The following is a 55,680-nucleotide window of genomic DNA, read 5'->3' as shown; positions in this document are numbered from 1 at the left end:
CCTGGTGTTGGTCGCGCTGGCGGTGATTTTTCTGCCGATGCTGTTTTCCCGCCAGGACGAACAACGCCAGGTGACGGTCGAAGCGCCTGCGGCTCCGCAGGCGCCGGCGATGCCCCAGGTGCAGGTCGAGCCCGTGGTGGTGCCTGAGCCGCAATCTTTACCTCAGGAGCCCGTGCCGAGCGATGACGAAATCGCCCAGCAGGAATCGGCGGTGCCAGTTGTTCCGGTCGCTCCAGCGCCAGCAGCGCCAGCAGCCAAGCCGGCTGTGCTCGCGCCGGTCCCGGCATTGGCGGCCAAGCCTGCAACAGCGCCGGCCCAGCCGATCACCGCGGCACCGGGCAAGCCGGACACCACGCAAAGCCGTATCGATGCCAATGGCTTGTCCGTCAGTTGGTCGGTGCAACTGGCCAGCCTGTCGAACCGTGAAAGCGCAGAGAAACTTCAGAAAACCCTGCGCAGCCAAGGCTACAACGCCTACATCCGTACCGCCGACGGCAAAAACCGGGTGTTTGTCGGGCCGTTGATCGAACGCGCTGAAGCCGATCGGCTGCGTGACTTGCTGAACCGCCAGCAGAACCTCAAGGGGTTTGTGGTGCGCTTTCAGCCGGAACGTGGCTAAAACTATCGCCTCGATATGAAATGCACTGACAATCGCAGCTTACCGATAAGCATGGGCTCTGCTAAAATGCGCCGCCTTATCCGTCTGTAGGCTGCACTGTGCCATTTACCTGGGTTGACTGGGCGATCGTAGCAATCGTCGCCATCTCCGCATTGATCAGTCTGAGCCGCGGCTTCGTCAAAGAAGCTCTGTCGCTGCTGACCTGGATCATCGCAGGAGTCGTAGCCTGGATGTTCGGTGGCTCACTGTCCGAGTACCTCGGCGGGTACATTCAAACGCCATCGGCACGTATAATCACGGGCTGTGCCATCATGTTTGTCGCCACTTTAATCGTAGGCGCAATGATCAATTATCTTATCGGCGAACTGGTTCGCGTCACCGGGCTCTCCGGGACCGACCGATTCCTCGGCATGGCCTTCGGCGCCGCGCGTGGCGGGTTGCTGGTGGTCATCGCCGTCGGGCTGTTGAGCCTGGGGCCGGTACAGCAGGACGGGTGGTGGAAAGAGTCACAGCTCGTGCCAAAATTTCTATTGGTTGCAGACTGGTCCAAAAACCTGATCCTCGGGTGGAGCAGTCAGTGGCTTGCCAGCGGAATCAGCGTACCCGCTGATATTCCGTTCAAGGAGCAACTCTTGCCGACGGCCAAAACGCCTCAGTGAGTAGTGCTCAGTTCAGATCCATTAAGTAGGGGTTGCGTCGCATGTGTGGCATCGTCGGTATCGTCGGTAAGTCGAACGTCAATCAGGCGCTGTATGACGCGCTAACCGTCCTCCAGCACCGCGGCCAGGACGCTGCCGGTATCGTGACCAGCCATGATGGCCGGTTATTCCTGCGCAAGGACAACGGCCTGGTGCGTGACGTGTTCCAGCAACGTCACATGCAGCGCCTGGTCGGTCACATGGGCATTGGCCATGTGCGTTATCCAACCGCGGGCAGCTCGACTTCGGCTGAAGCTCAACCGTTTTACGTCAACTCGCCTTACGGCATCACCCTGGCGCACAACGGTAACCTGACCAACGTTGAACAACTGGCCAAGGAGATTTACGAATCTGACCTGCGCCACGTCAACACCAGTTCCGATTCGGAAGTGCTGCTCAACGTGTTCGCGCACGAACTGGCCCAGCGCGGCAAGTTGCAGCCGACCGAAGAAGACGTATTCGCCGCCGTCACCGACGTGCATAACCGTTGCGTCGGTGGTTATGCCGTTGTAGCGATGATCACCGGCTACGGCATCGTCGGCTTCCGCGACCCGCACGGCATCCGCCCGATCGTGTTCGGCCAGCGTCACACCGACGAAGGCGTCGAGTACATGATCGCCTCGGAAAGCGTTTCCCTGGACGTGCTGGGCTTCACCCTGATTCGCGACCTGGCACCGGGCGAAGCGGTCTACATCACTGAAGAGGGCAAGCTGTACACCCGTCAGTGCGCGACCAACCCGTCCCTGACGCCGTGCATCTTCGAGCACGTCTACCTGGCACGTCCGGACTCGATCATCGACGGCGTATCGGTCTACAAGGCCCGCCTGCGCATGGGTGAGAAACTGGCCGAGAAGATCCAGCGCGAGCGTCCGGATCACGACATCGACGTGGTCATCCCGATTCCGGACACCAGCCGCACCGCCGCGCTGGAGCTGGCGAACCACCTGGGCGTGAAGTTCCGCGAAGGCTTTGTGAAGAACCGCTACATCGGCCGGACCTTCATCATGCCGGGCCAGGCCGCACGGAAAAAATCCGTACGCCAGAAGCTCAACGCCATCGAGCTGGAATTCCGCGGCAAGAACGTGATGCTGGTGGATGACTCCATCGTTCGCGGCACCACGTGCAAGCAGATCATCCAGATGGCCCGCGAAGCTGGCGCCAAGAACGTCTACTTCTGCTCCGCGGCACCAGCGGTTCGCTACCCGAACGTCTACGGCATCGACATGCCGAGCGCTCACGAGCTGATCGCCCACAACCGTACGACCCAGGACGTGGCTGACCTGATTGGCGCTGATTGGCTGATCTATCAGGACCTGCCTGACTTGATCGAAGCGGTCGGTGGCGGCAAGATCAAGATCGACAAGTTCGATTGCGCGGTGTTCGACGGCCAGTACGTCACCGGCGACGTCGACGAGGCTTACCTGAACAAGATCGAGCAGGCACGCAACGATGCCTCCAAGGTCAAGACGCAGGCAGTCAGTGCGATCATCGATCTGTACAACAACTGAGTTTCTACCGGCCCTGAGGGGCCGGTTTTGTATCTGGCAAAAAATACTTTCATCTATCAAGAGCAGGGCAAGGAGTGACAGCATGAGTCAGGAATGGGATGCCGGTCGGCTGGACAGCGACCTCGAAGGTGTAGCGTTCGATACCCTGGCCGTACGCGCCGGTCAGCACCGCACGCCGGAAGGCGAACACGGTGATCCGATGTTCTTCACTTCCAGCTACGTGTTCCGTACCGCTGCCGACGCCGCTGCGCGTTTCGCTGGCGAAGTGCCGGGCAACGTTTATTCGCGTTATACCAACCCGACCGTACGCGCCTTCGAAGAGCGCATTGCCGCGCTGGAAAGCGCCGAGCAGGCCGTGGCCACCGCCACCGGTATGGCCGCGATCATGGCCGTGGTGATGAGCCTGTGCAGCGCTGGTGATCATGTACTGGTGTCGCGCAGCGTATTCGGCTCGACCATCAGCCTGTTCGAGAAGTACTTCAAGCGTTTCGGTATCGAAGTCGATTACGTGGCCCTGGCGGACTTGTCCGGTTGGGATGCGGCGATCAAGGCCAATACCAAATTGCTGTTCGTCGAGTCGCCGTCCAATCCGCTGGCCGAATTGGTCGACATCGCCGAGCTGTCGAAAATCGCCCACGCCAAAGGCGCGATGCTGGTAGTCGACAACTGCTTCTGCACTCCGGCGTTGCAGCAGCCGCTGAAAATGGGCGCGGACATCGTCGTGCACTCGGCCACCAAGTTCATCGATGGCCAAGGCCGTTGCATGGGGGGCGTGGTCGCTGGCCGCAGCGAGCAGATGAAAGAGGTGGTCGGCTTCCTGCGTACCGCCGGGCCGACCCTGAGCCCGTTCAACGCCTGGATCTTCCTCAAGGGCCTGGAAACCCTGAACCTGCGGATGAAGGCCCATTGCGCCAACGCCCAGCAACTGGCCGAGTGGCTGGAGCAGCAGGACGGCATCGAGAAAGTCCATTACGCCGGCCTCAAGAGCCATCCGCAGCACGAACTGGCCCTGCGCCAGCAGAAGGGCTTCGGTGCGGTCGTCAGTTTTGAAGTGAAGGGCGGCAAAGAGGGCGCCTGGCGCTTTATCGATGCCACGCGCCTGATTTCGATCACCGCCAACCTGGGTGACAGCAAAACCACCATCACCCATCCGAGCACCACTTCCCATGGTCGCCTGGCGCCTCAGGAGCGTGAAGCGGCGGGCATTCGTGACAGCCTGATCCGCGTTGCGGTCGGTCTGGAAGACGTGGCGGACCTGCAAGCCGATCTGGCGCGCGGCCTGGCTGCGTTGTGATCCAGTTGTCTACGCCGACCACTGGCTCAAATGGCCGCGTAGCGCTGGTGACCGGTGCTGCGCGGGGCATTGGCCTGGGGATCTCGGCCTGGCTGATCAGCGAAGGCTGGCAAGTCGTGCTGACCGATCTGGACCGGGAGCGCGGTTCGAAAGTGGCGAAAGTGCTGGGCGACAACGCCTGGTTCATTGCCATGGATGTCTCGAATGAAGGGCAGGTCGCGCTGGGCGTGGCCGAGGTGCTCGGCCAGTTCGGGCGACTGGATGCGCTGGTATGCAACGCGGCGGTTGCCGATCCGCACAACATCACCCTGGAAAGCCTCGATCTGTCTCACTGGAATCGGGTGTTGGCGGTGAACCTCAGTGGGCCGATGTTGCTGGCCAAGCACTGTGCGCCGTACCTGCGCGCTCACAACGGCGCCATCGTCAATCTGGCTTCGACCCGCGCCGGGCAGTCGGAACCCGACACAGAGGCCTATGCGGCGAGCAAGGGCGGTCTGTTGGCCCTGACGCATGCGTTGGCCATCAGCCTTGGTCCGGAGATCCGGGTCAATGCGGTCAGCCCTGGCTGGATCGACGCGCGCGATCCTTCGGTACGGCGTGCCGAACCGTTGAGCGAAGCCGATCATGCCCAGCATCCGGCGGGCAGGGTGGGCACGGTTGAGGATGTGGCGGCGATGGTGGCCTGGTTGTTGTCGAGAAACGCCGGGTTTGTCACCGGCCAGGAATTCGTGGTCGATGGCGGCATGACCAAGAAGATGATTTACAGCGAGTGATACTGGCGTTGATGTATCGCCCTCATCGCGAGCAGGCTCCGGGCGGCGTGGACTGATGGTTGCCGACACTGGCCGGAATGAAATGATTTTGTCTTTTTCAGAAAAACTTCAATCCTGCTATTGACTTAGGTTCGCTACCTGCGTAAATTTCGCGGCCTCGGAGATGCAAACGGGTGATTAGCTCAGCTGGGAGAGCGTCTGCCTTACAAGCAGAATGTCGGCGGTTCGATCCCGTCATCACCCACCACTTCCGAGATACTTGCGAAAGCAAGAGGTAGGCTGAAATGCCTCCACCGACGCGCAGCGGTAGTTCAGTCGGTTAGAATACCGGCCTGTCACGCCGGGGGTCGCGGGTTCGAGTCCCGTCCGCTGCGCCATATTTTCCGAGTCAGGCATGTTCTGATTCGAGATTGAAAAGCTACTGAGTTTTCAATCAGACCGAGTTACTTGGGCGCAAGTCCAAAGCGATACGCAGCGGTAGTTCAGTCGGTTAGAATACCGGCCTGTCACGCCGGGGGTCGCGGGTTCGAGTCCCGTCCGCTGCGCCATATCTGCCCCGAGGCCCACTGAACGCCTTGGAGCTACGAAGAAACCATTGGTTACTTCGAGTCGATAGCAAAGACCCTGGTCGAAAGACCGGGGTTTTTTGTTTCTGCGATTTGGCTTTTTCTCCTTCCTCACGACCCTCACGGTTTCGCATCCGCCGACCACGCGCGGATGGCCAGTGAATTCCGTTGTCTCTTGAAAACTCCCCTCAATAATCCACAGCCTCGATAAACCGGCGCCGCGCGGCCGATATCTCGGCCTGTCATCAAATTATTCAAGCATTTACCGGGTGCGATTTGCACAAAGGACTTGGTTTGAGTTATCAACACTAATTAGAATGAGTCGCATTTATAATATTTCTTCGCGCAGGGTTCCTTTAGATGAGTGATGCAGCGTTGCCGCCGGAGCAAACCTTCCACGACCTGTACCGCGATCACCGGAGCTGGCTCGAAGGATGGTTGAGACGACGCATGGGCAACGGCAGCGACGCTGCGGATCTGAGCCAGGACACCTTCGTTCGTTTGCTCGCCAGCACTCAGCGCATCGCCGACCTGCAAGAGCCTCGCGCCTACCTGGCGACAGTCGGCAAGCGGCTGCTGGCCAACTTCTACAAGCGCCGCAGCCTGGAGCAAGCCTATCTCGATGCATTGGCGTTGCTGCCCGAGGACTGCGTGCCGTCCCCCGAGCAACGCTGGATCCTGCTGGAAACCCTGCAGGCCCTGGACGAATTGCTCGATGGATTGCCGGGCCCGGTACGCCGAGCGTTTCTCTTGAGTCAGCTGGAAGGCCTGGGCTATCAAGAGATTGCCGAGCGCCTGCAAGTATCGGAACGCACGATCAAGCGCTACATGGCTCAAGCCTACGAACATTGCCTGCTGGTGGACATGTGAACGGTTCGGCACCTTCGGCCCAGGCCCGGCAAGTCGTGCGGGCCGCCGCGCAGTGGCTGGCCCTCATGGAATCCGGCTGCGCCAATGAGCAGGATCGGGCGCAGTTGCAGAGCTGGCGCGATAGCCATTCCAGTCACGAGCAGGCCTGGCAGAAAGCGCAACTCTTGCGCCAACGCTTTGCCGACCTGCCACCGGCCCTTGCCATGGCCAGTCTGGGCCGGCCACAAGCCAGTCGACGTACGGTGCTCAAGCGCGCTGTCGGGGCGGTGGCTTTGCTGCCGACTGCCTGGCTGATCAGTCGACAGTTGCCTCTGGATGCCTGGAGTGCCGACCTGCGGACCGCCACCGGGGAAAGCAAAAAGGTCCGGTTGGCCGACGGCAGCTCTGTGCAACTGAACACTGCCAGTGCCGTCGATATCGACCTCAAGCACAGGCGCCTGACCCTCGTGGAAGGTGAAATGGCACTGAATGTGCCCGGGATCTCGCCGCTGACGATTCTCACGCACTTCGGGCAAGTGGTCGTCAGTCAGGGCGAGGTGTGTGTTCGTCAGGGGCAGACGGGCTGCAAGGTGCAAGTGCTCAAAGGCACGGTGCAGTTGCAGCCTCTGCACGGACCGGTCTTTTCGTTGCGCGGTGGCCAGCAAGTCAGCCTTCAAGCGGCGGGTGTCGGTGCCGTGGAGCCATTTGACGTGCTGGCCCCGGGCTGGCGTGAGGGTGTGCTGATGGCGCAGAACCAGCCCTTGGGGGATTTTCTGCGCGAACTCGGCACCTATCGTCTGGGCGTGTTGCGTTGGGAGCCCGAGCTGGAATCGCTGCGCATCACCGGCAGTTTTCGCCTTGAAGACACCGATCGCATTCTGGCTCTGCTCGCGGCCAGCCTGCCGCTGGAAGTGCATTCGCGTACGCGTTACTGGGTAACGCTGGTGCAGCGCAAAAATAGTGTTTAAAGCGTGTCCCCTTTTTTCGCCTCGCTTGTCATTCAAGGTAAGCGAAACGAAATCAGAGAGATTCACAATGCCCGCAGTGATGTCTTGCAGTATGCGTCCGGCTCCATCCAGGTTGCGCCCGTTGTTGCACTTGAGTCTGTTGTTGAGCCTGAGTGCCTGTCCGTTGTTCATCTCTGCCGGTTGGGCCGAAGACGCGCCGCGCCGCAGCTATCAGGTGCCAGCCGGTAGTCTCGACGCTGCGCTGACCCGTTTCGCCGGGCTGGCCGGGGTCAATCTGTCAGTGGACCCGGCACTGGTGAGCGGGCGAACCAGCCCCGGTCTTTCCGGTGACTTCGCGGTGGAGGAGGGCTTCGCCCAACTGCTGCAGGGTTCCGGTCTGCAACTGCTTCCAGTGGGCGAACAGGCGTACATGCTGACCCCGGTGCCAACAGGAAGCAGCCTGCAATTGGGCGCTACTTCTATTTACGCGACGGCAGACACGGCGCACGGTGATCCATATGCCGGCGGGCAGGTCGCACGCCGTGGGTCGCAAGGCTTGCTGGGCTCGAAAGATTTCATGGAGACGCCGTTCAGCGAGACCACCTACACCAGTGAGTTGGTGAAAAACCTTCAGGCGCGTACCTTGGGCGACCTCGTGGCCAGCGATCCCTCGGTTCGCGCCACCAACCCGGCGGGTGGGCGGTATGAGCAGTTCACCATTCGTGGAATGAGCCTGTTCAACAGTGATGTCTCCTACAACGGTCTCTACGGCATCCTGCCGACTTACACCATTGACATGGAGATGGCTGACCGCGTCGACATCCTCAAAGGCCCGAGCCAGCTGATCAATGGCATCTCGCCGCGGGGCAGCGTGGGTGGCGGGATCAACGTGGTGCCCAAGCGCGCCACCGACGTGCCGATTACGTCGTTTACCGGCAACTATGCTTCCGGCAGCCAGGTCGGCGGGGCCGTGGACATCGGTCGGCGCTTTGGTGAGGGGGATATGTTCGGTGTTCGTTTCAACGGCGTGAAGCAGTCCGGCGACACCGAATGGGATCACCAGAGCGTTGACCGCGAGATGGCTGTGCTGGGCCTGGATTTTCGCGGTGAACGCCTGCGGCTCTCGACGGACATCGGACATAACGAGCGGGACACCGATGCCCCGCAGGAACGCGTGCAGGTGGGCGCCAACGCGCAGGTTCCGCACGCCAGCGATGTTCGCCACAACTATGCGCAGCCGTGGAGCAAGGCGCGGACCAAGGACACCTTCGGGACGGTGACCGGCGAGTACGATGTCAGCGATTCCGTCATGGTGTACGCCGGTGCGGGCGCGCGTAAAAGTAATCATGACTTCCTTCGGCACGCCGTAGCGGTCACCAACGACGCGGGCAACTTCAGTGTTCTGCCACGTGACTTCACCCGTGACGAAAATGTCCGGGCGGCCAACGCCGGGGTGCGCAACTGGTTCCATACCGGTTCGGTGAGCCATGAGGTCAACCTGGCTGCCAGCTATTTCTACATGGACTTCGAAAACGGCGGCGCCCGTTATGCCGCCGCCCCGAGCAACATCTACAACCCGGTGCAAACACCGACGCCCATCACTCCCACGCGCCTTGATTCTGAGGTGTATACCGAGAACCGTTCCAGCAGCGTGGCGTTGTCCGACACATTGGGGTTCTTCGATGATCGGGTACTGCTGACCCTCGGTGCCCGCTGGCAGCGAGTGCAGGTTGACGACTGGACGGATAATGTCAAAGGCGACACGGGCTACGATGAAGAAAAGGTTTCGCCCTCGGGCGGCATCCTGTTCAAGGCTACCGATAAGCTCTCGTTGTATGCCAACTACATGGAAGGCCTGAGCCAGGGCAAGATCGCACCGTCGACCTCGGTGAACGAAGACGAGATCTTCCCGCCGTTCATCAGTCGGCAGGTCGAGGTCGGTGCCAAATATGATGCGGGTGCGTTCGCCATCACCACCGCGGTGTTCCGGATCAAGCAACCTGCCTATGAAACCAACGCCACGACGCGGGTTTTCGGCCCGAACGGCAAACGCGAAAACAAGGGTGTGGAAGTCAGTGTGTTCGGTGAGCCGCTCAAAGGCTTCCGCCTGCTCGGCGGCGTCATGTACATCGACAGCGAGCTGACCGATACCACCAAGGGCACCTTTGACGGCAACCGCGCTCCCGCCACGCCGGAATACAACGTCAACCTCGGCGCCGAGTGGGACGTGCCGAGCGTGCAAGGCTTGACCCTGACCAGCCGCAGCATCTATTCCAGCTCACAGTACCTGGACCAGTCCAATAACAAGGAAATCGATGCCTGGACGCGTTTCGACGTGGGCGCTCGCTACGCCTTCAAGGTCGAGGAAAAGAACATCACCCTGCGGGCCAATGTCGAGAACGTGGCTGACAAGCGCTACTGGAGTTCCGCCGGGGCCTCGGATGACAGCGAGCCAGGATTGACGCTCGCGACGCCACGAACCTACCTCCTTTCGGCAACCGTCGACTTCTGAATCGATTCAACCGTGCGTTGCGCCACAGGGAAGGGCGCCGCCGAGTTGTGTCATGCATCGATTGCAGAGGACCAGAGCATGCCCAGTCTCACTAACCCACTCAAGAACGAACAGGTCAAAACGCCCTCCAGGCGCACGCTGCTGCGCCTGTCCCTGGGCGTGCTTGCACTGAGGTTTACCCCATCGGCGTGGGCTCTGGCCGACGCCGCGCCGCTGCGGGTGATCACCCTGTTTCAGGGCGCCACCGACAGCGCCGTGGCGTTGGGCATCACACCCTGCGGCATCGTCGATTCCTGGAGTGAAAAGCCCACCTATCGCTATCTGCGCTCGGCGCTGGAGCCGGTGCCCCATGTCGGCCTGGAAACCCAGCCGAGCCTTGAGGACATCGCGCTGCTCAAGCCGGACGTGATCATCGCCTCGCGCTTTCGCCATGAGCGCATCGCACCCTTGCTCAAGCAGATCGCCCCGGTGGTGATGCTGGAGGAGGTGTTCGAATTCAAGAAGACCCTGGCACTGATGGGCCTGGCCTTGCATCGCCAGCAGCGGGCCGACGAAGTGTTGGCCCGCTGGCAGCTGCGCACGGCACAACTGCGCCAGCAACTGCAGCACAAGTTTGCCGGGCGCTGGCCGCCGACGGTGTCGATTCTGGATGTCCGCGAAGACCATATCCGCAGTTATTTGCCGGCCAGTTTTCCAGGTTCGGTAGTCACTGAGCTGGGGTTGGGGTGGAGTCAGGCCAGTCGGGCGGCGAGCGGGGTATCGATCAAACTCACCAGCAAGGAAAGTCTGGCGGTGGTCAATGCCGACATTTTCTTTGTCTTCTTGCGCGCGGAGAAACCGGCAGTGCAGCGAAACTATGACAGCCTGGTGCAGCATCCGCTGTGGCAGCAAATGCGTGCGCCGCAGCAGGGGCAGGTGTGGCGGGTCGACGGCGTGGCCTGGAGCCTGTCGGGCGGAATGCTCGGGGCGAACCTGATGCTCGATGATGTGGCGCGGCTGGTCACGGCGGATGCGGCCTGATGAGCAATGGCTTGAAACTGTGCTGTGCCGGGGTCGTGTTGCTCCTCAGCAGTGTGCTGAGCCTGGCAGTCGGAGCGACCTGGATTCCGCTTTCGCAAATTGCCGCTGCCTTCGTGCATCCCGACCCGCTCAGCGTCAGCCATGTACTGGTGACCACCACACGCCTGTCGCGCACCTTGATGGCGATGGCCGTGGGCGCGAGCCTGGCAGTGGCGGGGGCCTTGATGCAGGCGCTGACGCGCAATCCGCTGGCGTCCCCCGGCTTGTTCGGGATCAATGCCGGCGCGACTTTTTTTATCATCCTGTGTTCCTCGCTGTTTTCCCTGTCATCCCCGGATGCCTGGCTGTGGTGCGCGTTCATCGGCGCGGCCGTGGCCGGCAGCCTGGTGTGGCTGATCGGCAACATGGGGCAGGGCAGTCTCAGTCCGTTGCGCATCGTGCTGGCGGGGGCGGCGATGGCCGCGTTGTTCTCCGCATTCAGCCAGGCGTTGCTGGTGGCCAATCAGGATGGCCTGGACACGGTGCTGTTCTGGCTGGCGGGCTCGTTGACCGAGCGTAGCCTGTCGGTCGCCGCGCCAATGCTGATCTGTGGCGTACTCGGGCTGTTCGGCGCGATGTTGTTGGCGGGGCAGGTTAACGTACTTAACGCAGGCGAGGAGATCGCCACCGGCCTGGGTCAGCGAACCGGATTGATCCGGCTGCTGATTAGCGTGCTGGTGATCTGTCTGGCGGGCAGTGCCGTGGCATTGGCCGGCAGCATCGGGTTTATCGGCTTGCTGGTGCCGCACATGGTGCGCAAGGGCTTGTCCATCGATCATCGCTGGTTGCTGCCGGGGTGCGCGCTGCTTGGGGCGATAGTCCTGCTATTGGCCGATACCTTGTCGCGGGTGTTGATCCTGCCGCAGGAGGTGCCGGTGGGCGTGATGACGGCGTTGTTCGGCGCACCGTTTTTCATTCTGCTGGCCCGGCGTGGAGGTCGTTATGGATAAGGTCCTGACCTGGCGTCGCAGCGGGTTTTCCCGGCGGATCAATGTCGCCACGATGTGGCGATTGATGGCGGCGTTGATGGTCACGACGCTGATCATGCTCGGCTCGCTGTCGCTGGGCAAAGTCATGCTGTCGCCGTTGGAGGTTCTGCGGATTCTGCTGTCGAGCCAGGACCCCAGCCTGACGTTCATCGTCGAGCAACTGCGCTTTCCGCGCGTGCTGCTGGCGGCGTTGGTAGGGGCGGCGTTGTCGGTGTCGGGGCTGATTCTGCAAAGCATCATCCGCAACCCGCTGGCGTCGCCCGACCTGCTGGGTATCACCAGTGGTGCCAGTGCGGCGGCGGTGTTGTATCTGTCGTTTTTCTCCGTCGCACTGGGCCAACAGTATCTGCCGCTGGCGGCGATGTCCGGCGCGGGGCTGGCGGCATTGGCGATCTATCTGCTGGCCTGGAAGCAGGGAGCTTCACCGCTGCGCCTGGTGTTGATCGGGGTCGGTATCAGCGCGATGTTGACCGCCGCGACCACCTTCATTCTGGTCTTCAGTCCGCTGACTACGACCCTGTCGGCTTATGTCTGGCTGACCGGCAGCGTGTACGGCGCCAGTTGGCCGGAACCGCTGGCGCTGAGTCGCTGGTTGTTGGGTATTTGCCCGCTGCTGGTGCTGCTGGCCCGGCAGGTGATGGTGCAACAACTGGATGACCAACTGGCCCAAGGCATTGGCGTTCGCGTGCAGTGGTTGCGCGCCGGTTTGTTGCTGGTGAGCGTGGCATTGGCCGGTGCGGCGATTGCCTGGGGCGGGGCGATAGCCTTTGTCGGGCTGATTGCACCGCACATTGCCAAGCGTCTGGTGGCCCCTGGGTTCGGCGGTCAGGCGGTGATGGCTGCGCTGGTCGGGGCGAACCTCGTGGTGCTGGCCGACCTCGCCGGGCGTGTGCTGTTTTTGCCGCTGGATCTGCCGGCCGGGATTTTTGTCGCCGTGCTGGGTACACCCTTTTTTCTCTATTTGTTGATCAAACAGCGTCATTGAGGAATTCAACGTATGACGTCGATTGCAAGTCGCGGCCTGACCCTGAGTTATCAGCGCCAGGTGATTATTGACGCGCTGGACATGCAACTGCCCCAAGGCAGGATTTCGGTACTGATTGGCAGCAACGGCTGCGGCAAAAGTACCTTGCTCAAATCCTTCGCCCGGCTGCTGAAACCGCAGCAGGGCTCGGTGATTCTCAACGGTGTGGATATCCAGCAAAAGTCCACGGCCGCCGTGGCCCGGGAGTTGGCCATTTTGCCCCAGACCCCCAGCGCGCCGGAGGGCATCACCGTTCGGCAGTTGGTGGCGCTGGGGCGTTATCCGTATCAGAGCTGGATGCAACAGTGGTCGGCGCAAGACGAAGCCATGGTCAACCGCGCGCTGGCGCAAACCAGTCTGCAGGCCCTGGCGGACCGACCGGTGGACGCGTTGTCCGGCGGCCAGCGCCAGCGCGCGTGGATCGCCATGACCCTGGCCCAGGACACCGGTATCGTGCTGCTTGATGAGCCCACCACCTTTCTCGACCTGGCGCACCAGATCGAAGTGCTGGACCTGCTGCGCGACCTTAACCGGCTCGAAAACAAAACCATCATCATGGTGCTGCACGACCTCAACCTGGCCTGTCGTTACGCCGACCACATGGTTGCGGTGCACAACCGGACAGCCTTTGCCCAGGGGCGGCCCGACGAGGTGTTGACCGAGACCCTGGTCAAGACCGTGTTCGACCTCAATTGCCGGATCATTCCCGATCCGTTCTTCGGGACACCGTTGTGCATTCCGTTTGGCCGGGAGTTGCCGCAATGAATCTGGCCTGTCATTTCACTGCGTCGGAGTGGGCGCTGTTGTCCGGTGGCTTGCGGCTCAAGGACCGCGACGAGCGCGACCCGTTGCGTTCGCTGATGGCCCGGGACTTGCTGCAGGAAGACGTGTGCGAGCAACTGCTGGATGCGCTGGGCCCGGTGATCGGCTCGCCAACCCGGGCGATCACGGCCTCGCTGCTGGGCAAGCGCTTGTCGTTTCTGGCGACTGGCGCCTGTTTGTATGCGATGTCGGTGTATGACAAAGGCCTTTTACTGACACCTGACAACACGGTGATCGAATACGGTCACGATGAGGGGCTGTGGACGTCTTCAATGCCGGTGCATCACGGTCAGCCGCTGACCTATGGCCTCAATGAGCGCGAGGCCTGGCGGGAAGCCTTGGTGCAGGGACTGTTCGCCGGACTGCTGAAACCGCTGTGGCAAACCTTCAATCGTGTCACCGGTGTTTCCCGGCGCATCCTCTGGGAAAACACCGCCGTGCGAGTTTATTCGCTGTATGAAAAACGCATGGTGAAAACCGAGGACCCGTCAATTCGCGAGCGCTGTGAAGCGGATTTCAATTGGCTGCTGACACAAGCCGAGCCTGCGTTGTTCGGTCTGGATTACAACCCGCTGAGCCATTTCCGCCGACCGCCGACGCTGGTGGACGACGGGCAGCGCAGCATTCGCTTTCGCCGAACCTGTTGCTTTTATTACCTGGCCACCGACCCCGCAGACTACTGTTCGACCTGTCCGTTGCTACGTCCGGGGAAATGCCGATGAGTGACCGGATCGACCCTCGCCAGCAAAGGAATAGCCGCTGTTCAACGATCGACGCGATCATGATGCTGTCGGAAACTGCATTGCGCGACTATCTTGAAATGGGCTTGGTGATGGCGCTGGATGCCTAGATGAAGCCCTTCGGGTTGTTGTTGCGCAAGGGCGAGCACATCAGCCGGGAGTTGGGGTTGTTCATCGATCTGCTGCGTCGAAAAGTCGCGGTTTTTTGATTCCTTGGTCAGTTTTTGGTTTTCCGCGAAGGCATAAGCCTATAAACTTAACCTTTCGGTCAGCTTTGCACTGTCAACAACAGCCCTTTGCATCGTCGAAAAGGGCTTCTGCAAGACTCGAGATTTCCAGAACATAACCAGAAGGGCGGACCCCATAACCGCCCAGAGGATGATCCATGTCCAACCGTGATATATCCCGGCGCTCGTTCCTTCAGGGCGGGCTGGTAGCGGGTGTGAGCGTGACGCTCACACCATTGAGCAGCCAGGCGCTGGCCGCCTTGATGGAGAGCAGCGTGACCGTGCCGTCCGAGCAGTGGCTCGGCAACAATGGCAAGGCGCGCGCCCGTAACGATGCCTTGTCCAAGGTCTGCGGCAGCAAGGTCTTTGCCCGCGACATTCGCGCCAAGGACATGCCGGGCTGGCCGCAGCAGCAAGGCCACGCCATGTTGCTCAAAACCATCAAGGCCGACCACATCTTCGCGGGCATCGACCTGTCGTGGCTCGGTGCCGAGTTGCAACCGGACCGCATCGTCACCGCCGAAGACCTGGTCAAGGACGGAATCGTGTTCCCTGAGGAGCACGCCCCGGATCCGCTGTTGCCGGCCGGCAAGGTGCCGATGTTTATCGGGCACCCGGTGGCGATCCTGATCTGGAACGATTTCGAGCGCTTCCGTCAGGCCAAGAACCAACTCAAGTTCAATGACAAGGCAATCCGCTACGGCGAGAAAGCGCCGTTCTACGAAGGCGATCCTTACGGCAGCTTCCGCTACGTGCGCGTCGGCGGTGCGACCTCGGCGGACGAAGACGAGTTCGCCAGCCTCAAGGATTCGATCCTGTTCCCGATGCTGAAAAACCGTCGTCCGGTGTGGAACTCCCAGCCGAACCTGCACGGCAACCTGACCGAGCGCGGGTTGTTCTACGCCGACCGCATGAAGCAGCAGATCGATACGCCGCCGGACAACTGGCTGGTATTCGACGAGCGCTACAAGACCCCGTCGATCGAACCGGCCGCCCTGGAGCCGGACAACGGCAACGGCTGGTACGACCCGGCGACCAAGACCCTGCATTTCGTGGTGGCGACACAGTGCCCGCTGGAAACCGCGACCGAAACCGCGAAGATGATCGCGCCGTCGCGTTTCGGCCTGGCCAACCTGAACATGCACCCGGGTTACACCGTCGGTTATGGCTCCAAAGACCACAACATTTTCGTCTACTACGCAGCGCTGGCGGCGTTGTACGGCGCCGGTGTGCCGGTACGCCTGGCCAACGACCGCTACGAGCAGTTCCAGAGCGGCATCAAGCGTCACCCGTTCGACATCCGCTACCAATTGGCGGTGGACAAGAACGACCACAGCTTCAAGATTTTTCGCTCCGAGATGAGCGTCGACGGTGGCGGGCGGATCAACTACAGCCCGTCGGTGGCGGCGGTGGGCGCCACGGCGGCACAGTCGATCTACTACATGCCGCAGAACGATCTGCAGGTCACGGCCTATCACTCCCGCGCCGTTGAAGCCGGGTCGATGCGTGGCTACGGCACCCTGCAGAGCATGGCGGCGACCGAGATGATGGTCGACGAAATCGCCGGTCGCCTCGGTGTCGATGCCATCGAGTTGCGCCGCAAGAACGCACTGCGCTCGGGTATGAAGAACACCCAGGGCGCGATCCCGGCCGGTGCCTTGCGCCTGCACGAGATTCTCGACAAGGCGGCGGTCCACGACACCTGGAAAAACCGCGACGCGATCAAGAAGCAACGCGAAGCCGCCGATCCGGACAACTGGTACGGGGTGGGTTTCGCCATCTGCCAGAAGGACTTCGGTACCGGTTCCGAAGCGCCGATGGCCAGCATTGAATTCACTGCCGAAGGTCGCATCAGCCTGCGCCACATCGGTATCGAAATCGGTACTGGCATGTCCACCTCCCAGGCCATGGTCGTGGCCGATTTCCTCGGTATTGCGGCGCACGAAGTGAAGACCGGCGAAACCGAATGGAAAGAGTTGCAGCTGGTCAGTGGCGGCAACCCGTACATCATGAGCCAGGCCGAGCAGGACAATTTCCTGCGCAACCCACGTTGGGTCGGCAAGGTGGCTTCGGCTTCGTCGGCGACCAACTCGGCGTACTACTTCAGTCACGCCACCCGTGAAGCGGCGCGCGTGCTGTTCAACCACGGCTTGTGGCCAGCGGCGATGGAGATCTGGCGCCAAGGCCCTTACGGCGGCCAGGCCAACCCTTACGTGGTGCGCCGCGAAGACGCCCATTGGGTCGACGGCAAGCTCACGGCCAACGGCATGGAGCCACTGCCATTCGCCATGCTCGCCAAGCGCGTTCACGAACGTGGCCTGGTGAGCGGCGCCACCGTGCACGGTTTCAACCGCTGGAGCTGGGCCGAGGCCGAGTTCAGCATCGACGGCGTGCGTGAACGCTTGCCGCTCGACGGCCTGGCTGTGAAGTACGGCGACGGTGCACCGAAGGCGAAGAAGGCGCAGATGAACAGCGCCGGTTTCCATCTGCTGGATCGGCAGGGTATCGCCTACCCGGCAACCCAGTTGAACAACGCGGCGGTGACTTACTACAGCCCGGTCGCGACGTTGGTGGAAGTGAAGGTCAACAAGGGTTCGAACGAAGTGTCGGTACTCAACCATCACTCGTGGGTCGAGTGCGGTCGGGTGTTGGTCGAAGAACTGGTCAGGGGCCAGCTCGAAGGCGGGATCGCCATGGGCATCGGCCACGCGCTGATGGAAGAGATGCCGTTGTACGAAGGCGGGCCGGGGGAGGGGGACTGGAACTTCAACCGTTACCGCCTGCCAATGGCGCGTCACGTCGCGGTGTGGAAACAGACGGCGGAAATCCTGCCGCCGCTGTCGCCGAGCGACCCGTCCAAGGGCATCGCCGAGGTGGTGATGATCCCGGTTGTCGGCGCCATCGGTAACGCCGTGGCCCATGCCATCGGTAAACGTGTCCGCGACCTGCCTATCACTTCTGCACGCATCAAGGAGGCCCTCAATGGCTAACCGTCCGCTTCAACTGACCCTCAACGGTCAATCCGTCGGCCCGGTGGACATCCCTGATGACCTGCCGATGATCGACTACCTGCACGAATACAAGAACCTCACCGGTTCGCGCCTGGGCTGCGGCCAGGGCATCTGCCACGCCTGTGTGGTGATCGTCGACAACCCGGACGGCACCAGCGAAGAAGTGCGCACCTGCATCACCGGCGCACACTATTTCGAAGGCAAGAAAGTGCGGACCATCGAAGGCCATGCGACCCGCGACGAGCAGGGCAAGGTCACCGAGCTGAACCCGATCCAGCAGCGCTTCGTCGATGAATTCGCCTTCCAGTGCAGCTACTGCGCGCCGGGCTTCGTCAATGCCGCGACCGTGCTGGTGGAAAAGCTGCAGCGTCAGCCGATCGTCAAAAGCCAGCTGGAAAAAGTCATCGAGGACAGCCTCGGTCATCACATCTGCCGTTGCACCGGGTACGTGCGCTACTACAGCGCCACCCGCAACGTGCTGACCGATCTCGGCCTGGTCAAGGAGGGTTAAGCATGAAGCTTCTACTTAGCCGCCTGGCGTTGGCGGTTGGTCTGGCTGCGCCTGTGGTGGCAGCTCACGCCGATGATGCGCAGATCAAGCAAGGCGAGTACCTCGCCCGTGCCGCCGACTGCATGGCGTGCCACACCGCGCCGGGTGGCGCGCCCTATGCGGGCGGCCTGCCGATCGTGTCGCCGTTCGGCACGATCTACGGCACCAACATCACCCCGAGCAAAGAGCACGGCATCGGCCTGTACAACGATGACGAGTTCTTCGCCGCGTTGACCGAAGGCAAGCGCCGCGACGGGGCGAACCTGTATCCGGCGATGCCCTACACCTCGTATCACCTGATCCCGCGTGCGGATTCCGATGCGATTCATGCCTACCTGAAAACCGTCGAGCCGATCGAGCGTGCCGCGCCAGTCACCAGCCTGAGCTTCCCGTTCAACGTGCGCCCGGGCCTGATGGGCTGGAACATGATGTACGGCAAGGACGTGAAGCTGGAGCCTGCCGAAGGCAAGAGCGAAGCCTGGAAGCGCGGCCAGTACATGGTCGACGTGCTGGGTCACTGTGGCGAGTGCCATACCCCACGCGGCCTGCCCGGTGCGATGCAGATGGACAAACGCATGACCGGCGGCATTCTCAATGGTTATCTGGCGCCGAGCCTGCTGGCCACTGACCTGGCGGCCCGTGGCTGGAATCATCAGGACCTGAGCTCGTTCCTCAAGCACGGCATGAGCGCCCAGGGCACGATGTTCAACGAGATGTTCCCGGTGTTCCACAACAGCACCCAGGGTCTCAGCGATCCGGACCTGGCGGCGATGGCGACCTTCCTGCTCGGCGATCAGCCACCGGCGGCGAAGGTGCTCACCGAAGTGCCGTTGGACAAGCTGAGCCCGAGTGCCCAGCGTGGCCGTCAGGAATATTTGAATGTCTGCGCCGGTTGCCATGCGCCGGGCGGTGAGGGCAAGCCGCACATCGCCGTGGCCATGCGCGGCAACACCACGCTGCGCCTGGAAGATCCGCGTAACCTGGTGCGGGTGATCGACGACGGTATTGGTGAGCAGAAGTTCTCCGGTTTCGAACACATGCAGCCGATGCCGGGGTTCGCCGCGAAATTGAGCGACGAACAGCTCACGGACCTGCTGAACTACCTGCGTCAAGGCTGGGGCGGTCAGCCGAATGATCTGGCTGTAAACGACGTGCAGAAGTTGCGGGCCGATGCGCCGCCGCTCGAGCACAAGGCCCACTGATATGCAGCATCTGGATCTGCAAGTGGTGCGCCGGGCGCTGGAGTGGTCGGCGGCCGGTCAGCGCATCTGGCTGTGTACGGTGCTGGCCACTTACGGCTCGGCACCGCGCGCACCGGGTTCGCTGCTGGCGGTGAACACGCAGGGGCACTGGATTGGCTCGCTGTCCGGTGGCTGTGTCGAGGAAGACTTTCTCGAGCGAGTCGCCGAGGGCGCGTTTCTGGAGCCGGTCAGCGTTGTTCGTTATGGCGAAGGCGACGACCCACGCTCGCGCGTCAGCCTGCCCTGTGGCGGGGTGCTGGATGTGCTGGTCGAGAAGCTTGAGGCCGATTGCGAGGTGCAAGCGCATCTGCGGGAGCTGGAGTCGGCGCTGTTGGGCCGGCGTCGGTTGATCCGCGAAGTCGATCTGCAAAGCGGTGCGCGCAGTCTGTTCGATGATCGTGAACAGGGTGTGCGTATCGAGCGTGAAATCGACCGGGTGCGCGTGCGCGTCGGCGCGGCCCAGCGCTTGCTGCTGGCGGGGTATTCCAGTGTCGCCCAGGCCTGTGCGGAGTTTGCCGTGGGGCTTGGGTTCGAGGTGATTCTATGTGACCCGCGGGACGAAGTGCTCGAAGGCGTCGTGCTGGAAAACGTGGAGATTCGTCGCCAACTGCCTTCGGTGTTCATTGCCGACGGCGGGTGCCACAGCGACACGGCGGTGGTGGCGTTGACCCACGATCCACGTATCGATGACCTGGCGATGATGGAGGCCGTTCGCACCGAGGCGTTTTACATCGGTGTGATGGGCTCCATGCAGACTTCGCAAAAGCGCTTCGAGCGGTTGCGGCGTATTGGTGGGCTGGGGGATGCCGAGTTGGGGCGGATTCATGCGCCAATCGGCTTGAACCTGGGCAGCAAGACGCCAGCCGAGATTGCCCTGGCGGTACTGGCGGACATCCTGCGGATTCGCAGCGGTATCCCACGGGACCGGCTTTAAGATCAGAAGATCGCAGCCTGCGGCAGCTCCTACGCAGAACGCATTCCCATGTAGGAGCTGCCGCAGGCTGCGATCTTTCGATGTTGATCTAAACAAAAGGCCCGCATCGCAGCGGGCCTTTTGTTTTAGCAGTCAGTACCCGAATCTATCCCGCAATCCGTAATACCACGCACCCAATGCCGCAAACGGTGTGCGCAGCAACTGGCCGCCCGGGAACGGGTAATGGGGCAGGTCGGCAAACGCATCAAAACGTTCTGCCTGGCCGCGTAATGCTTCGGCCAGCACTTTGCCCGCCAAATGCGTGTAGGTCACGCCATGACCGCTGCAACCCTGGGAATAGTAAATGTTGTCGCCCAGCCGTCCGACCTGAGGCAGGCGCGACAACGTCAGCAGGAAATTGCCCGTCCACGCGTAATCGATCTTCACGTCCTTGAGTTGCGGGAAGGCCTTGAGCATCTTCGGCCGGATGATCGCTTCGATGTTCGCCGGATCCCGCGCGCCGTACACCACGCCACCACCAAAAATCAGACGCTTGTCGCCACTGAGGCGGTAGTAGTCGAGCAAGTAATTGCAATCTTCGACACAGTAATCTTGAGGCAGCAGGGTCTTCGCCAGTTCTTCACCCAGGGGCTCGGTGGTAATCACCTGCGTGCCGCAAGGCATCGACTTGGCGGCCAGTTCCGGCACCAGGTTGCCCAGATAAGCGTTACCGGCGACGATGATGAATTTTGCCCGGACCTTACCCTGCGGCGTGTGCACCACCGGATTCGCGCCGCGCTCGATGCGCACGGCCGGCGACTGCTCATAGATCGTCCCGCCCAGGGACTCGACCGCCGCCGCTTCACCCAGCGCCAGGTTAAGCGGATGGATGTGGCCGCCACTCATGTCGAGCATCCCGCCGACGTACTGATCACAGGCGACCACCTCGCGGATGCGACGTTGATCCATCAACTCGAGCTGGGTGTGCCCGAAACGCTCCCACAGGCGCTTCTGGGATTCGAGATGACCCATTTGCTTGGAGGTCATCGCGGCGAACACGCCACCGTCCTTCAAGTCGCACTGAATGTCGTACCTGGCGACCCGTTCACGAATGATTCGCCCACCCTCGAACGCCATCTGGCCCAGCAACTGGGCCTGCTTGGGACCGACCGTGCGTTCGATGACATCGATATCGCGGCTATAGCTGTTAACGATCTGGCCGCCATTACGCCCGGACGCCCCGAAACCTACCCTGGCGGCTTCGAGCACCGTGACCTTGAAACCGTTCTCCAGCAGAAACAAGGCAGAGGACAGCCCTGTGTAACCGGCGCCAATCACACAGACATCGGTCTCCACGTCATCCTGCAACGCCGGGCGCGGCGGAACCGCATTGGCCGATGCGGCGTAGTAGGACTCGGGGTAGGGAGTGTTAGCCATCCGGCAGCCTCTGTTTAATATATTTTACGAGTGCGTTGATCCTACCCGAGTTGAAAATCCCCCGCCAGCCACCCGGAAAATCTTCTTTGTAGCGGCAAAATTAAATATTTTGCATATTCATAGGGTTAGCGCGAAAAAAGGTGTTGACACCCCTCCGGAATTCCGTAGAATGCCGCCTCACAGCAGGCACGTAGCTCAGTTGGTTAGAGCACCACCTTGACATGGTGGGGGTCGTTGGTTCGAGTCCAATCGCGCCTACCAAACAAAATCCGCTCTGCTGGGCGGTCTGGAAGGGCTCACCGAAAGGTGGGCCCTTTTTTGTTGTCCAAAGAATCGTTACCGATCTTTGGGGAAGCGGACTGTGGAGTTATGTCTAGTTCATGGATTTTCAATCCACAAGTCATTGCGTGTTTTTGCTGAACATTGCATTCGGCTGGCAATCACTTCGCGGTATTTGAAAGATGAGATGCCCGGATCAGAAAAGTAGTGCCGGGCCATCAAGGCGCGACGATTGCTGAGCGGATGCCGGATGATTGCCGGGTAAACCGTTCAGATCGTCGCCAGCCTCAGTAGGTGTCAGAGGGCAAAGGTAGCTGCAAGGCCATGGTGGCCTTCCTGGGCTCCCGCGATCAGGTGCAGTGGGATGTTCTGTTGTACTTCAATGGACGGTACTTCGAAGCTCCCTACGATCTGGAGGTGGCGCTCGCTCAGTTCGGTCGACTTTCCTGCTTGTTCCTTGGCCATTCTCGCGTGATTCATTGCGATTTCGTTGAGCGTTGACACGTTACATCTCCCGGTGACTGACCAAGCGTATCGCTGGCGTCCTTAAGCATTGATTGAATGGCTGCGGCGTCAGAATCCTGTCATTGCGGCGCTGCTACGGGCGATCTTAGCAAGCCTCAAGCCATGGATAGGGGCGAATTCCTCGTTGTGTTCTGGCAGGCGACGAATGGCAGGTGACTGTGAATGATGGTCCGGATTTTTTGTCATTCAGGCGTAAACTGGCAATGCGACCTTATCAAAAGGAGCCGCCTATGAACGCCGATCAAATGAGCAAGCAGGCACCTGTGGACACGGCTGTCTGGGATCGATATTTCTGCGCTGCATTGATTGCCGAAAGCAATCTGACTGCCCCGATTGTGGGCGAGGCTACTCATGAGGACAGGCAGAACCTGTTGATCGAGAGGGCCAGGGTCCTCGCGGATAAAATGATGCAAAACCGAAGATAATCAGAGCCCAGCCGTCGCGCTGGGCTCTTTGCATGCGGGCTTATGCACCGATGCTGACGCTGTGCGCGTTGCGGTTCAGGCGATCAACTCTACCTTGCCGCTCGCCAGGCGATAGATGCCGCCCACGATCTTCAGCGCGCCTTTGCTCTGCGCATCAGTCAGCAATGGCGAGGCCTGTTTCAGGCTGTTGACCGAATTCTTGACGTTTTGCGCGGTGGCGTTTTCCATCAGGTTCCCGGGCTGCTTGAGTACTGCCTCGACTGCTGACTTGAGTGCGTCAGTCAGTTTCGGGATATGGCCGGGGAAAATCGTCTGGTCCTTGACCGCCTTGATACCGGCCTCGATGGCGCCGCAGCTCTCATGCCCGAGTACGAGAATCAGCGGGGCGCCCAGTACGGCAACGCCGTATTCAAGACTGGCCAGGCCTTCCGGCGTAACGAAGTTGCCCGCGACGCGGATGGAGAAAAGATCGCCGCGCGCGGTGTCGAACGCATATTCCGGGGCGATCCTCGAGTCGGAGCAGCTCAGCACGGCCACGAATGGATTCTGGCCGGACACCAGGGCCTCTCGCTCTGCCTTGAAGTCGTGGGTTGTGGAAGTGCCGCCTACATATCGTGCATTGCCCTCCATCAGTCTTTTCAATGCCATGTCGGGACTGATTACGTTTTGTGGTTTGGGTGGGGCTGTCGCTTTTTCGGCTGCCAGGATGATCTTGCCGGGCAGTGTGCCGGTCAGCAGCAGGGCGCCTGCGCTCAATCCGGCAAATTGAAGAAAACGACGACGGCCTGTTGTGTTTGAAGCAGAGCTTGAATCACATGATTCACACATGATTTTGTTTACTCAGTTCAACGCGGTGGGAGTGAGTTGCTGTTGGGGCGGGTACCGTCGCGGACGCTCAATACCAGCGCAGTGGAGTCTAGTTGGTCTGTCGTATTGTGTTCCGGGCATTGTCCCTGGATGCCGTGCACGCAGCCATTTCATGGGCTACTACTGACAGGCTCATACAACTTCGACCTGGCAGGGGTTTCTCTATGCTGACTCACTGGTTTCTGGCGGCGGTTCATCTTCTGGCATTTGCCTTGGGATTCTGGGCGGTGCTGGTTCGAGGCACGGCTTTTCGGCGCTTGGCCGATGGGGCTGCGGAGGTGCGCAGTGTTCTGATGGCAGACAATATCTGGGGTATTTCAGCTGTCGTTTTATTGATCAGTGGCGGGATGCGAGCGTTTGGCGGGTACGAGAAGGGCACGGACTATTACCTGCATCAGCCGTTGTTTCATCTGAAGATGTCGCTGTTCGTCCTGATCTTGCTACTGGAAATCGCGCCTATGGTGACACTGATCAAGTGGCGGATAGCGCTTGCCCGTAAAGTGTCGATCGATACCGGCCGTGCGAAGCTGTTTGCACGGATCAGTCATATAGAGGCGCTGCTGGTGCTGCTGATGGTGGTAGCGGCGACGGGCATGGCGCGAGGCGTGATGCTTGGTTGACCGCGCAGTGAACGCATCCTTCCCTGGGGCAAACCAGAAAAGTCTGACAGCAATAGAGTAAAACTTGCCGCTAGTATCGACCCCTGGGGTTTGAGTGGGGCGAATGAGCAGGGCGATGGGGTGCTGAATCTTTAGCCAGCCGTGATTCCGGACTGAACGGGCTGGCTACTGACTGCAACAGGATTCAGGATTGCGGCTTTTCCGGGGCGGTCAGGCCGGCCTGAATGCGCTGGTAAATTTCTTCACGATGCACTGCAACGTCCTTCGGAGCGTTGATGCCGATCCTGACTTGCTGGCCGCTTACGCCGAGGATGGTGATCGTAATGTCATCACCTATGTTTATGCTTTCACCGACTTTGCGGGTGAGTATCAGCATGGTCTTCTCCTTGATTGCTTTGTGGGGCACCTGATTCGGACAGTGCAGAGGTCGGTGTTATGTATAGATTAGTGCGAAGTCTCGCGGTTTGGGTGCCTCTTTCTGACGCGCAGATGCGGCATTAATTCCCAAGGCGTAACTATACAGAGGCCGCAACCATCATTCTCGTTGTTTTAAGCCCATTTTGCGGCACTCGCGAAGTATTCATGGGTGTTAAAATCACCGCTTTATGCATTTGGAGGGAAGCGTCGTGCGCAAAATGGTTTTGGTCATCGCGATATTGGCATTGGCGGGATGTGGCGAGGGCAGCACTGTGGATGCGCCGAAGCCCAAGCCGGTCATGGCGGCCGTACCCGCGCCGGTATCCGGCCCCCAATGGGATCTTGAGGTGCGAGGTGAAACCCCTCAGGCGGTCAGCGATTTGAGTGGCTGGCTGATCGAGCACAGTTTCATGTCCAGCGTCGTCAAGGAGAATGGCAATACCCGAGTCCTGATGGGGCCGTTCAATTCGAAAGCCGAGGCCGAAACCAAGCAGGATGAAGTCCGCGCGGCGCTCACTCGCGCGAAGAAGCAGAACATCGAATTGCTGGTGCTTGAGCGTCCGGTCGCTCAATAACGTTCTGTAGCGCAGGCGTTGAAGAAACAAAAAAGGCCTTGGGTGTTTAACCTCGAGGCCTTTGTCGTTTCAGGTGTCCCGTTCCGGATTCAACCGCAGGCCTTCATGTCTACCGGGCCGACGAACTCGTTGCCGCGCCCCATGACGCACCCCACGCTCTGGTTGCGTTGGCGTTCCCAGGCCTGTACCGGATAGGTCTTGTCCCAGGCTTCGTACAGTTGCCGATCCTGTTTCGACAGGCGCAAGCCGTACTGCTTGCTCATGTAGAAGTAGGTCCGGGCGATCATGCCGCGAATGGAAGGGCGGGGCATGACTTTCTTGGCCTTGAAGTCGACCTGGGTCAGGCATGAACCATATTGCCCCGACTGCTCGGGCAGCCAGCCAAAGCTGAAGTTGCTGCGATCGCCATTGACCTCGCCAATGCTGGGCACCAGGTTGTGCAAGTCAGCCTCGGCCTTCTGGTAAACCGGGTCGTAGCGGGTGCAGTTCTTGCGACCGCCCGCTTGCCAGCACTGGCGTTGATGACCGATTTGCCAGGCCGGAACAATATGCTCCCACTCGATGCGGGATGCGCGTTTGGCATTTTTACGCGGCACGTAACCGCAGGCGGCAAGGTTCACCCGGTTACCGGTGTACTTGCAGCCACAGTAAAACTCGGTGGACTGGGGCGCGTAGAGCTTCCAGGCGACCTTTTTCGCTTCGGTGAAGGTGCGCGGCGCGTCGGCTTGCGCACCCATGACAACAAACAGAAACAGCAAGGCAAACCAGCGGACACTCATCGACTCAATCTTCCTTCGGCACAACCCAGAAGATCTGCACGCCGCCATCGTCGCGATAGGCGAGGGTGACGTTGTCGTTCTCGTCGATTTCTTCCAGCAAGCGTTCCCATTCATCCACCGGTTCGTCAGGCAGGCGGAAGATCAATGCTGCCCTGGCCTTTTGTGCGGTGGGAGAGTTGATGATTTTCTGAACGCGCAAGCCCATGCGTACATAGGTGTCAGGAGAGGTAGAGGTGGTGTCCACGGAATTATCCTTATTAAGCTGTACGTGCATACAGTATTTAACTGTAGGCCATTTCGCAACTGCTTAAAAACCAAGAAAATCCTCTGACAGCGATTTGTTCCGTTTGGCGTAAGGCGAAGGGAGTTTTTTTGTAAGATCCAGCGGCAGCCACTCGCCAAAACTGGCGAATGGCGCACGGGGTGCCCGACCGGATCCGGTCGGGCGAGGGCAAATCAGTATTCCCAGAACATCCGTTGCAGTTCTTTGCTGTCGTTGGTCTTGGTCAGTGCGACCATCGCCAGGATCCGGGCCTTCTGCGGGTTCAGGTCGTGGGCAACGACCCAGTCGTATTTATCGTCAGGCTGTTCGGCGTTGCGCAATACAAAGCCACCGGCGTTGACATGGGAGGAGCGAATGATCTGCACGCCGTCCTTGCGCAGGGCTTGCAAGGTAGGGACTACCCGCGAGGATACCGAGCCATTGCCGGTGCCAGCGTGGATGATGGCTTTGGCGCCCGATTGAGCCAGGGCCTTGTAGGCGGTATCGCTGACGTTGCCGTAGGAATAGGCGATCTCGACGTCAGGCAGGCTCTTGATGTTCTTGATGTCGAACTCGGAATCCATGGTGTGGCGCTTGGCTGGCAAGCGGAACCAGTAGGATTTGCCTTCGACCACCATACCCAGCGGACCCCAGGCGCTTTTAAACGCTTCGGTCTTGATGTTGATCATTTTGCTGACGTCGCGACCCGACTGGATTTCATCGTTCATGGTCACCAGCACGCCTTTGCCCCGCGCGTCTTTGCTGCTGGCCACGGCCACCGCGTTGTACAGGTTCAGCATGCCATCGGCGGACATCGCGGTACCTGGGCGCATGGAGCCCACGACGATGATCGGCTTCTCGGTTTTTTCCACCAGGTTCAGGAAGTACGCCGTTTCTTCAAGGGTGTCGGTGCCGTGTGTAATCACGATGCCATCGACGTCTTTGCTGTCGGCCAGTTCGGCTACGCGGCGACCCAGTTGCAGCAGGTTTTCGTTGGTGATGCTTTCGGAGGCGATTTGCATGACCTGTTCGCCGCGAACGTTAGCCAGTTGGCTCAGTTCCGGGACGCCGGCGATCAGCTGTTCAATGCCGACTTTCGCCGCTTGATAGGTCGCGCTGTTGGCGGCGCTGGCGCCCGCACCGGCAATGGTGCCGCCCGTGGCCAGGATTACCACGTTGGCCAGTTTCTGTTGGGTTTCGGCTTCTTTGGCCTGAAGGGCAGTGGGCAGAAGCAGCAGGAGGGCCAAGGCGCCCGGAACAAAGGTCTTAAGTGCAGATGTCATTATTTTTCTCTTCTAGTTGTGAGACGGTGCAGATGCAAGTTCATCTAGATACGCCCCAGACGAACCTGAACGCTGGGGGTGTGAGGGAAAAGCAGGATCTGTACCAGTAATACTCAGAATCGAAAAAACACGCTTAAGTTAATGATTTGTAATGGTATTGCTGTTTGTATCAGGTGTGATTTTGAGTCTGGATGTTCGGATTGCCGAACATATGCAGATTTTGCGTTCGGCTCTCCGAAACGGATTGCAGTTCTGTTTAAGATTTCAACGCGTCAAATCATCAGTGACCATTAAAGAAACAGCCGCGTCGGTCGATGCTCCTTCAAGGGATCTTTTTCTTCAGGAGTTCACATGTCGTTATCTGTTGGCATTCCCAATGCCGCCGGCGTCACCATCGGTGGCAAATCGGCCACTACCCTTCGTGCCTTGAGCGACGCGACAACTGATGCGGCTGCTCAAGCGCCGGGTGCAAAAAAAAGCGACGGCAACCAGGTCAAGACGGGCCCGGTTGGTCTGGGGGAGAGTGCCGGCGCACAGGCCGAATCGCAAACCAGCGATAACACCAGCGTGGCGGTGAAGGTCTTGCTCAAACGCCTCAAGGAATTGCAGCAGCAATTGCGTGAGCAACAACAGCAGCTGGCGCAAGCCCAGGCGGCGTCCTATCCGAGTCCGGAAGCCAAGACCACCGCGGTAGCGGCCATTCAGGGGCAGGTTGCCGACACCAACGGCGCCATCCTGCAAGTGAGTGCGAGCCTGATCAAGGAGCTGGCCAAGGGTTCCGGCACGGGATCGGTGGTCAACACCACGGCATGAGTTGAATGCCGTTTTTTCGCCACGCATCTCTGAAAGCATTTTTCAGGTCGTTGACAAAATCCGGCAGGGTTCGCATAGTTTGGTTCACGCAAACGTTTGCGCGGCTCCAATGATGGCTTTTCATCGCGGTGGGCCGTGAAGCTTACGCCAGCGCAAGCGTTGCTCACAATAATCATAAGATCGGAGTGAACCCATGAAGCTGCCATTCGCTGGACGTCTTCTCGCTGTCGCTATGCTGGCTGCCGCATCCGCTGCATTGCCTGTCTCTTCGGCTTTTGCTGAAACCGCTGAAAAGCCGAAAGTCGCACTGGTCATGAAATCCCTGGCCAACGAATTCTTCCTGACAATGGAAGATGGCGCCAAGGCGTACCAGAAAGATCACTCCGGCGAATTCGAGCTCATCTCCAACGGCATCAAGGATGAAACCGACACCGCAGGCCAGACGCGTATCGTCGAGCAGATGATCCTGGCCAGGGTCAATGCACTGGTGATTGCACCGGCAGACTCCAAGGCCATGGTCCCGGTGATCAAGAAAGCCATCGATGCCGGTATCACGGTGATCAACATCGACAACCAACTGGACCCCGCCGTCGTCAAAAGCAAAAACATCAATGTTCCGTTCGTAGGCCCGGACAACCGCAAGGGCGCACGGCTGGTGGGGGATTACCTGGCCAAACAGCTCAAGGCCGGTGACGAAGTCGGCATCATCGAAGGTGTGTCCACGACCACCAATGCCCAGCAGCGGACCGCGGGTTTCAAAGATGCGATGGAGGCGGCGCAGATCAAGGTCGTGTCCCTGCAATCCGGTGACTGGGAGATCGACAAGGGCAACAAGGTCGCCGCGTCGATTCTCAGCGAATACCCGCAAACCAAGGCCCTGTTGGCCGGCAACGACAGCATGGCGGTCGGCGCGGTATCCGCCGTGCGCGCCGCGGGCAAGGCCGGCAAGGTGCAAGTGGTCGGCTACGACAACATCAATGCCATCCAGCCAATGCTCAAGGACGGTCGCGTGCTGGCCACCGCGGACCAGTTCGCGGCCAGACAGGCGGTGTTCGGCATCGAGACTGCATTGAAGATTCTCAAGGGCGAGAAGGTCGAAGGCGGCGCCAATGGCGTGATCGAAACGCCGGTAGAGCTGGTCACCAAGTAACCTTCTGGCGACGCAACGGCGCTCGTCCAGCCGGACGGGCGCATGGAGAGTTTTTATGTCAGTTTGCGCTCCGGACGCAGTCCTCTCGGTCAGCGGTATCGGCAAGACCTACGCCCAGCCGGTTCTTACCGGCATCGACCTGACGCTCATGCGCGGGGAAGTGCTGGCGTTGACCGGCGAGAACGGTGCAGGCAAAAGTACGCTTTCGAAGATTATTGGCGGGCTGGTCACGCCGACCACCGGCCAGATGCGGTTTCAGGGGCAGGACTATCGTCCGGGTAGCCGGGCTCAGGCTGAAGCGCTGGGTATCCGCATGGTCATGCAGGAACTCAATCTGCTGCCGACCTTGTCGGTGGCGGAAAACCTGTTTCTCGACAACCTGCCCAGCAAAGGCGGCTGGATCAGTCGCAAGCAGTTGCGCAAGGCGGCCATCGAGGCCATGGCTCATGTCGGGCTCGACGCCATTGACCCGGACACCCTGGTCGGCGAACTGGGCATCGGCCATCAGCAAATGGTCGAGATCGCCCGCAACCTGATTGGCGATTGTCATGTGCTGATTCTCGATGAGCCGACGGCAATGCTCACTGCCCGCGAAGTCGAAATGCTGTTCGAGCAGATCACCCGCCTGCAGGCGCGCGGCGTATCGATCATCTATATCTCCCATCGCCTTGAAGAACTGGCGCGGGTTGCGCAGCGCATTGCCGTGCTGCGCGACGGCAACCTGGTCTGTGTCGAGCCGATGGCCAACTACAACAGCGAGCAACTGGTCACGCTGATGGTTGGTCGCGAGCTCGGCGAACACATCGATATGGGGGCGCGCAAGATCGGCGCTCCGATGTTGACGGTCAAGGGCCTGAGCCGTGCCGACAAGGTTCGCGGCGTGTCGTTCGAAGTCCGTGCCGGAGAGATTTTCGGGATATCCGGTTTGATTGGCGCAGGGCGCACCGAGTTGCTGCGCCTGATCTTCGGTGCCGATATCGCCGACAGCGGCACGGTTGCCCTGGGGGCGCCGGCGCAGGTCATCAATGTGCGTTCGCCAGTGGATGCGGTCGGGCATGGCATCGCGTTGATCACCGAAGATCGCAAGGGCGAAGGCCTTTTGTTGACGCAATCGATCGGCGCCAATATCGCCTTGGGCAACATGCCCGGCATCTCCTGCGCGGGCGTTGTCGACAACGATGGCGAGAACGCCCTGGCCCAGCGTCAGATCGACGCCATGCGCATTCGCAGTTCTGGTCCGGCACAGTTGGTGTCAGAGTTGTCCGGCGGCAATCAGCAGAAGGTCGTCATCGGCCGTTGGCTGGAGCGCGATTGCTCGGTGCTGCTGTTCGACGAGCCGACCCGCGGCATCGACGTCGGCGCCAAGTTCGATATCTATAACCTGCTCGGCGAGTTGACTCGCCAAGGCAAGGCGCTGGTGGTGGTCTCCAGCGACTTGCGCGAGCTGATGCTGATCTGCGACCGGATCGGCGTGCTGTCGGCCGGGCGCCTGATCGATACCTTCGATCGCGACAGCTGGACCCAGGATGAATTGCTCGCCGCTGCTTTCGCCGGCTACCAAAAACGTGATGCGCAGCTCGTTGAAGCCGCGCCTAGGGATCTTCCATGAATACCGTTTCTTCCGCCGGCAAACGCAGTGGCAACTTCTACGGCCTGGGCACCTATCTGGGCCTGGCGGGTGCCTTGTTGGCGATGATCGTGCTGTTCTCGGTGCTGAGCAGTCATTTTCTGTCCTACGATACTTTCAGCACCCTGGCCAACCAGATTCCGGACCTGATGGTGCTGGCGGTCGGCATGACCTTTGTGTTGATCATCGGTGGCATCGACCTGTCGGTAGGCTCGGTGCTGGCGCTGGCGGCCTCGACCGTGAGCGTGGCGATTCTCGGCTGGGGCTGGGGCGTACTGCCGGCGGCGCTGCTGGGCATGGCCGTCGCGGCGCTCGCCGGTACCGTCACCGGCTCGATCACGGTGGCGTGGCGGATTCCGTCGTTCATCGTGTCCCTGGGCGTGCTGGAAATGGCTCGCGGGGTGGCGTACCAGATGACCGGTTCGCGTACGGCCTACATCGGCGATGCGTTCGCCTGGTTGTCCAATCCGATCGCCTTCGGCATTTCGCCGTCGTTCATCATTGCGTTGCTGATCATTTTCGTCGCCCAGGCCGTATTGACCCGCACGGTGTTCGGTCGTTACCTGATCGGGATCGGTACCAACGAAGAGGCCGTACGGCTGGCGGGGATCAACCCCAAGCCATACAAGATCCTGGTCTTCAGCCTGATGGGGTTGCTGGCCGGTATTGCCGCGTTGTTCCAGATTTCTCGCCTGGAAGCCGCCGACCCGAATGCCGGTTCCGGTCTTGAGTTGCAGGTGATCGCGGCCGTCGTGATCGGTGGGACCAGCCTGATGGGCGGGCGCGGTTCGGTGATCAGCACGTTTTTTGGCGTCCTGATCATTTCCGTGCTGGCCGCGGGGCTGGCGCAGATCGGCGCAACCGAGCCGACCAAGCGCATCATTACCGGTGCGGTGATCGTGGTGGCGGTGGTGCTGGATACTTATCGCAGTCAACGCGCAAGCCGGCGGACCTGAGTCATGGCGACTATCAAAGATGTGGCAGCCCTTGCCGGCATTTCCTACACCACGGTTTCCCATGTGGTGAACAAGACCCGCCCGGTCAGTGAAGAAGTCCGGATCAAGGTCGAGGCGGCAATCCAGACCCTCGACTACGTCCCCAGCGCCGTGGCCCGTTCGCTCAAGGCCAAGACCACGGCGACCATCGGCCTGTTGGTGCCCAACAGCCTGAACCCGTATTTCGCCGAACTGGCCCGGGGTATCGAGGATTACTGCGAGCGAAACGGTTACTGCGTCATCCTGTGCAACTCCGACGACAATCCGGACAAGCAGCGCAGCTACCTGCGCGTGCTGCTGGAAAAACGCATCGACGGCCTGATTGTCGCCTCGGCCGGTGGCGACAGTGGCCTGGTACAAGGCCTGAAAGGCGTCCGCACGCCCATGGTGATCGTCGACCGCGGACTGGACGGTGTCGATGCGGACCTGGTGCGTATCGATCATGAATACGGCGCCTATCTGGCGACCCGACATCTGCTGGAGTTGGGGCACCGGGATATCGCCACCATCAGCGGGCCGGAAAACACCAGCGTGGCGCAGATGCGACTGGCGGGTTATCGCCGGGCCTTGAAGGAGGCGGGCATCGAAGTCTCGTCCGGGCGCATGCTGGAAAGCGATTTCACCAGCACCGGCGGCTACAGCGCCGCCGCGATTCTGCTGGAAAGCAATCCGCCTAGCGCCATTTTTGCCGCCAACGACATGATCGGCATCGGCGTGCTGCGGGCCGCCGCCGAACGCAATATTCGCGTGCCGAGCGAGTTGTCGGTGATCGGCTTCGACGATATCCAGATGAGTCGCTATGTCTACCCGTCGTTGACCACGGTCGGGCAATCGATCCTGCAGCTCGGCGAAATGGCTGCCGAAGTGCTTTTACGGCGGATCGCCACGCCGGGCCTGGCGACCGATCAGCGGATCGTGACGCCGAGTATCGTCATACGTGAATCGACGGCGCCGCTGGCTGGCGTGTTTGCCCAGTGCCGTTGAAAACAGAAAGCCGTTAAAACAAAAAGCCATTGAAAACAGAAAGCCGCTGAACCCACAGCGCCGCCGAAACAGAATCGATGAGTAGCAATGTATGCCAGCAAAAGTAGTGGTGATAGGCAGTTTGAACATGGACCTGGTGACCCGGGCGCCACGCTTGCCCAAGGGCGGTGAAACGCTGATTGGGCAGTCGTTTACCACCGTCTCCGGCGGCAAGGGCGCCAATCAGGCCGTGGCTGCGGCGCGGCTGGGGGCCCAGGTGTCGATGATCGGCTGCGTGGGCAATGACGCTTATGGTGAGGTGCTGCGCGGGGCGCTGTTGGCCGAGCAGATCGATTGCCAGGCGGTGAGCATCGTTGATGGTTCCAGTGGAGTGGCGTTGATTGTGGTCGACGACAGCAGTCAGAACACCATCGTGATCGTCCCCGGCGCCAACGGGGCATTGACCTCTGAAGCCATCGACCGTTTTGATTCGGTGATACAGGCGGCGGACGTGCTCATCTGTCAGCTGGAAGTGCCCGATGCTTCCGTTGGCCATGCGCTCAAGCGCGGTCGCGAACTGGGCAAGACCGTCATCCTCAACCCGGCACCGGTCAGCCGCCCGCTGCCGTCGGACTGGTACGCGTCCATCGATTACCTGATTCCAAACGAAAGCGAAGCGTCGGCACTGAGCGGTGTGTCGGTGGACTCCCTCGAAACTGCGCAAGCCGCGGCGACCCGCCTGATTGCCCTGGGCGCCGGCAAAGTGATCATCACCCTCGGTGCGCAAGGTTCGCTGTTTGCCGATGGCCATCGCTTCGAACATTTCCCCGCGCCCGTAGTAAAGGCTGTCGATACCACGGCGGCCGGCGACACGTTTGTCGGCGGTTTCGCTGCGGCACTGGCCGCGGGTCAAGATGAGGCGCAGGCGATCCGCTTCGGACAGGTGGCCGCGGCGCTGTCGGTCACCCGTGCTGGCGCGCAACCTTCGATTCCCGTCTTGAGCGATGTACAGGCGTTTAAAACCCCATGAAAAAGACACCTCTGCTCAACATTGCGCTATCGCGGCTGATCGCTTCATTGGGGCATGGCGACCTGGTCGTCATCGGTGATGCCGGGCTGCCGGTTCCACCGGGCGTTGAATTGATCGACCTGGCCCTGACCCATGGCATTCCGGATTTTGTCAGCACCTTGAAGGTGGTGCTCAGTGAGATGCAGGTCGAAAGCCATGTGCTGGCTGAGGAAATCCTGGATAAAAAGCCGTCGGCCCTGGTCGCGCTGCAAGAGCTGGACGGCGAAGGTGCGTTGGGGCGGCGCGAGTTGCTCACTCATGAACAATTCAAGGTCCTGAGCCGACAAGCCAGGGCGATTGTTCGTACAGGCGAATGCCAGCCGTACTGCAACATTGTGCTGGTCGCCGGGGTTACGTTTTGACGGGCTGTCCGCGTTTTGATGTCCCTGGCACAAGGCGTGCGCCCCGTATCGCTATGCTCAGAAACTGCACCCACTGCTCCGGAGCCTGCTGCTTTTGACCTTGAAGACCGCAACCAACGCCCACGCGGCCCCAAAGATCGACCTGATCATCGACACCGATCCGGGGGCTGACGACGTCGTTGCCCTGTTGTTCGCCCTGGCATCGCCGCAAGAGCTGAATGTCCGGGCATTGACCACCGTTGCCGGCAACGTTCGCCTGGACAAGACCTCGCGCAATGCTCGACTGGCCCGCGAGTGGGCGGGGCGCGAAGAGGTTCCGGTCTATGCGGGGGCGCCGAAACCCCTGGTGCGCACACCCATCTATGCCGAGGATATTCATGGCAAGGAAGGGTTGTCGGGCATTGCCGTGTATGAGCCCGGCAAAGGCCTGGCCAAGGGCAGTGCCATCCCTTATCTGATCGATACCCTTAAATCTGCCGAGCCTCACAGCATTACCATCGCCATGCTTGGCCCGCAGACCAACCTGGCCCTGGCGTTGATCCAGGAGCCGGGTATCGTTCAGGGCATCAAGGAAGTGGTGGTCATGGGCGGCGCGCATTTCAACGGCGGCAACATCACGCCGGTGGCCGAGTTCAACCTGTTCGCCGATCCGCAAGCGGCCGAAGTGGTGCTCAACAGTGGTGTGAAGCTGACCTACCTGCCGCTGGATGTGACCCACAAGATCCTTACCAGCGAAGCGCGCCTGAATCAGATTGCCGCGCTGAACAACAACGCCAGTCGTCTGGTGGGCAGTATTCTCAATGAGTACATCAAGGGCGACATGGAGCACTATGGCCTTCCGGGCGGCCCGGTGCATGACGCCACGGTTGTCGCTTACCTGCTCAAGCCGCAATTGTTCAGCGGTCGTTCGGTCAACGTGGTGATCGACAGCCGCGAAGGACCGACCTTTGGACAAACCATCGTCGACTGGTATGACGGCTTGAAAGCGCCAAAGAATGCCTTCTGGGTCGAAAGCGGCGATGCCCAGGGCTTCTTCGATCTGCTGACCGAGCGCCTGGCCCGCCTGAAGTAAGCATCATCTGCCGCAGGCGCTTGCCTGCGGGTTTCACTCCCTCGCGCTAACCGCTCAGGTCTTTTGGTCCGACAGGTGTTTCTCGAAAATCTGCTCGATGAACGATTGGGCGGCTTCGGTTCCAAGGTCCCTGACCAGAAGGTCGATACCGATAATGGCGAGCTCTTCCGTGCTGCTTGGGCTGTAGGAGCTGTGGCCGTCTTGCCACTTGGCCTTGATGTCAGCGTCGATGCTTACGGTGGTCATGATGGCGCTCGTGAAGTCGGGGAAGTCTGAGTGCCGAGTTAACCATTTTGCGGGGCTTTTGACACGCCGACTTAGGTATGAAAGGAGGGCTATGCGACACTTGGCCTTTGTCGAATATTCAAGGAGCACGTTGTGCAGATCGATTTGAACTCCCCGGATGGCCTGACCCTCGAGGCGGTGCGTCAGTTGCTGGCCGGCGCCAGTGACGATGAGCACACCCAGTTACGGGTCACCAAGGGAGGCATCGCCTACATCTCCTCGGGTGTCGTGGGCGGTACCGATATCGACGGCTTGTCGTTCCGGCTCGAAACCTGGGCCAAGGGCTCAGGTTATGTCGGGCGGGTCGCGGCCAGCGATGAAGTCTGGGTCATGCAAATCTTCAATGCCTTGAAAGAGAACTGGCCCAATCCTCCTTACGACTACATCGACGTCTATTGAGCGTCGTTCATATTCAGTCACGATTCAGTGGTTAAGGGCAGGGCGACGCTCAGGCAGAATCGCGGCTCGTCCGGATCATGGGCAGGGTGCTCCCTGTGAAACCAAACGCCAGTCTGGTTGTCGCACGATCTCAGCTTAATCATTGAATAAGGAGGCTTCATGCCTTGGAAGCTCGCGTCATTGGGTACTTTGTTGGCCGTTGCCACACTGGCCGGTTGCAGCACTCCCTCTACGGAGTCGGCAACAACGGATGTTGCGACAACTGACACGGGTCACAGTCGCTGTGAGGCAAAGGCTGCCGAGTTCACTGTCGGTAAACAGGCATCGCCGCAGTTGCTTGAGCAGGCGCGTACCCGCGCAGGGGCGCAAAGTGCACGGTTCCTGCTGCCAACCGATATGGTGACGCTGGAGTACCGTTCCGATCGCCTGAACCTGAACACCGATGCCAGCCGGGTAGTGACGCGCGTCAACTGCGGCTGATCGTTCGGCTTTTGTTTCAGCCATAAAAAACCCCGTCACATGGACGGGGTTTTTTTAGTGCGCCTGGAAATTACTCTGGGCGAACTTGAGCAGCTTGCATACCCTTTTGGCCTTTCTCAGCCACGAAGGAAACAGTCTGGCCTTCTTTCAGGCTTTTGAAACCGTCGCTTTCGATAGCTTTGAAGTGTACGAACAGGTCGTCACCGCCACCTTGAGGAGTGATGAAGCCGAAGCCTTTTTCATCGTTGAACCATTTAACGGTGCCGGTTTGGCGATTAGACATGGTGTATCTCCAAGAAACATATATTTTCAGTAGTACTGTGCTGCTCAGGCCAACTGGGCACACCCGGGTATCATAGTCGAAATGTTCGCTTTGGGAGCCCCCCGGGCGAGCTGTTTGCCTTGCTGTCGAGCGGTCTTTGGTGCTTCCTATCGCTGGAGGCCCCGTTTTAAAAGGCTTTCAGCCGAAAGAAAAGACGAAAAAAAAGCTGTAAAACCTTCAAAAAATCTCAGTCAAAGTGACATTCGGTCTGTTTTTTCGGTCAGTGCAGGTGAAAAAATCAATGCCAGACGCTTATTTCTTCGCCCCGGTATCGACCCTGCAAGTGGCGATTTTCTGCATCGCCTGATTTGCCAGTTCTTGACTTGCCTTGCCGTCCATCAATGCCTGAAGGTCTTTGGCAGGATAGGATTTGAGCTGGTCGGCGCCGCAACCACAGACGGCTTTTGCCTTCGCATCACCGATCTTTTGTGCCGCTGCAGGGACGCATTGCGCCATGTATTTTTCGCGCTCACCCTTTGGCCAATCGGCGTGGGCGGCCAATGGCAGCAGCAGAACGATGGGGGCAACTACGGCGAACAAACGGTTCAGACGCATGCTGGGATGCTCCTTGTGGGTCAATGACGTGTTATCTGAGGGGCGAAGCGGTGTTCAAGTTCAGCACTCTGGCATAAAAATGCCCGATTTGCCCCCGTACAAAGTCTGTGTGCATCGACGACCGTTCATCTGTGCTAGCATGCCTCGCTCGGGCGTTTGCAGGCTCCGGCGGACCTTCAGTCCCGGTAGCGGCAGATGCACGATTAACCCTGATTTGAATCCCAGTCACTCTGGTTCGGTTTTCCGGTTGGCCGCAAGGCTCCTGCCGCTGTAAGGCAGGCGTTCGTCATTGAATGGCCTGGACCGGATCTTGTACTGGCTCATCCCAACCCACGTGACCTTTGGTAGGGGTCACCACTAGGAGAGGAGGCGCCATGCCAACTATTACTCTTCCCGACGGCAGTCAACGTTCATTCGATCACCCGGTTTCCGTAGCCGAGGTCGCCGCATCCATTGGTGCAGGCCTGGCCAAGGCCACCGTTGCCGGCAAGGTCGATGGCAAGCTGGTCGACGCCAGCGACATCATCGACAGCGATGCGTCGCTGCAAATCATCACGCCAAAGGATGAAGAGGGGCTGGAGATCATTCGCCACTCTTGCGCCCACCTGGTTGGCCACGCGGTCAAGCAGTTGTACCCGAGCGCCAGGATGGTCATCGGTCCGGTCATCGATGATGGTTTCTATTACGACATCGCCTTCGAGCGTCCTTTCACTCCGGACGACCTGGCGGCCATCGAACAGCGCATGCAGCAGCTGATCGAGAAAGATTACGACGTGATCAAGAAAGTCACTCCGCGCGCCGAAGTGATCGAAGTGTTCAAGGCCCGTGGCGAAGACTACAAGTTGCGCCTGGTCGAAGACATGCCGAACGAGCAGGCCATGGGCCTGTACTATCACGAAGAATACGTCGACATGTGCCGCGGTCCGCACGTGCCGAACACCCGCTTTCTTAAATCCTTCAAGCTGACCAAGCTGTCCGGCGCCTACTGGCGCGGCGATGCCAAGAACGAGCAATTGCAGCGCGTCTACGGCACCGCATGGGCGGACAAGAAGCAACTGGCGGCTTACATCCAGCGCATTGAAGAAGCCGAAAAGCGCGATCACCGCAAGATCGGCAAGCGCCTGGGCCTGTTCCACACCCAGGAAGAGTCGCCGGGCATGGTGTTCTGGCACCCGAACGGCTGGACTTTGTACCAGGTGCTAGAGCAGTACATGCGCAAGGTTCAGCGCGATAACGGCTACCTCGAAATCAAGACGCCGCAAGTCGTTGACCGCAGCCTGTGGGAGAAATCCGGGCACTGGGCCAACTACGCCGACAACATGTTCACCACCCAGTCGGAAAACCGCGACTACGCGATCAAGCCAATGAACTGCCCTTGCCACGTGCAGGTGTTCAACCAGGGCCTGAAGAGCTACCGCGAGTTGCCGATGCGCCTGGCCGAATTTGGTGCATGCCATCGCAACGAGCCGTCGGGTGCCTTGCACGGCATCATGCGCGTGCGCGCGTTCACTCAGGACGACGCCCACATCTTCTGCACCGAAGAGCAGATGCAGGCCGAGTCCGCTGCGTTTATCAAGCTGACCATGGACGTCTACGCCGATTTCGGCTTTAAAGATGTCGAAATGAAGCTGTCCACTCGTCCGGAAAAACGCGTCGGTTCCGACGAACTTTGGGATCGCGCCGAAGCTGCACTGGCCGCAGCCCTTGATAGCGCGGGCCTGCCGTACGATCTGCAGCCGGGCGAGGGTGCGTTCTACGGTCCGAAGATCGAGTTCTCGCTGAAAGATTGCCTCGGTCGCGTCTGGCAATGTGGTACCCTGCAGCTCGATTTTAACCTGCCTGTCCGTCTGGGAGCCGAATACGTCTCCGAAGACAACAGCCGCAAGCACCCGGTCATGTTGCACCGGGCGATCCTGGGGTCCTTCGAACGCTTCGTCGGAATCCTGATCGAGCACTACGAGGGTGCATTCCCTGCGTGGCTGGCGCCGACCCAGGCAGTGGTGATGAATATCACTGATAAACAGGCCGATTTTGCCGCTGAAGTTGAAAAAACCCTCAACGAAAGCGGATTTCGTGCCAAGTCTGACTTGAGAAATGAAAAGATCGGCTTTAAAATCCGCGAGCATACTTTGCTCAAGGTTCCTTATCTCTTGGTTATCGGAGATCGGGAAGTCGAGATGCAGACTGTCGCTGTGCGTACTCGTGAAGGTGCTGACCTGGGCTCGATGCCCGTCGCCCAGTTCGCTGAGTTTCTCGCGCAAGCGGTTTCCCGGCGTGGTCGCCCAGATTCGGAGTAATTATTATTAAGCGTGAAATGAGACAAGATAAACGAGCTGCACCGAAAGCCCCGATCAACGAGAATATCTCGGCACGCGAGGTTCGGTTAATTGGGGCTGAAGGTGAACAGCTTGGGATTGTGTCAATTGAAGACGCGCTTCTTAAGGCTGAAGAGGCCAAGCTGGATCTGGTGGAAATTTCCGCCGATGCAGTACCCCCTGTTTGCAAACTGATGGACTACGGCAAGTCGATCTTCGAAAAGAAGAAGCAGATTGCTGCGGCCAAGAAAAACCAGAAGCAGATTCAGGTTAAAGAAATCAAGTTTCGTCCAGGGACGGAGGAAGGGGATTACCAGGTAAAACTGCGCAACCTGGTACGTTTCCTGAGTGATGGGGACAGGGCCAAGGTATCCTTGCGATTCCGCGGCCGTGAGATGGCCCACCAGGAGCTGGGGATGGAACTCCTCAAGCGAGTTGAAGGTGACTTGCTCGAGTACGGTTCGGTCGAACAGCATCCTAAGATGGAAGGACGCCAGCTGATCATGGTCATCGCCCCGAAAAAGAAGAAGTAATCAACAGGGCACGGCAGGCCTTCTGATTATGTTTATCAACTGAATGCGGAGTATCCGAACATGCCAAAAATGAAGACCAAAAGTGGTGCTGCTAAGCGGTTTCTGAAAACTGCTAACGGTATCAAGCACAAGCACGCTTTCAAGAGCCACATCCTGACCAAAATGTCGACCAAGCGTAAGCGTCAACTGCGCGGTAGCAGCTTGCTGCATCCGTCTGACGTGGCAAAAGTCGAGCGCATGCTGCGCCTTCGTTAATTTTAGTCAAGAATAGAGGAAGTAACTCATGGCTCGTGTAAAGCGTGGCGTCATTGCCCGTAAGCGTCACAAAAAAATTCTGAAACTTGCTAAAGGCTACTACGGCGCACGCTCCCGCGTATTCCGTGTTGCCAAGCAAGCGGTAATCAAGGCAGGCCAATACGCCTACCGTGACCGTCGTCAGAAAAAACGTCAGTTCCGCGCTCTGTGGATCGCTCGTATCAACGCTGGTGCTCGTATCAACGGTCTGTCCTACAGCCGTTTCATCGCCGGCCTGAAAAAAGCGTCCATCGAGATCGACCGTAAGGTTCTGGCTGATCTGGCAGTGAACGAAAAAGCGGCGTTTGCTGCGATTGTCGAGAAAGCTAAAGCCACCTTGGCTTAAGTACCCCCGACAGTCACCCGGCCTCGCATCTGTGGGGCCAGGTGTTAAACGTCATAAATAGGGGAAGAGCCTTCAAGCTCTTCCCCTATTTTGTATCTGGAGTCTGTACATGGAAAACCTGGATGCGCTCGTCTCTCAAGCTCTAGAGGCTGTGCAAAGCGCTGAAGATATCAATGCCCTGGAGCAAATCCGGGTTCACTACCTTGGCAAGAAGGGTGAATTGACTCAGGTGATGAAGACCCTGGGGAATTTGCCGGCAGAAGAGCGTCCGCAGGTCGGTGCGCTGATCAACGTTGCCAAGGAGCGTGTCACAGAGGTCCTTAATGCGCGCAAGGCATTGTTTGAAGAAGCCGATCTGGCTGCCAAACTCTCTGCCGAGTCCATTGACGTGACCCTGCCTGGCCGTGGTCAGACCTCCGGTGGTCTGCATCCGGTTACCCGCACTCTGGAACGCGTCGAACAGTTCTTCACCCGTATTGGCTACGGCATCGCCGAAGGCCCTGAGGTCGAAGACGACTATCACAACTTCGAAGCGCTCAACATCCCAGGCCACCACCCGGCCCGGTCGATGCATGACACCTTCTATTTCAATGCGAACATGTTGTTGCGCACCCATACCTCGCCGGTACAGGTCCGCACCATGGAGTCGAAACAGCCGCCGATCCGCATCGTCTGCCCAGGCCGTGTATACCGCAGCGACTCCGATATCACCCACTCGCCGATGTTCCACCAGGTCGAAGGCCTGCTGATCGATCGCGACATCAATTTCGCCGACCTCAAAGGCACCATCGAAGAGTTCCTGCGGGTGTTCTTCGAAAAGGAACTGGCGGTACGTTTCCGTCCTTCGTACTTCCCGTTCACCGAGCCATCCGCTGAAGTCGACATGGAATGCGTGATGTGCAGCGGTAAAGGCTGCCGCGTCTGCAAGCAGACCGGCTGGCTGGAAGTGATGGGCTGCGGCATGGTTCACCCGAACGTGCTGCGCATGTCCGGGATCGACCCGGAAGAGTTCTCGGGCTTTGCCTTCGGCATGGGCGTTGAGCGTCTGGCCATGCTGCGTTACGGCGTGAACGACTTGCGTCTGTTCTTCGACAACGACTTGCGGTTCCTCGCGCAATTTCGCTAGTCGTAACGAATTCTTAGGAGAGCAGGATGAAATTCAGTGAACAATGGCTGCGTGGCTGGGTTAGCCCGCAGGTAAGTCGCGACGAGCTGGTTGCTCGTCTGTCGATGGCCGGTCTTGAGGTCGATAGCGTTACGCCGGCCGCCGGTGTTTTCAGTGGCGTGGTCGTTGGCGAGGTGCTGAGCACCGAGCAGCACCCGGACGCCGACAAGCTGCGTGTGTGCCAGGTCAGCAACGGTTCGGAAACCTTCCAGGTTGTTTGCGGTGCGCCAAATGTGCGCCCGGGCCTGAAGATTCCTTTCGCCATGATCGGCGCCGAGCTGCCGGGCGACTTCAAGATCAAGAAGGCCAAGCTGCGTGGCGTTGAGTCCAACGGCATGCTGTGCTCGCAATCCGAGCTGCAGGTCGGTGAAGGCAATGACGGCTTGATGGAGCTGCCGGCCGATGCGCCGGTGGGCGAGGATTTCCGCGTTTATCTGGACCTGGAAGACGCCAGCATCGAGGTCGACCTGACCCCGAACCGTGGCGACTGCCTGTCCCTGGCCGGTCTGGCCCGTGAAGTGGGTGCACTGTACGCCGCTGCGGTGGTTCGTCCGGTAGTGGCTTCGGTTCCGGCCGCCCACGACGAAGTGCGTTCGGTAGAAGTGCTGGCGCCCGCCGCGTGCCCGCGCTACCTCGGTCGTGTGATTCGTAATGTCGACCTGTCCAGGCCTACGCCGCTGTGGATGGTTGAGCGCCTGCGTCGTGCAGATGTGCGCAGCATCGACGCTGCCGTCGACATTACCAACTACGTGATGCTGGAACTGGGTCAGCCGCTGCACGCTTTCGATCTCGCCGAAATCAACGGTGGCATCCGTGTGCGCATGGCCGAAGAGGGCGAGAAGCTGGTACTGCTCGACGGTCAGGAAGTCAGCCTGCGTAGCGATACGCTGGTGATTGCCGACCACTCCCGCGCACTGGCAATCGCCGGTGTCATGGGTGGCGAGCACAGCGGTGTCTCCGCGACCACCCGCGATGTGTTCCTGGAAAGCGCTTTCTTCGACCAGATCGCCGTAGCAGGCAAGGCCCGTTCCTATGGCCTGCACACTGACGCATCCCATCGCTATGAGCGCGGCGTTGACTGGCAGCTGGCCCGCGAAGCCATGGAGCGCGCGACCGGCTTGCTGCTCGATATCACCGGTGGTGAAGCGGGTCCGATCATCGAGACCGTCAGCGAACAGCACCTGCCGAAAATTGCTCCGATCACCCTGCGTGCCCAGCGCATTGCCCAGATGCTGGGTATGGAAATGGACTCGGCTGAAGTGGAGCGTCTGCTCAATGCCTTGGGCCTGACCATTACTGCCGACGGGGCAGGGCAGTGGCGTGTAGAAGTGCCAAGCCATCGCTTCGATATCAGCCTGGAAGTCGACCTGATTGAAGAACTGGCACGCCTGTACGGCTACAACCGTTTGCCGGTTCGTTACCCGCAAGCGCGTCTGGCGCCGCAAGCCAAGGCAGAAGCCCGTAGCGACCTGCCTGAACTGCGCCGACTGCTGGTTGCCCGTGGGTATCAGGAAGCAATTACCTACAGCTTCATCGATCCGAAACAGTTCGAACTGTTTAATCCGGGTGTGGAGCCGTTGCTGCTGGCGAACCCGATCTCCAATGACATGGCCGCCATGCGTTCGTCGCTGTGGCCGGGCCTGGTCAAGGCGCTTCAGCACAACCTGAACCGTCAGCAGGATCGCGTGCGTCTGTTCGAAAGCGGCCTGCGTTTCGTTGGTCAGCTTGAAGGTTTGAAGCAAGAGCCGATGTTGGCAGGCGTTGTTTGCGGTAGTCGTCTGCCGGAAGGCTGGGCGCAAGGTCGCGATACCGTCGACTTCTTCGACGTCAAGGCTGACGTGGAAGCGGTGCTGGGCTTCGCGGGTGCCCTGGATGCGTTCACTTTCGTACCGGGCAAGCACCCGGCGCTGCACCCGGGTCAAACCGCGCGCATCGAGCGTGACGGTCGTCTGGTCGGCTTCATTGGCGCGATCCACCCTGAATTGTCGAAAACCCTCGGTCTCGACCGTCCAGTCTTCGTCTTCGAGCTGGTTCTGGCGGAAGTGGCGTCGGGCAAAATGCCTAAATTCCACGAGTTATCGCGCTTTCCTGAAGTGCGTCGTGACCTTGCACTGATTGCGCACAAAGACGTTGCAGCCACGGCTGTACTGGACGTAATCCGTGAAAATGCAGGCGAATGGCTGACAGACCTCAGGCTATTTGACGTGTATCAGGGTAAAGGCATTGATCCTGATAGAAAAAGCCTTGCAGTCGGCTTGACCTGGCAGCATCCATCGCGCACTCTTAATGACGATGAGGTGAATACCGCAACGCAAAACATCCTCACCTCGCTCGAACAAAGGTTGAACGCCACGTTAAGGAAGTGACGTATGGGGGCTCTGACGAAAGCTGAGATGGCGGAACGTCTGTATGAAGAGCTGGGCCTGAACAAACGGGAGGCCAAGGAATTGGTCGAACTGTTTTTTGAAGAAATCAGGCACGCTCTCGAAGACAACGAACAAGTCAAATTGTCCGGTTTCGGCAATTTCGACCTTCGGGACAAACGCCAGCGGCCTGGCCGCAATCCGAAAACGGGGGAAGAAATCCCGATCACGGCTCGCCGTGTGGTCACCTTTCGTCCAGGGCAGAAGTTGAAGGCCCGAGTTGAGGCTTATGCTGGAACCAAGTCATAACGACGAACTCCCCGTCATCCCGGGCAAACGCTACTTCACCATTGGTGAAGTCAGCGAGCTGTGTGCGGTCAAACCGCACGTGCTGCGCTACTGGGAGCAGGAGTTTCCTCAACTCAATCCTGTCAAACGCCGCGGAAACCGCCGGTATTATCAGCGCCAGGACGTGCTGATGATCCGGCAGATCCGCGCGCTTCTTTACGATCAGGGGTTCACCATCGGCGGAGCGCGCTTGCGTTTGTCCGGTGATGAAGCCAAAGACGACACCACCCAATACAAGCAAATGATCCGCCAGATGATCGCCGAGCTCGAAGATGTTCTGGTGGTGCTCAAGAAATAAATTCTCGCTTTTAAATACTTCCAGTTTTCAAAAGCTTGCGATATATTCTTGAGCGTTCCTCGAGGTGAGGGACGAGTTTCACGCCTAGTCGGGGCGTAGCGCAGTCCGGTAGCGCACTAGCATGGGGTGCTAGGGGTCGAGTGTTCGAATCACTCCGTCCCGACCATATCTTTCAATGACTTAGCCCAATCTTCACCGGTTGGGCTTTTTCATATCTGAAAAAATACTCCCACATTTACTCCCACGGATATCTTGGATCTCGGTAGCTATGCCATCTGAGAGGCGTTCGAGTCTTGTGTCCCCCGGACAGCCCCTACCGGTGCAAGAACCTGAAGAAGCGAAGACGTTCGTTAATGAGTTGCCGATCTGGACAGTCCGCGAGGCAAGCTTCGGGCGATGGCTGTAGGTAACGCGGAGCTCTCTGTTGCTGGTGAAGTGATCCGGGCATTCGCTCAGACTTCGGTAGAGTCATCGAATATCACATGATTCCAGCGGCGGAGGTTCGTGTCGATGGGTGTTATGAACTTCCTGGTGATGGAGACATAGGGCCGATCAGCGCAGTAACCTGATTGTTAAAGCTATCGATGCCGTGCTTGGGTGGTTGCGGTTGACGCTGAGCCGCGCCGCAAAGCGTGGTGAACCCGAAGCCTGTAAATACAGTCAAGGTCGTCCTCTCCAAAGAACATTTTGACTGGGCTCTAGGACGGCAGTTACAGCCTGAAAAAATTGAATTATGCCCCCGGTTTTGCCCCCATTCGCACGGAGTGTGCGAGCGATCGCGAATGGTGATTTATGACGCGGACTTCGGCGGCCGTGGCTGGTATTCAGTGCGCCTCCGTATACTGGATGACCAACCTGAATCCGGCAAAACCTTGGTGGTTCGATGAGTCGATATGCGAACTACTTAGCCCGCCAAGATGAGGCATATGGTGTGACGTCTCTGTCTTCTACCGCCTGAAGCTCGAAGTACTGCCCTTTGGCTTTCAGCGCATGGATGATGCGACATTGGGCATAAGCGGTGCCGTATGAGGTGCTCGGGCCTTGGATGTTGAGTACCAATTCCCCTCCGTAGCTTCGCTCGTACCTCAATTCTCTCAAGGCTCCCGCCGCTTCACCATTTGTCTCGGCGATCTCGATCACCAATTCCCTTAAGGCCGATTGGTCGGTGTCTGGTAGCTCAGCGGAAAACTTGACCTGGCGTTGGCTTTGAAAGCCTCCGCCACTGGCCGAGCCTATTCGGTTAAATGTGATGTGGGCGAGCAGGACTACTTCCATGGTCAGCCCCCAACGCAGCCCTACAGGCAGTCAGCAAGCTACCTCCTACGTTGATGAAGAACGTGTGCACTTCCCGCGACCTTCCAATGAGGTGAAAGGATTGAAACGTCACCCTAAGCGTGAAGATGCTGACGATAGCGAATGCTATGAGCAGGTACACGTAGTAAGCCATGAGCTCGGGTGCGGTCAGTAGCGCGGTCACCAAAACGCTCACCTCTTCTTGTGAGGTGGTGGCCAGGAGTGGCAGTGACCCGATGAAGAACGCATAAATCACCTCCCTCGATGCCCGCTGCCAGAATCCAAACTTGTCCTGGGTTTTCACCAGCAAACGCATGTACCCCATTTGAATCGTATTTGCATTAATTGGAATGCGTGAGGCGTCAGTACCTGGACAGCCGCTTCAGTCCTTCAAGCATTTGCTCCAGGTAGCTTTGCGACCCAAGTGCGAACCCTGCTGCCAGCAGCGGGGCCCTGTACTCTTCGGTCGCATATTCGTGAGCGAAGCGGTTGATGGTCTCTGAATGCCAGGAAAGCCGGCCCAATGCGATTTTTTTGAAACCGTGGTTTTTCACCGCATCCGCGAGCGATTCTTCACTGACTCCGCGTTGCTCGCAGAAGAACAGGAAACTGAAAAACTCAAACCGTTCGTAGAGCAGCCCGTGATCCTGCAGACCTGCGAAGTCAGGCGCCCACCGAGGCGTAAGACGGTCATGGAGTCGGTTGCACAATGGGGTAAGAGCTCTACTTTGGTCTTCGAAGCTCTTCCATAATTCAAACAGGCCATTGGCTCCCTCAACGTAGAACGGTGATAGATCAAGTCCCACAGGGAAAGGCATTTCGCGCCGGTTGATAAGTGTCGTGTTAAACAGCTCGTTTAGCTCGCTCAGGCGGTTGGCCCGCACAAGTCCCATGCCATACGCATAGGTAACAAGTGCTATCGGGTAACTCTTCAATGCAAGTCCAGCTACCCACCCTGACTGCTCGACCTGAGACGCAGCGTGCAGGCCCTTGATCGCATCCAAAACGATCGTATGCTCAACACCTGCACCCCATCGCCCTAACACTGCACAAAGGCGTGCTAGGGGCTCGATGGCCGCTTCGTAGATCTCAACCAGGTCGGTAAAATCCTTGGACGTGCTGCCCTGAGGTCGTTCTGCGAAGAGAGGAGCCAGATGGCTGATCGCTTGATGAGCCTGGCTGGTCACTAAATCTTCGAGCTGAATCCTGTGTTCGGGTCTGGCCATAAAGCGTTTGGCCATAGCGAGAGTCAGCTCGATGCCGGCAGGGTTCTGCAGGCGGGATTGCTGGATGGTTTCCAGTTTGAGGTTCAGCCCATCGAAGAAGGTGTCGGCATCCAGGCCCGTCACGACGTTGGCGCGCCGCTGAGTGATGAGCTCTTGGCCACGCTCGCTCAATTTTCCTCGCGAAAGCCAGTAGGTCGGGTAGCGACGGGAGGGCGCCCTCAAAAACGCCGCCCTCAGCGCATGATCCCACTCACCTGACCAGCCCGCGACGATCAGCCCAAACTCATCGATGATGCGGTCAAGCAACGTATTGAACGCTGGCGGGTACTTGCCCAGCTCCCCATCGGTATTGAGGATCCTGGCATCCTTGTAATCACCATGGATCTTCAGGATGTAGCAGGACGCATGAGTGAGTGGCTCCGCTCCTGCGAGGGTGTCTTCTGAGCTGACGACAGTTGGCTCAACGCCGACATCGCGCAGCGCATTTTCCATGAGTCGGTCGAAGTTCGTCGTGATGATCACGCGTGCATGACCCGCTTTGACCATCGCAGCGATCGCTCGATGTGCGGGGGTGGGCAGTTTAAGGCCATCCTCTAACTCGTCTTCGCTAGGTTCCAGAAAGCCTTGAATGATCGCTCGCCGTTCAGTCTGGGTTGTCGCCAGGCGTTCGAGCAACGTGGAGTAATTGGGCTGCTCTCCTGTTTGACCTACGTACCACGCGAGCCAATCTTCCTGTTCGCCGGCACCAGACGCTATGCCCCATCGTTTCACCAGCTCCATGGTGATTTCCCAGCCAGTCGGTATGCCCGCCGAGCGTGATACGCCCGAGCCAAGAAGCACTGCGTAGACGCCTTTGTTCTCAAACATTGAAAACGCGATTTGGGCTGTTGAATCACTGATGGCAGCGGTCATGCACATTCCTAAATTTCAGCGGGGAGGTGAGGTTTCTGCACGAACATCGACTTATCTAAGATCAGATCTGTGTCGGTCGGTGGCAGCGACGGTGGCTGGTGACGACTTGCTGCATCTCCAGCCAATCGCAAATCGACCTATTTGCGGTGCAAGATAAGCCCATGAGCGATGTAGTCAGCAGTCACGACTGCCGCGGCCATCGATGCCACATAATGAAGTGCATCGTCCTTGAGGTGGTCGCCATGGTCACTGATCCCTCGAATCACCAGGGCGGGGACTTCATGTCTAGAGCAGGCTTCAAATACACCGTGGGCCTCCATCTCAGCGACACACACCTTGCCATGCAGCTCCTGCATTTTCTTGAAGAGCTGCTCATCGCGTACGAGCTTTTCGCCTGCCGCAATCGTGGTGAGTGTTGGGTTCAGGGCCGTTGACACTTCGCCGGCGGCTGATGAAGGCGGGAACACCAGTCCCACGGACTCAGCGTGTCGTGCTAGGCGTGCTAAGCGGGAACCGCGGGCAAGGTAAGCCCCCATGTCTTGTTGGGTTCTGAACTCGGGCTTGGACATGTCTGGCCTCGCAACCATGACACCGCCCGAAAGCGCGGCAGCACCTTCATAAGCAACTACGCGCTCGGACAAGATCACATCGCCGAGCTTCAACTTCGATCGCATCCCGGCAGCGATGCCCATCATGAACACCGCATGGGGTCGGAATTCGGAAATGAGCATTGATGTCACTGCTGATGCCTGGGTATTTCCGGCACCGTTGAACGACGCTACAACACAGGTGAGAGGGCCGTTCCGGCCTTCAACCTTGACTCGCCAGACATGGATGCCGTGCTCGCTCTGAAAACCGTAATCGTCTTCATCGATGCCAAGGGCATGCTTAGCTGCGGCCAGTTCGATAGGCAACGCGGTCAGCACCAGGACATCCGGGGACGCTGCCGCGTCCTTCGCCGCAAATTCATCAACGAAGAGTTGAATGGTTTTGTCGGCCAGTGGCTGTAGGTCACCCAGGGTATGTTGAGCTGATAGCCCAAGCATCTTGCGACGAACGCTCTCCCCGGTATGAGGCAGGTAGGCGGCTGGATTTTGGGTGAACTGCCGGTGGAGCAGGGGGGCACCCGGGCCATCATCGCAGAATGCCCCGACATCAATGTCAAAAGGAAAAACTGGAAGCTTAAGCTTGAGCGCGCGTTGGGCACGGTCGAGAACGCCTTTGCCTCCACTGATGGCAATCATGGCTGTCGCCAGATCCAGCTGCGCGTCGGCTAAGGTGCCTATTTGGCGACTTTTGATGATTTTCTTTTTTGGATCATTAATTAGTGTTTTTTCATACTGGTCAATTTCGGAGTTCCTAGATTAAGATCGCTACGATGATCTGCTGCTGCATTTTTTGTAATCTCACACCATTTGGCAACAGCTTTCGAACGGATCTGTTTGGAGTATAAAAAAGCTGAATAAATGATGTATTGAAAAAAGGACAATAGAGCAGGATTGTCAACGTGCCAAGATGATTTGATAAATACAAACTATGCACGATACTCATGGTAAAGGTTTGACCTAAGCGTACTGAGTGCTTGTACTCATAATTCAACACCATAGCCTGGTATTTTTGGCGGGCGCAGATGGGTGCCGCATTACCGATGATGAAGTTCCACCAACGTTTACCCTAATTTCGAAAGGGTAAAGTTTCATTTAAGGCGATTTTAGAGCGCTCCGAAGCATGTCACCTGTAATGAGCGATTTGGTGACTGAGGTAAAGCCCTCGTGTCGCAATGATTTATCTTGTCGGCTTGTCGATAATCAAGTGTTGCGATCAACAGTACAAAAAATCAGGCCCCTTAGCTCATGTAACGGTCGAAAAGACGCTTTACCAACTGGCGCAGCCATATATTTCCGGGGTCATGATGATAGCGCGGGTGCCAATACTGTCGTAGGTATAAGCTGGGGGAATTGATCGGCGTTTTTATCACCTTGACCGCGTTGTAGCGCAGAAAAGTCTGCCCCAGCTCACTGGGCACGGTCGAGATTAAGCTTGGGTTTTTCTCCAGTATCATCGGGACAGTTATGAAATGTGGAGTTGTAAGGTAAATTTCTCTTCGATACCCCAGCTCATCGATGAATTGGTCGTAGCGGCTGCTGCTGTCTGATAGCACAACTGAAACATGTTTCATGCCCAGAAATTCTTCAAGGCTCAGTTCATCGACCGGATAGGCGCAGCTGATAATAGTGCAAAAAGAGTGCACGAACAGCTCTTGTTGAAAAAGGTTAGGGTTCTGGATGTAGTGGGACCCTATAGCAAGGTCTGTATCACCTTTCTCCAGTGAATTGGCAATATGCTCGCTGGGCAGTTGAGACGTTCGAATTCGGCAATTAGGGGCCACTTTCTGAAGTTCTGCAATCAGCCTTGGCAAAAAGACCAACTCACCCATATCTGTCATACAAAGGCTGAAGACCCTGGTGGACGTCATAGGGTCGAAACTGGCCTGTGCCAACAGCTTGTGTTGTACGGCAGAAACGATCTCCAGAACTGAATCCCCCATCTCCTCCGCGAACGGCGTCGGTTTCATTGCATCGCCAATACGGACGAAGAGGGGGTCTTCATAGAACTCCCGTAGACGTCGTAGTGCGTGGCTCATAGCGCTCTGCGTCAAGCCAAGATGCTCTGCTGCTCTAGATACATTGCGTTCTCGCAGAAGCGCGTCGAATGCGATCAGCAGGTTTAGATCGAATTTCTTGCCATGAATGGTATGCATGTTGTGTATTAGCTCCATGATCTATGCGCATACATGATCCACCTCTAGCATAGAGTCAGCAAGGAAAGTTTCCAGAACAAAAACAAGAAATGAGGTCAAGGTCATGCTTCTTCGTAACGCTTGGTATGTAGCTGCTTGGTCGAGTGAGATTCCGGTCGACGAGCTTCTTGCAAGAACGATTCTTAATGTACCAGTGGCGCTTTGGCGGGATAGCTCCGGAAAAGTTGTGGCTTTCGAGGACCGTTGCTGTCACCGAGGTGCTCCACTATCGAAAGGACGCCTGGAAGGCGATCAGCTTCGGTGTATGTATCATGGTCTTCTATTTGATACGACGGGGCGCTGCGTCGAAATACCCGGCCAAGAGCGCATTCCTCCGCAGGCTAAAGTACGCACATTCCCAGTCGTGGAGAAGCACAAGTGGATCTGGATCTGGGTGGGTGATGCCAGCCTGGCGGATCCGTCCCAGATCCCTGATACGCATTGGCTGGATGACCCTGAGTGGCGAAGCCTTGAGGGTTACACCTATTACACCACCAACTACCTGCTGATCGCGGACAATCTGCTTGACCTCGCACATTTGCCCTACGTTCATCCGAACACGCTGGGCGGTGATGAGGCCTATGCGGCTTGTATACCTCAGGTCGAAAAGCTGGAGAACGGCGTACGAGTAACGCGTTGGGGTGAAGGTATTAAACCTGCACCGTTCGTGCAGAAAATCAAAAATTATCCGGGGCCCGTTGATCGTTGGAATATCTACGATTTCGTGCTGCCGAGCATCTTCCTGATGGATTCGGGAATGCAGCCCAGTGGCCACAATGCCAAGGCGGGAGATCGAGTCAATGCTGCAGAGTTCCGCAGCACTCAGGCGCTGACCCCGGAGACGGACGAGTCCACGCACTACTTCTTTTCGCAGCCTCATAATTTCGCCATTGATGACCCCGAGGTCACGCAGGCAATCCACAACCAGGTCGTCACAGCGTTCCAGGAGGACAGCGATATGATTCATGCGCAAGATCGCATGTTGAAGTTGACTTCCGATTTCAAAATGATTCCGATCGGAGCTGATGCTGCTCTTTCGTATTTTAGATGGCTGGTGGCGAATGCTTATAAGGCTGAGCAGGCGATAAGCAATCCCGTCAAGATCCAGGAGGTCTGAGATGAGCGACTGGAACCGCGTTCGAGTGATGGCGATAGTGAAAGCTGCTGACGCCATTATGGATATCTGCTTGCTGGCCTTGGACGGTCAACCTCTTCCTGTGGCCGACGCGGGCTCGCACATTGATATTCGCCTGCCAAATGGTCTGATCAGGCAATACTCCGTTCACCGGTACGATCCTTCGGACGGAAGCTACTCAATTGGGGTCGGATTGTCTGAGCCGTCACGGGGTGGCTCAGCGTTCATTCATGCACATCTGCGAGTTGGCGACCTGCTCGAAATTAGCGCGGTTCGCAATAACTTCCCGCTGGCACACGACGCAAGCACCTATTTTTTTATCGCCGGCGGTATCGGCATTACGCCGATTCTTAGCATGATTCGTTGGTGCGATGCGAATGACAAACCATGGCAACTTCTCTATTGCGTCCGATCCCGGTCCCGGGCTGCTTACATCGAGCATCTTCCTCGTGGCGGAAAATTAGTATTTCACTCGGATGACGAAATGGTTGGTCGTCCCGATCTGCAGGCGTTTACTCGACAAGCAAAGGCAACGGACCACCTCTATTGCTGTGGGCCGTCACCGCTCATGAATGCGGTACGGGATGCCGCACAGGCTTACCTGCCTTCCGGCCAGGTGCATTTCGAGTTGTTTAGTGCACCTGAGTCGGATGCACCTGAGAAGGAACAGAACAAAAGCTTCGTAGTGGAACTTGCTCGCAGTGGCATGGAGTTAACCGTGCCAGCTGATACCAGCCTTCTAGATGCACTCGAAGAGGTGGGGATAATGGTGCCTTATTCCTGCCGGGAGGGTCTTTGCCGTACCTGTGAGTGCCGGGTGCTAGCGGGTGAAGTTGATCATAGGGACTATGTCCTCAGCGAAGAGGAGCGTGCTTCCAATGCGGTCATTCTGCAGTGTGTTTCACGTGCCAAGTCATCAAGACTGGTGCTTGATATCTGACTGACACTCCACGTCACTCTTTGATTGGTAGGCAAGAATGAATAGTTGTGAACTGAATGCTATTCGTAATGAGCTGCTCTCTCGACGAGAAAATCCACCCGGATCGCTGCAGCAGGCTCGCATAGGTTTTGACCACTTGTGCAAGCGTTTTTCGCCTCCGCCTGATTGCAGCTCCACGGCGTCGACACTCGGTGGAGTTCCTGTGCGGAAGTTAACCTGTGTGGATTCCCAGCGCTCTTTGCTCTATGTCCACGGTGGTGGTTTCATGGTGGGCAGCGCTGAAGGTTTTGAGGGAATCGCCGGCACGCTTGCTGCCGGTACATCTTCCACGGCTTACGTGGTTGATTATCGACTGACACCTGAACATGCATACCCTGCTGCACAGCAAGATGTTCTGACTGCGTATGCGGCGTTACTCGCTAAATGCGAAGGAGCAAACGATATTGCATTGGTGGGGGATTCGGCGGGAGGCCATTTGATCATGGCCGCCCTGATTCACGCCAGGACCATGGGAATGGAATTGCCAGGTTGCGTGGTGCTGTTTTCTCCTTGGCTGGATCTGGCTCTTACCGGAGAAAGCATCCATACCAAGATTGCAGTGGACTGCTTTCTTACACCTCAGAAGTTGCAAGCCAGTGCTGACGCCTACCTGGTAGATCAGGTCGAGACTGCTATCTTGGAGGCTGACCTGCAGGGGTTACCGCCAATGATGATTCAAGTGGGGGAGTGTGAAATCCTACTTGATGATGCAGTACGTCTGGCGAGAAACGCAGGATCAGCGGGCGTGGACACCAGGCTGGAGGTATGGCCCGGTATGTTTCATGTCTGGCAGGCATATGCGCCGGTGCTCTCCGAGGGGCGTGAGGCGCTCGCCGCTGCCGTCAATTTCATAAACGGGGTGCTGGTACGGCAAGGGGCGTTGGCGGTTGACTCTCGTTGCAGGTGATTGCTTTGAGCTACCGAATCAGGAAGCCCGTCTGGTTTCATAGTCATGACGTTAGAGGCTGAGGAAGTTTACTAACTTGCATCGAGTTGAACGGCACCTGGGGGCAGGTGCCTTTGGAGTGCGGTTACAGCCAACCTTTAATCTGTGCGCAAACGGCTTGAGTTGAGATTCCGTAACGATCATGCAACGTCGGCAGGGCACCTGCGTCAAGGAACGCGTCGGGCAAAGCAATCTGCCTGAAAGTTGGCGTCACTCCGTTGCGCAGCAGCACCCCTGCAACGGCCTCGCCAAGACCGCCAATGATCGAACTGTTTTCTGCTGTGACCACCAGCCGACCTGGCTTCCTTGCCTCGGCAAGAAGGGTTTGCACATCCAGGGGTTTGATCGTCGGTACGTGCAGCACGGCGACATCGACGCCGTCGGTTTGCAGTGCCTTGGCGGCTTCCAGTGCGCGCATGGTCATCAGGCCGGTGGAGATGATCAGAACGTCGTTACCGGTGCGCAGGGTCTTGGCTTTGCCGATCTCGAACTTGTAGCCGTACTCGTCCAGCACCAGTGGCACATTTCCGCGCAGCAAACGCATGTACACCGGCCCCTGATGCGCGGCGATGGCGGGCACGGCCTGTTCGATTTCTAGTGCGTCGCACGGATCGACGATCATCAAGTTAGGCATGGCGCGGAAGATCGCCAGGTCGTCCGTAGCCTGGTGGCTTGGGCCGTAACCAGTGGTTAGGCCGGGCAGGCCGCAGACGATCTTGACGTTGAGGTTTTCCTCGGCGATGGCCATGCAGATGAAGTCATAGGCACGACGCGAAGCGAACACCGCGTAGGTGGTGGCAAACGGCACGAAGCCTTCTCGGGCC

At 58.7% G+C, this 55,680-nt stretch carries 56 protein-coding genes, 5 tRNA genes and 1 pseudogene (2 of these 62 running past the window's edge); 47 read left to right on the top strand and 15 right to left on the bottom strand.

All coding sequences use genetic code 11. The features are described from left to right. The 21 genes and pseudogenes from ACM6IT_RS25440 to ACM6IT_RS25340 form a co-directional block, all read left to right on the top strand. Positions 1-619, top strand: the 3' portion of a protein-coding gene (locus ACM6IT_RS25440) for an SPOR domain-containing protein (RefSeq protein ID WP_414918937.1). 44 nt of this gene lie to the left of the window's left edge; the window shows 619 of its 663 coding nt (coding positions 45-663); its start codon lies beyond the left edge, outside the window; its stop codon occupies positions 617-619. A gap of 98 nt (positions 620-717) precedes the next feature. After that, entirely contained in the window at positions 718-1,278 is a 561-nt protein-coding gene (locus ACM6IT_RS25435) for a CvpA family protein (RefSeq protein WP_056722189.1), read from the top strand. 41 nt (positions 1,279-1,319) lie between these two features. Beyond that, the gene (gene purF, locus ACM6IT_RS25430) at positions 1,320-2,825 is read left to right on the top strand and encodes an amidophosphoribosyltransferase (protein ID WP_056722191.1); all 1,506 of its coding nucleotides are present in this window, start codon (positions 1,320-1,322) and stop codon (positions 2,823-2,825) included. Between the two features lie 82 nt (positions 2,826-2,907). Beyond that, positions 2,908-4,119, top strand: a complete 1,212-nt coding sequence (locus ACM6IT_RS25425) for an O-succinylhomoserine sulfhydrylase (RefSeq protein WP_095943670.1) — start codon at positions 2,908-2,910, stop codon at positions 4,117-4,119. Then, positions 4,116-4,892 carry an SDR family oxidoreductase gene (locus ACM6IT_RS25420; protein WP_414914748.1) on the top strand — a complete coding sequence of 259 codons (777 nt, stop codon included), beginning with the start codon at positions 4,116-4,118 and terminating at the stop codon, positions 4,890-4,892. The genes ACM6IT_RS25425 and ACM6IT_RS25420 overlap by 4 nt, the downstream gene beginning before the upstream one ends. A 171-nt stretch (positions 4,893-5,063) precedes the next feature. Beyond that, positions 5,064-5,139, top strand: a tRNA-Val gene (locus ACM6IT_RS25415). Positions 5,140-5,192: 53 nt separating this feature from the next. Then, positions 5,193-5,269: transfer RNA gene (locus tag ACM6IT_RS25410), tRNA-Asp, on the top strand. 94 nt (positions 5,270-5,363) lie between these two features. Continuing rightward, positions 5,364-5,440: transfer RNA gene (locus ACM6IT_RS25405), tRNA-Asp, on the top strand. A gap of 378 nt (positions 5,441-5,818) precedes the next feature. Next, positions 5,819-6,328 (top strand): sigma-70 family RNA polymerase sigma factor, encoded by a 510-nt coding sequence (locus ACM6IT_RS25400; protein WP_414918936.1) that lies wholly within the window; start codon positions 5,819-5,821, stop codon positions 6,326-6,328. Continuing rightward, positions 6,325-7,275 (top strand): FecR domain-containing protein, encoded by a 951-nt coding sequence (locus ACM6IT_RS25395; protein ID WP_056722199.1) that lies wholly within the window; start codon positions 6,325-6,327, stop codon positions 7,273-7,275. The genes ACM6IT_RS25400 and ACM6IT_RS25395 overlap by 4 nt, the downstream gene beginning before the upstream one ends. A 67-nt stretch (positions 7,276-7,342) precedes the next feature. Further along, complete coding sequence (locus ACM6IT_RS25390; protein WP_414918935.1) at positions 7,343-9,766, top strand: TonB-dependent receptor; 2,424 nt, start codon at positions 7,343-7,345, stop codon at positions 9,764-9,766. A gap of 78 nt (positions 9,767-9,844) precedes the next feature. After that, the gene (locus ACM6IT_RS25385) at positions 9,845-10,786 is read left to right on the top strand and encodes an ABC transporter substrate-binding protein (RefSeq protein ID WP_056722202.1); all 942 of its coding nucleotides are present in this window, start codon (positions 9,845-9,847) and stop codon (positions 10,784-10,786) included. After that, positions 10,786-11,775, top strand: a complete 990-nt coding sequence (locus ACM6IT_RS25380; protein WP_414918934.1) for a FecCD family ABC transporter permease — start codon at positions 10,786-10,788, stop codon at positions 11,773-11,775. Before ACM6IT_RS25385 ends, ACM6IT_RS25380 begins: the two co-directional genes overlap by 1 nt. Next, positions 11,768-12,799, top strand: a complete 1,032-nt coding sequence (locus tag ACM6IT_RS25375) for a FecCD family ABC transporter permease (protein ID WP_414918933.1) — start codon at positions 11,768-11,770, stop codon at positions 12,797-12,799. The genes ACM6IT_RS25380 and ACM6IT_RS25375 overlap by 8 nt, the downstream gene beginning before the upstream one ends. Positions 12,800-12,811: 12 nt before the next feature. Next, on the top strand, positions 12,812-13,603 hold the full coding sequence (locus ACM6IT_RS25370) for an ABC transporter ATP-binding protein (RefSeq protein ID WP_056722207.1): 792 nt from the start codon (positions 12,812-12,814) through the stop codon (positions 13,601-13,603). Beyond that, the gene (locus ACM6IT_RS25365) at positions 13,600-14,382 is read left to right on the top strand and encodes an IucA/IucC family C-terminal-domain containing protein (protein WP_414918932.1); all 783 of its coding nucleotides are present in this window, start codon (positions 13,600-13,602) and stop codon (positions 14,380-14,382) included. Before ACM6IT_RS25370 ends, ACM6IT_RS25365 begins: the two co-directional genes overlap by 4 nt. Before the next feature lie 50 nt (positions 14,383-14,432). Continuing rightward, positions 14,433-14,609, top strand: a pseudogene (locus ACM6IT_RS25360) (LysR family transcriptional regulator); the annotation flags it as partial. A 176-nt stretch (positions 14,610-14,785) separates the two neighbouring features. Continuing rightward, a complete protein-coding gene (locus ACM6IT_RS25355) occupies positions 14,786-17,617 on the top strand; it encodes a xanthine dehydrogenase family protein molybdopterin-binding subunit (protein ID WP_414918931.1) in 2,832 nt (943 codons plus the stop codon). Further along, the gene (locus tag ACM6IT_RS25350; protein WP_007982256.1) at positions 17,610-18,149 is read left to right on the top strand and encodes a (2Fe-2S)-binding protein; all 540 of its coding nucleotides are present in this window, start codon (positions 17,610-17,612) and stop codon (positions 18,147-18,149) included. The genes ACM6IT_RS25355 and ACM6IT_RS25350 overlap by 8 nt, the downstream gene beginning before the upstream one ends. 2 nt (positions 18,150-18,151) lie before the next feature. Then, entirely contained in the window at positions 18,152-19,390 is a 1,239-nt protein-coding gene (locus ACM6IT_RS25345) for a c-type cytochrome (RefSeq protein WP_414918930.1), read from the top strand. A gap of 1 nt (position 19,391) precedes the next feature. Beyond that, on the top strand, positions 19,392-20,363 hold the full coding sequence (locus tag ACM6IT_RS25340) for an XdhC family protein (RefSeq protein WP_414918929.1): 972 nt from the start codon (positions 19,392-19,394) through the stop codon (positions 20,361-20,363). Positions 20,364-20,495: 132 nt separating this feature from the next. Here ACM6IT_RS25340 and ACM6IT_RS25335 read toward each other — a convergent pair whose 3' ends face one another. Then, the gene (locus ACM6IT_RS25335) at positions 20,496-21,779 is read right to left on the bottom strand and encodes an NAD(P)/FAD-dependent oxidoreductase (RefSeq protein WP_414918928.1); all 1,284 of its coding nucleotides are present in this window, start codon (positions 21,777-21,779) and stop codon (positions 20,496-20,498) included. 184 nt (positions 21,780-21,963) lie between these two features. Here ACM6IT_RS25335 and ACM6IT_RS25330 point away from each other — a divergent pair. Then, positions 21,964-22,040: transfer RNA gene (locus tag ACM6IT_RS25330), tRNA-Val, on the top strand. A gap of 315 nt (positions 22,041-22,355) precedes the next feature. On the opposite strand, the gene ACM6IT_RS25325 is transcribed toward ACM6IT_RS25330, so the two are convergent. Then, positions 22,356-22,562 carry a hypothetical protein gene (locus ACM6IT_RS25325; protein ID WP_056722220.1) on the bottom strand — a complete coding sequence of 69 codons (207 nt, stop codon included), beginning with the start codon at positions 22,560-22,562 and terminating at the stop codon, positions 22,356-22,358. Between the two features lie 251 nt (positions 22,563-22,813). Here ACM6IT_RS25325 and ACM6IT_RS25320 point away from each other — a divergent pair, with 251 nt between their 5' ends. Then, positions 22,814-23,008, top strand: a complete 195-nt coding sequence (locus ACM6IT_RS25320; RefSeq protein WP_056722222.1) for a hypothetical protein — start codon at positions 22,814-22,816, stop codon at positions 23,006-23,008. 75 nt (positions 23,009-23,083) lie between these two features. On the opposite strand, the gene ACM6IT_RS25315 is transcribed toward ACM6IT_RS25320, so the two are convergent. Beyond that, complete coding sequence (locus tag ACM6IT_RS25315) at positions 23,084-23,836, bottom strand: carbonic anhydrase (protein ID WP_056722224.1); 753 nt, start codon at positions 23,834-23,836, stop codon at positions 23,084-23,086. Between the two features lie 203 nt (positions 23,837-24,039). Here ACM6IT_RS25315 and ACM6IT_RS25310 point away from each other — a divergent pair, with 203 nt between their 5' ends. After that, the gene (locus ACM6IT_RS25310) at positions 24,040-24,495 is read left to right on the top strand and encodes a DUF2214 family protein (protein WP_056722226.1); all 456 of its coding nucleotides are present in this window, start codon (positions 24,040-24,042) and stop codon (positions 24,493-24,495) included. Between the two features lie 184 nt (positions 24,496-24,679). On the opposite strand, the gene csrA is transcribed toward ACM6IT_RS25310, so the two are convergent. After that, positions 24,680-24,871 (bottom strand): carbon storage regulator CsrA, encoded by a 192-nt coding sequence (gene csrA, locus ACM6IT_RS25305; RefSeq protein ID WP_007975691.1) that lies wholly within the window; start codon positions 24,869-24,871, stop codon positions 24,680-24,682. Between the two features lie 250 nt (positions 24,872-25,121). Between csrA and ACM6IT_RS25300 the strand changes: the two genes are divergently transcribed. Continuing rightward, positions 25,122-25,487 carry an SPOR domain-containing protein gene (locus ACM6IT_RS25300; RefSeq protein WP_414914759.1) on the top strand — a complete coding sequence of 122 codons (366 nt, stop codon included), beginning with the start codon at positions 25,122-25,124 and terminating at the stop codon, positions 25,485-25,487. Between the two features lie 89 nt (positions 25,488-25,576). Here the strand turns inward: ACM6IT_RS25300 and ACM6IT_RS25295 are convergent, their stop codons facing one another. From ACM6IT_RS25295 to ACM6IT_RS25285, 3 genes are all read right to left on the bottom strand, one after another. Beyond that, positions 25,577-26,266, bottom strand: a complete 690-nt coding sequence (locus tag ACM6IT_RS25295) for an endonuclease (protein ID WP_409079134.1) — start codon at positions 26,264-26,266, stop codon at positions 25,577-25,579. 4 nt (positions 26,267-26,270) lie between these two features. Then, the gene (locus tag ACM6IT_RS25290; protein WP_043302188.1) at positions 26,271-26,540 is read right to left on the bottom strand and encodes a DUF1654 domain-containing protein; all 270 of its coding nucleotides are present in this window, start codon (positions 26,538-26,540) and stop codon (positions 26,271-26,273) included. 182 nt (positions 26,541-26,722) lie between these two features. Then, positions 26,723-27,811 carry an asparaginase gene (locus tag ACM6IT_RS25285; protein WP_056722233.1) on the bottom strand — a complete coding sequence of 363 codons (1,089 nt, stop codon included), beginning with the start codon at positions 27,809-27,811 and terminating at the stop codon, positions 26,723-26,725. A gap of 351 nt (positions 27,812-28,162) precedes the next feature. Between ACM6IT_RS25285 and ACM6IT_RS25280 the strand changes: the two genes are divergently transcribed. The 8 genes from ACM6IT_RS25280 (at position 28,163) to ACM6IT_RS25245 (ending at position 35,862) form a co-directional block, all read left to right on the top strand. Continuing rightward, positions 28,163-28,624 (top strand): hypothetical protein, encoded by a 462-nt coding sequence (locus tag ACM6IT_RS25280; RefSeq protein ID WP_414918927.1) that lies wholly within the window; start codon positions 28,163-28,165, stop codon positions 28,622-28,624. Positions 28,625-28,817: 193 nt separating this feature from the next. After that, entirely contained in the window at positions 28,818-29,774 is a 957-nt protein-coding gene (locus ACM6IT_RS25275) for a sugar ABC transporter substrate-binding protein (protein ID WP_056722237.1), read from the top strand. A gap of 55 nt (positions 29,775-29,829) precedes the next feature. Next, positions 29,830-31,383, top strand: a complete 1,554-nt coding sequence (locus tag ACM6IT_RS25270) for a sugar ABC transporter ATP-binding protein (protein ID WP_056722239.1) — start codon at positions 29,830-29,832, stop codon at positions 31,381-31,383. After that, the gene (locus ACM6IT_RS25265) at positions 31,380-32,357 is read left to right on the top strand and encodes an ABC transporter permease (protein ID WP_056722241.1); all 978 of its coding nucleotides are present in this window, start codon (positions 31,380-31,382) and stop codon (positions 32,355-32,357) included. Before ACM6IT_RS25270 ends, ACM6IT_RS25265 begins: the two co-directional genes overlap by 4 nt. A gap of 3 nt (positions 32,358-32,360) precedes the next feature. Further along, the gene (locus ACM6IT_RS25260) at positions 32,361-33,380 is read left to right on the top strand and encodes a LacI family DNA-binding transcriptional regulator (protein ID WP_056722243.1); all 1,020 of its coding nucleotides are present in this window, start codon (positions 32,361-32,363) and stop codon (positions 33,378-33,380) included. Positions 33,381-33,471: 91 nt separating this feature from the next. After that, complete coding sequence (gene rbsK, locus ACM6IT_RS25255; RefSeq protein ID WP_414918926.1) at positions 33,472-34,389, top strand: ribokinase; 918 nt, start codon at positions 33,472-33,474, stop codon at positions 34,387-34,389. Next, positions 34,386-34,790 (top strand): D-ribose pyranase, encoded by a 405-nt coding sequence (gene rbsD / locus ACM6IT_RS25250; RefSeq protein ID WP_056722246.1) that lies wholly within the window; start codon positions 34,386-34,388, stop codon positions 34,788-34,790. Before rbsK ends, rbsD begins: the two co-directional genes overlap by 4 nt. A 94-nt stretch (positions 34,791-34,884) precedes the next feature. Continuing rightward, on the top strand, positions 34,885-35,862 hold the full coding sequence (locus tag ACM6IT_RS25245; protein ID WP_236709736.1) for a nucleoside hydrolase: 978 nt from the start codon (positions 34,885-34,887) through the stop codon (positions 35,860-35,862). 54 nt (positions 35,863-35,916) lie between these two features. On the opposite strand, the gene ACM6IT_RS25240 is transcribed toward ACM6IT_RS25245, so the two are convergent. Beyond that, positions 35,917-36,108 (bottom strand): hypothetical protein, encoded by a 192-nt coding sequence (locus ACM6IT_RS25240; RefSeq protein WP_046041585.1) that lies wholly within the window; start codon positions 36,106-36,108, stop codon positions 35,917-35,919. 132 nt (positions 36,109-36,240) lie between these two features. Between ACM6IT_RS25240 and ACM6IT_RS25235 the strand changes: the two genes are divergently transcribed. After that, positions 36,241-36,546 (top strand): hypothetical protein, encoded by a 306-nt coding sequence (locus ACM6IT_RS25235; protein WP_223541001.1) that lies wholly within the window; start codon positions 36,241-36,243, stop codon positions 36,544-36,546. Positions 36,547-36,705: 159 nt separating this feature from the next. Further along, the gene (locus ACM6IT_RS25230) at positions 36,706-37,026 is read left to right on the top strand and encodes an I78 family peptidase inhibitor (RefSeq protein ID WP_414914765.1); all 321 of its coding nucleotides are present in this window, start codon (positions 36,706-36,708) and stop codon (positions 37,024-37,026) included. Positions 37,027-37,096: 70 nt separating this feature from the next. On the opposite strand, the gene ACM6IT_RS25225 is transcribed toward ACM6IT_RS25230, so the two are convergent. Next, complete coding sequence (locus ACM6IT_RS25225) at positions 37,097-37,309, bottom strand: cold-shock protein (RefSeq protein WP_003179963.1); 213 nt, start codon at positions 37,307-37,309, stop codon at positions 37,097-37,099. A gap of 291 nt (positions 37,310-37,600) precedes the next feature. Next, positions 37,601-37,903, bottom strand: a complete 303-nt coding sequence (locus ACM6IT_RS25220) for a hypothetical protein (protein ID WP_056722250.1) — start codon at positions 37,901-37,903, stop codon at positions 37,601-37,603. A gap of 374 nt (positions 37,904-38,277) precedes the next feature. Between ACM6IT_RS25220 and thrS the strand changes: the two genes are divergently transcribed. The 9 genes from thrS to ACM6IT_RS25175 all read left to right on the top strand — a co-directional run bounded on the left by thrS (position 38,278) and on the right by ACM6IT_RS25175 (position 45,731). Next, complete coding sequence (gene thrS / locus ACM6IT_RS25215) at positions 38,278-40,200, top strand: threonine--tRNA ligase (protein WP_414918925.1); 1,923 nt, start codon at positions 38,278-38,280, stop codon at positions 40,198-40,200. Further along, positions 40,200-40,751: a translation initiation factor IF-3 gene (gene infC / locus ACM6IT_RS25210; protein WP_172435341.1), complete on the top strand. Its 552-nt coding sequence runs from the start codon at positions 40,200-40,202 to the stop codon at positions 40,749-40,751. The genes thrS and infC overlap by 1 nt, the downstream gene beginning before the upstream one ends. Before the next feature lie 60 nt (positions 40,752-40,811). After that, positions 40,812-41,006: a 50S ribosomal protein L35 gene (rpmI, locus tag ACM6IT_RS25205; protein ID WP_002553160.1), complete on the top strand. Its 195-nt coding sequence runs from the start codon at positions 40,812-40,814 to the stop codon at positions 41,004-41,006. Between the two features lie 28 nt (positions 41,007-41,034). Further along, the gene (gene rplT, locus ACM6IT_RS25200) at positions 41,035-41,391 is read left to right on the top strand and encodes a 50S ribosomal protein L20 (RefSeq protein ID WP_007905879.1); all 357 of its coding nucleotides are present in this window, start codon (positions 41,035-41,037) and stop codon (positions 41,389-41,391) included. 109 nt (positions 41,392-41,500) lie between these two features. After that, positions 41,501-42,517 (top strand): phenylalanine--tRNA ligase subunit alpha, encoded by a 1,017-nt coding sequence (pheS, locus tag ACM6IT_RS25195; protein ID WP_007975711.1) that lies wholly within the window; start codon positions 41,501-41,503, stop codon positions 42,515-42,517. A 26-nt stretch (positions 42,518-42,543) separates the two neighbouring features. Continuing rightward, positions 42,544-44,922 carry a phenylalanine--tRNA ligase subunit beta gene (pheT, locus tag ACM6IT_RS25190; protein ID WP_414914766.1) on the top strand — a complete coding sequence of 793 codons (2,379 nt, stop codon included), beginning with the start codon at positions 42,544-42,546 and terminating at the stop codon, positions 44,920-44,922. A 3-nt stretch (positions 44,923-44,925) separates the two neighbouring features. Continuing rightward, positions 44,926-45,228, top strand: a complete 303-nt coding sequence (ihfA, locus tag ACM6IT_RS25185; protein ID WP_002553164.1) for an integration host factor subunit alpha — start codon at positions 44,926-44,928, stop codon at positions 45,226-45,228. Beyond that, on the top strand, positions 45,209-45,565 hold the full coding sequence (locus ACM6IT_RS25180) for a MerR family transcriptional regulator (protein WP_003179985.1): 357 nt from the start codon (positions 45,209-45,211) through the stop codon (positions 45,563-45,565). Before ihfA ends, ACM6IT_RS25180 begins: the two co-directional genes overlap by 20 nt. 89 nt (positions 45,566-45,654) lie before the next feature. Further along, positions 45,655-45,731: transfer RNA gene (locus tag ACM6IT_RS25175), tRNA-Pro, on the top strand. Between the two features lie 734 nt (positions 45,732-46,465). Here ACM6IT_RS25175 and ACM6IT_RS25170 read toward each other — a convergent pair. The 4 genes from ACM6IT_RS25170 to ACM6IT_RS25155 form a co-directional block, all read right to left on the bottom strand. Next, the gene (locus ACM6IT_RS25170; RefSeq protein WP_401126160.1) at positions 46,466-46,840 is read right to left on the bottom strand and encodes a hypothetical protein; all 375 of its coding nucleotides are present in this window, start codon (positions 46,838-46,840) and stop codon (positions 46,466-46,468) included. 380 nt (positions 46,841-47,220) lie between these two features. Continuing rightward, positions 47,221-48,996 (bottom strand): SIR2 family protein, encoded by a 1,776-nt coding sequence (locus ACM6IT_RS25165; protein ID WP_414918924.1) that lies wholly within the window; start codon positions 48,994-48,996, stop codon positions 47,221-47,223. Positions 48,997-49,133: 137 nt separating this feature from the next. Next, a complete protein-coding gene (locus ACM6IT_RS25160) occupies positions 49,134-50,282 on the bottom strand; it encodes a purine phosphorylase (protein WP_414918965.1) in 1,149 nt (382 codons plus the stop codon). Between the two features lie 560 nt (positions 50,283-50,842). Beyond that, the gene (locus ACM6IT_RS25155) at positions 50,843-51,757 is read right to left on the bottom strand and encodes a LysR family transcriptional regulator (RefSeq protein WP_414918923.1); all 915 of its coding nucleotides are present in this window, start codon (positions 51,755-51,757) and stop codon (positions 50,843-50,845) included. A gap of 103 nt (positions 51,758-51,860) precedes the next feature. On the opposite strand from ACM6IT_RS25155, the gene ACM6IT_RS25150 reads away from it, so the two are divergent. The 3 genes from ACM6IT_RS25150 to ACM6IT_RS25140 are packed head-to-tail and all read left to right on the top strand — an operon-like array spanning position 51,861 to position 54,817. Continuing rightward, on the top strand, positions 51,861-52,913 hold the full coding sequence (locus ACM6IT_RS25150; protein WP_414918922.1) for a Rieske 2Fe-2S domain-containing protein: 1,053 nt from the start codon (positions 51,861-51,863) through the stop codon (positions 52,911-52,913). Between the two features lies 1 nt (position 52,914). Next, complete coding sequence (locus ACM6IT_RS25145) at positions 52,915-53,871, top strand: PDR/VanB family oxidoreductase (RefSeq protein WP_305384690.1); 957 nt, start codon at positions 52,915-52,917, stop codon at positions 53,869-53,871. A 37-nt stretch (positions 53,872-53,908) separates the two neighbouring features. Further along, a complete protein-coding gene (locus ACM6IT_RS25140) occupies positions 53,909-54,817 on the top strand; it encodes an alpha/beta hydrolase (protein ID WP_414918921.1) in 909 nt (302 codons plus the stop codon). A 124-nt stretch (positions 54,818-54,941) separates the two neighbouring features. On the opposite strand, the gene ACM6IT_RS25135 is transcribed toward ACM6IT_RS25140, so the two are convergent. Next, positions 54,942-55,680, bottom strand: partial view of a transketolase family protein gene (locus ACM6IT_RS25135; RefSeq protein WP_414918920.1) — the 3' portion only. The gene runs 284 nt beyond the window's last position; 739 of the gene's 1,023 nt are visible here — the last part of the coding sequence; its start codon lies beyond the right edge, outside the window — the gene reads right to left on this strand; it ends in the stop codon at positions 54,942-54,944.

Origin of the sequence: Pseudomonas sp. IT-P4 (assembly GCF_949767755.1) — a bacterium.
Taxonomy (GTDB): Bacteria; Pseudomonadota; Gammaproteobacteria; order Pseudomonadales; family Pseudomonadaceae; genus Aquipseudomonas; species Aquipseudomonas monachiensis.
Note: the sequence above shows the minus strand (reverse complement) of the source record. Positions and strands in the feature narration are given on the sequence as shown.

Excerpts from the sequence above, each read along its gene's own strand:
- ACM6IT_RS25265 (WP_056722241.1), top strand. The coding sequence starts at position 31,380 with ATGAATACCGTTTCTTCCGCCGGCAAACGCAGTGGCAACTTCTACGGC.
- ACM6IT_RS25425 (WP_095943670.1), top strand. The coding sequence starts at position 2,908 with ATGAGTCAGGAATGGGATGCCGGTCGGCTGGACAGCGACCTCGAAGGT.
- pheS (WP_007975711.1), top strand. The coding sequence starts at position 41,501 with ATGGAAAACCTGGATGCGCTCGTCTCTCAAGCTCTAGAGGCTGTGCAA.
- ACM6IT_RS25240 (WP_046041585.1), bottom strand. The coding sequence starts at position 36,108 with ATGACCACCGTAAGCATCGACGCTGACATCAAGGCCAAGTGGCAAGAC.
- ACM6IT_RS25365 (WP_414918932.1), top strand. The coding sequence starts at position 13,600 with ATGAATCTGGCCTGTCATTTCACTGCGTCGGAGTGGGCGCTGTTGTCC.
- ACM6IT_RS25165 (WP_414918924.1), bottom strand. The coding sequence starts at position 48,996 with ATGACCGCTGCCATCAGTGATTCAACAGCCCAAATCGCGTTTTCAATG.
- ACM6IT_RS25285 (WP_056722233.1), bottom strand. The coding sequence starts at position 27,811 with ATGACATCTGCACTTAAGACCTTTGTTCCGGGCGCCTTGGCCCTCCTG.
- ACM6IT_RS25275 (WP_056722237.1), top strand. The coding sequence starts at position 28,818 with ATGAAGCTGCCATTCGCTGGACGTCTTCTCGCTGTCGCTATGCTGGCT.
- purF (WP_056722191.1), top strand. The coding sequence starts at position 1,320 with ATGTGTGGCATCGTCGGTATCGTCGGTAAGTCGAACGTCAATCAGGCG.
- ACM6IT_RS25290 (WP_043302188.1), bottom strand. The coding sequence starts at position 26,540 with ATGCACGTACAGCTTAATAAGGATAATTCCGTGGACACCACCTCTACC.
- ACM6IT_RS25170 (WP_401126160.1), bottom strand. The coding sequence starts at position 46,840 with ATGGAAGTAGTCCTGCTCGCCCACATCACATTTAACCGAATAGGCTCG.
- ACM6IT_RS25225 (WP_003179963.1), bottom strand. The coding sequence starts at position 37,309 with ATGTCTAATCGCCAAACCGGCACCGTTAAATGGTTCAACGATGAAAAA.
- ACM6IT_RS25220 (WP_056722250.1), bottom strand. The coding sequence starts at position 37,903 with ATGCGTCTGAACCGTTTGTTCGCCGTAGTTGCCCCCATCGTTCTGCTG.
- ACM6IT_RS25180 (WP_003179985.1), top strand. The coding sequence starts at position 45,209 with ATGCTGGAACCAAGTCATAACGACGAACTCCCCGTCATCCCGGGCAAA.
- ACM6IT_RS25355 (WP_414918931.1), top strand. The coding sequence starts at position 14,786 with ATGTCCAACCGTGATATATCCCGGCGCTCGTTCCTTCAGGGCGGGCTG.
- ihfA (WP_002553164.1), top strand. The coding sequence starts at position 44,926 with ATGGGGGCTCTGACGAAAGCTGAGATGGCGGAACGTCTGTATGAAGAG.
- csrA (WP_007975691.1), bottom strand. The coding sequence starts at position 24,871 with ATGCTGATACTCACCCGCAAAGTCGGTGAAAGCATAAACATAGGTGAT.
- ACM6IT_RS25310 (WP_056722226.1), top strand. The coding sequence starts at position 24,040 with ATGCTGACTCACTGGTTTCTGGCGGCGGTTCATCTTCTGGCATTTGCC.
- thrS (WP_414918925.1), top strand. The coding sequence starts at position 38,278 with ATGCCAACTATTACTCTTCCCGACGGCAGTCAACGTTCATTCGATCAC.
- ACM6IT_RS25140 (WP_414918921.1), top strand. The coding sequence starts at position 53,909 with ATGAATAGTTGTGAACTGAATGCTATTCGTAATGAGCTGCTCTCTCGA.
- ACM6IT_RS25385 (WP_056722202.1), top strand. The coding sequence starts at position 9,845 with ATGCCCAGTCTCACTAACCCACTCAAGAACGAACAGGTCAAAACGCCC.
- ACM6IT_RS25270 (WP_056722239.1), top strand. The coding sequence starts at position 29,830 with ATGTCAGTTTGCGCTCCGGACGCAGTCCTCTCGGTCAGCGGTATCGGC.
- ACM6IT_RS25280 (WP_414918927.1), top strand. The coding sequence starts at position 28,163 with ATGTCGTTATCTGTTGGCATTCCCAATGCCGCCGGCGTCACCATCGGT.
- rpmI (WP_002553160.1), top strand. The coding sequence starts at position 40,812 with ATGCCAAAAATGAAGACCAAAAGTGGTGCTGCTAAGCGGTTTCTGAAA.
- ACM6IT_RS25320 (WP_056722222.1), top strand. The coding sequence starts at position 22,814 with ATGAACGCCGATCAAATGAGCAAGCAGGCACCTGTGGACACGGCTGTC.
- ACM6IT_RS25150 (WP_414918922.1), top strand. The coding sequence starts at position 51,861 with ATGCTTCTTCGTAACGCTTGGTATGTAGCTGCTTGGTCGAGTGAGATT.
- ACM6IT_RS25315 (WP_056722224.1), bottom strand. The coding sequence starts at position 23,836 with ATGTGTGAATCATGTGATTCAAGCTCTGCTTCAAACACAACAGGCCGT.
- ACM6IT_RS25155 (WP_414918923.1), bottom strand. The coding sequence starts at position 51,757 with ATGCATACCATTCATGGCAAGAAATTCGATCTAAACCTGCTGATCGCA.
- ACM6IT_RS25230 (WP_414914765.1), top strand. The coding sequence starts at position 36,706 with ATGCCTTGGAAGCTCGCGTCATTGGGTACTTTGTTGGCCGTTGCCACA.
- ACM6IT_RS25370 (WP_056722207.1), top strand. The coding sequence starts at position 12,812 with ATGACGTCGATTGCAAGTCGCGGCCTGACCCTGAGTTATCAGCGCCAG.
- ACM6IT_RS25335 (WP_414918928.1), bottom strand. The coding sequence starts at position 21,779 with ATGGCTAACACTCCCTACCCCGAGTCCTACTACGCCGCATCGGCCAAT.
- pheT (WP_414914766.1), top strand. The coding sequence starts at position 42,544 with ATGAAATTCAGTGAACAATGGCTGCGTGGCTGGGTTAGCCCGCAGGTA.
- ACM6IT_RS25380 (WP_414918934.1), top strand. The coding sequence starts at position 10,786 with ATGAGCAATGGCTTGAAACTGTGCTGTGCCGGGGTCGTGTTGCTCCTC.
- ACM6IT_RS25145 (WP_305384690.1), top strand. The coding sequence starts at position 52,915 with ATGAGCGACTGGAACCGCGTTCGAGTGATGGCGATAGTGAAAGCTGCT.
- ACM6IT_RS25340 (WP_414918929.1), top strand. The coding sequence starts at position 19,392 with ATGCAGCATCTGGATCTGCAAGTGGTGCGCCGGGCGCTGGAGTGGTCG.
- ACM6IT_RS25260 (WP_056722243.1), top strand. The coding sequence starts at position 32,361 with ATGGCGACTATCAAAGATGTGGCAGCCCTTGCCGGCATTTCCTACACC.
- ACM6IT_RS25350 (WP_007982256.1), top strand. The coding sequence starts at position 17,610 with ATGGCTAACCGTCCGCTTCAACTGACCCTCAACGGTCAATCCGTCGGC.
- rbsD (WP_056722246.1), top strand. The coding sequence starts at position 34,386 with ATGAAAAAGACACCTCTGCTCAACATTGCGCTATCGCGGCTGATCGCT.
- ACM6IT_RS25295 (WP_409079134.1), bottom strand. The coding sequence starts at position 26,266 with ATGAGTGTCCGCTGGTTTGCCTTGCTGTTTCTGTTTGTTGTCATGGGT.
- ACM6IT_RS25375 (WP_414918933.1), top strand. The coding sequence starts at position 11,768 with ATGGATAAGGTCCTGACCTGGCGTCGCAGCGGGTTTTCCCGGCGGATC.
- rbsK (WP_414918926.1), top strand. The coding sequence starts at position 33,472 with ATGCCAGCAAAAGTAGTGGTGATAGGCAGTTTGAACATGGACCTGGTG.
- ACM6IT_RS25345 (WP_414918930.1), top strand. The coding sequence starts at position 18,152 with ATGAAGCTTCTACTTAGCCGCCTGGCGTTGGCGGTTGGTCTGGCTGCG.
- rplT (WP_007905879.1), top strand. The coding sequence starts at position 41,035 with ATGGCTCGTGTAAAGCGTGGCGTCATTGCCCGTAAGCGTCACAAAAAA.
- ACM6IT_RS25390 (WP_414918935.1), top strand. The coding sequence starts at position 7,343 with ATGCCCGCAGTGATGTCTTGCAGTATGCGTCCGGCTCCATCCAGGTTG.
- ACM6IT_RS25400 (WP_414918936.1), top strand. The coding sequence starts at position 5,819 with ATGAGTGATGCAGCGTTGCCGCCGGAGCAAACCTTCCACGACCTGTAC.